The organism is Caballeronia sp. AZ7_KS35 (assembly GCF_023631045.1).
GTDB lineage: Bacteria > Pseudomonadota > Gammaproteobacteria > Burkholderiales > Burkholderiaceae > Caballeronia > Caballeronia zhejiangensis.
The window spans coordinates 114,704-172,374 of the sequence record NZ_JALQDV010000047.1 but is presented as its reverse complement, the minus strand read 5'-3'; the positions used below and the strand labels follow the sequence as shown (position 1 = coordinate 172,374).

The 57,671-nt window shown below is 62.3% G+C and carries 47 protein-coding genes and 1 pseudogene (1 of these 48 cut by a window edge); 24 read left to right on the top strand and 24 right to left on the bottom strand.

Annotation, left to right across the window (positions count from 1 at the left end):
• Positions 1–474 carry the start of a hypothetical protein gene (locus NCT05_RS29585; protein ID WP_250503827.1) on the bottom strand. The gene continues 519 nt to the left of window position 1, outside the view, so only the first 474 of its 993 coding nucleotides appear in the window; the start codon lies at positions 472–474; its stop codon lies off the left edge, out of view.
• Positions 475–541: 67 nt separating this feature from the next.
• Positions 542–2,313, bottom strand: a pseudogene (locus NCT05_RS29580) (ShlB/FhaC/HecB family hemolysin secretion/activation protein).
• 1,041 nt (positions 2,314–3,354) lie between these two features.
• Here NCT05_RS29580 and NCT05_RS29575 point away from each other — a divergent pair.
• Entirely contained in the window at positions 3,355–4,056 is a 702-nt protein-coding gene (locus tag NCT05_RS29575; RefSeq protein ID WP_250503826.1) for an SDR family NAD(P)-dependent oxidoreductase, read from the top strand.
• Positions 4,057–4,060: 4 nt separating this feature from the next.
• Here the strand turns inward: NCT05_RS29575 and NCT05_RS29570 are convergent, their stop codons facing one another.
• Positions 4,061–4,882, bottom strand: coding sequence for a helix-turn-helix transcriptional regulator (locus NCT05_RS29570; RefSeq protein ID WP_008346252.1), 822 nt, complete (start codon positions 4,880–4,882; stop codon positions 4,061–4,063).
• A 102-nt stretch (positions 4,883–4,984) separates the two neighbouring features.
• Here NCT05_RS29570 and NCT05_RS29565 point away from each other — a divergent pair, with 102 nt between their 5' ends.
• From NCT05_RS29565 to NCT05_RS29530, 8 genes are all read left to right on the top strand, one after another.
• Complete coding sequence (locus tag NCT05_RS29565) at positions 4,985–5,872, top strand: SDR family oxidoreductase (protein WP_250503825.1); 888 nt, start codon at positions 4,985–4,987, stop codon at positions 5,870–5,872.
• Positions 5,873–5,985: 113 nt separating this feature from the next.
• On the top strand, positions 5,986–6,684 hold the full coding sequence (locus tag NCT05_RS29560; protein ID WP_250503824.1) for a GNAT family N-acetyltransferase: 699 nt from the start codon (positions 5,986–5,988) through the stop codon (positions 6,682–6,684).
• Positions 6,685–6,827: 143 nt separating this feature from the next.
• Positions 6,828–8,075, top strand: coding sequence for a serine hydroxymethyltransferase (gene glyA, locus NCT05_RS29555; RefSeq protein ID WP_008346246.1), 1,248 nt, complete (start codon positions 6,828–6,830; stop codon positions 8,073–8,075).
• A 104-nt stretch (positions 8,076–8,179) separates the two neighbouring features.
• Positions 8,180–8,782, top strand: a complete 603-nt coding sequence (locus NCT05_RS29550) for a helix-turn-helix domain-containing protein (protein ID WP_250503823.1) — start codon at positions 8,180–8,182, stop codon at positions 8,780–8,782.
• 27 nt (positions 8,783–8,809) lie between these two features.
• The gene (locus tag NCT05_RS29545; RefSeq protein ID WP_250503822.1) at positions 8,810–9,358 is read left to right on the top strand and encodes a GNAT family N-acetyltransferase; all 549 of its coding nucleotides are present in this window, start codon (positions 8,810–8,812) and stop codon (positions 9,356–9,358) included.
• A 101-nt stretch (positions 9,359–9,459) separates the two neighbouring features.
• Entirely contained in the window at positions 9,460–10,590 is a 1,131-nt protein-coding gene (locus NCT05_RS29540; protein WP_250503821.1) for an FAD-binding oxidoreductase, read from the top strand.
• 12 nt (positions 10,591–10,602) lie between these two features.
• Positions 10,603–11,796 (top strand): M24 family metallopeptidase, encoded by a 1,194-nt coding sequence (locus tag NCT05_RS29535; RefSeq protein WP_250437557.1) that lies wholly within the window; start codon positions 10,603–10,605, stop codon positions 11,794–11,796.
• Positions 11,797–11,809: 13 nt separating this feature from the next.
• The gene (locus tag NCT05_RS29530) at positions 11,810–12,412 is read left to right on the top strand and encodes a dimethylsulfoniopropionate lyase (RefSeq protein ID WP_008346237.1); all 603 of its coding nucleotides are present in this window, start codon (positions 11,810–11,812) and stop codon (positions 12,410–12,412) included.
• Positions 12,413–12,451: 39 nt separating this feature from the next.
• On the opposite strand, the gene NCT05_RS29525 is transcribed toward NCT05_RS29530, so the two are convergent.
• The 7 genes from NCT05_RS29525 to NCT05_RS29495 form a co-directional block, all read right to left on the bottom strand.
• On the bottom strand, positions 12,452–13,471 hold the full coding sequence (locus tag NCT05_RS29525) for an alcohol dehydrogenase (protein ID WP_008346234.1): 1,020 nt from the start codon (positions 13,469–13,471) through the stop codon (positions 12,452–12,454).
• 185 nt (positions 13,472–13,656) lie between these two features.
• Complete coding sequence (locus NCT05_RS29520; protein WP_250503820.1) at positions 13,657–14,988, bottom strand: epoxide hydrolase family protein; 1,332 nt, start codon at positions 14,986–14,988, stop codon at positions 13,657–13,659.
• A gap of 242 nt (positions 14,989–15,230) precedes the next feature.
• Complete coding sequence (locus NCT05_RS29515; protein WP_250503819.1) at positions 15,231–16,652, bottom strand: purine-cytosine permease family protein; 1,422 nt, start codon at positions 16,650–16,652, stop codon at positions 15,231–15,233.
• A gap of 77 nt (positions 16,653–16,729) precedes the next feature.
• The gene (gene argE, locus NCT05_RS29510; protein ID WP_250503818.1) at positions 16,730–17,893 is read right to left on the bottom strand and encodes an acetylornithine deacetylase; all 1,164 of its coding nucleotides are present in this window, start codon (positions 17,891–17,893) and stop codon (positions 16,730–16,732) included.
• On the bottom strand, positions 17,886–18,563 hold the full coding sequence (locus NCT05_RS29505; protein ID WP_008346226.1) for a DUF1028 domain-containing protein: 678 nt from the start codon (positions 18,561–18,563) through the stop codon (positions 17,886–17,888). The genes argE and NCT05_RS29505 overlap by 8 nt, the downstream gene beginning before the upstream one ends.
• Positions 18,560–19,003: a RidA family protein gene (locus NCT05_RS29500; protein ID WP_008346225.1), complete on the bottom strand. Its 444-nt coding sequence runs from the start codon at positions 19,001–19,003 to the stop codon at positions 18,560–18,562. Before NCT05_RS29500 ends, NCT05_RS29505 begins: the two co-directional genes overlap by 4 nt.
• Positions 19,004–19,034: 31 nt before the next feature.
• The gene (locus tag NCT05_RS29495) at positions 19,035–20,375 is read right to left on the bottom strand and encodes a flavin-containing monooxygenase (protein WP_008346223.1); all 1,341 of its coding nucleotides are present in this window, start codon (positions 20,373–20,375) and stop codon (positions 19,035–19,037) included.
• Between the two features lie 175 nt (positions 20,376–20,550).
• On the opposite strand from NCT05_RS29495, the gene NCT05_RS29490 reads away from it, so the two are divergent.
• From NCT05_RS29490 to NCT05_RS29465, 6 genes are all read left to right on the top strand, one after another.
• Complete coding sequence (locus tag NCT05_RS29490; protein WP_008346221.1) at positions 20,551–21,477, top strand: LysR family transcriptional regulator; 927 nt, start codon at positions 20,551–20,553, stop codon at positions 21,475–21,477.
• A 154-nt stretch (positions 21,478–21,631) separates the two neighbouring features.
• Positions 21,632–22,762, top strand: coding sequence for an aromatic ring-hydroxylating oxygenase subunit alpha (locus tag NCT05_RS29485; protein WP_008346220.1), 1,131 nt, complete (start codon positions 21,632–21,634; stop codon positions 22,760–22,762).
• A gap of 19 nt (positions 22,763–22,781) precedes the next feature.
• Positions 22,782–23,963 (top strand): ABC transporter ATP-binding protein, encoded by a 1,182-nt coding sequence (locus tag NCT05_RS29480; RefSeq protein WP_250479372.1) that lies wholly within the window; start codon positions 22,782–22,784, stop codon positions 23,961–23,963.
• A gap of 1 nt (position 23,964) precedes the next feature.
• Positions 23,965–25,011, top strand: a complete 1,047-nt coding sequence (locus NCT05_RS29475) for an ABC transporter substrate-binding protein (protein ID WP_250441637.1) — start codon at positions 23,965–23,967, stop codon at positions 25,009–25,011.
• Between the two features lie 26 nt (positions 25,012–25,037).
• Positions 25,038–26,291: an ABC transporter permease gene (locus NCT05_RS29470; RefSeq protein WP_008346215.1), complete on the top strand. Its 1,254-nt coding sequence runs from the start codon at positions 25,038–25,040 to the stop codon at positions 26,289–26,291.
• A gap of 13 nt (positions 26,292–26,304) precedes the next feature.
• The gene (locus NCT05_RS29465) at positions 26,305–27,123 is read left to right on the top strand and encodes an ABC transporter permease (RefSeq protein WP_008346213.1); all 819 of its coding nucleotides are present in this window, start codon (positions 26,305–26,307) and stop codon (positions 27,121–27,123) included.
• A gap of 725 nt (positions 27,124–27,848) precedes the next feature.
• On the opposite strand, the gene NCT05_RS29460 is transcribed toward NCT05_RS29465, so the two are convergent.
• Positions 27,849–28,580 carry a Crp/Fnr family transcriptional regulator gene (locus NCT05_RS29460; RefSeq protein WP_008346211.1) on the bottom strand — a complete coding sequence of 244 codons (732 nt, stop codon included), beginning with the start codon at positions 28,578–28,580 and terminating at the stop codon, positions 27,849–27,851.
• 774 nt (positions 28,581–29,354) lie between these two features.
• Here NCT05_RS29460 and NCT05_RS29455 point away from each other — a divergent pair.
• Positions 29,355–30,209, top strand: coding sequence for a class II aldolase/adducin family protein (locus NCT05_RS29455; RefSeq protein ID WP_008346210.1), 855 nt, complete (start codon positions 29,355–29,357; stop codon positions 30,207–30,209).
• 127 nt (positions 30,210–30,336) lie between these two features.
• On the opposite strand, the gene NCT05_RS29450 is transcribed toward NCT05_RS29455, so the two are convergent.
• Positions 30,337–30,774 carry a YqaA family protein gene (locus NCT05_RS29450; RefSeq protein WP_008346207.1) on the bottom strand — a complete coding sequence of 146 codons (438 nt, stop codon included), beginning with the start codon at positions 30,772–30,774 and terminating at the stop codon, positions 30,337–30,339.
• Between the two features lie 356 nt (positions 30,775–31,130).
• Between NCT05_RS29450 and ppnP the strand changes: the two genes are divergently transcribed.
• From ppnP to NCT05_RS29435, 3 genes are all read left to right on the top strand, one after another.
• Positions 31,131–31,451: a pyrimidine/purine nucleoside phosphorylase gene (gene ppnP, locus NCT05_RS29445; protein ID WP_008346204.1), complete on the top strand. Its 321-nt coding sequence runs from the start codon at positions 31,131–31,133 to the stop codon at positions 31,449–31,451.
• A 145-nt stretch (positions 31,452–31,596) separates the two neighbouring features.
• Complete coding sequence (locus NCT05_RS29440) at positions 31,597–32,613, top strand: type IV toxin-antitoxin system AbiEi family antitoxin (protein WP_250503817.1); 1,017 nt, start codon at positions 31,597–31,599, stop codon at positions 32,611–32,613.
• Positions 32,591–33,460, top strand: a complete 870-nt coding sequence (locus NCT05_RS29435) for a nucleotidyl transferase AbiEii/AbiGii toxin family protein (RefSeq protein ID WP_250503816.1) — start codon at positions 32,591–32,593, stop codon at positions 33,458–33,460. The genes NCT05_RS29440 and NCT05_RS29435 overlap by 23 nt, the downstream gene beginning before the upstream one ends.
• Here the strand turns inward: NCT05_RS29435 and NCT05_RS29430 are convergent.
• Complete coding sequence (locus tag NCT05_RS29430; RefSeq protein WP_008346198.1) at positions 33,457–34,473, bottom strand: 1-aminocyclopropane-1-carboxylate deaminase; 1,017 nt, start codon at positions 34,471–34,473, stop codon at positions 33,457–33,459. The two genes, NCT05_RS29435 and NCT05_RS29430, sit on opposite strands and share 4 nt — an antisense overlap.
• A gap of 152 nt (positions 34,474–34,625) precedes the next feature.
• Between NCT05_RS29430 and NCT05_RS29425 the strand changes: the two genes are divergently transcribed.
• The 3 genes from NCT05_RS29425 to NCT05_RS29415 all read left to right on the top strand — a co-directional run bounded on the left by NCT05_RS29425 (position 34,626) and on the right by NCT05_RS29415 (position 39,059).
• Positions 34,626–35,153 carry an Lrp/AsnC family transcriptional regulator gene (locus NCT05_RS29425; protein WP_008346196.1) on the top strand — a complete coding sequence of 176 codons (528 nt, stop codon included), beginning with the start codon at positions 34,626–34,628 and terminating at the stop codon, positions 35,151–35,153.
• Positions 35,154–35,236: 83 nt separating this feature from the next.
• Entirely contained in the window at positions 35,237–37,585 is a 2,349-nt protein-coding gene (locus NCT05_RS29420) for a transglycosylase domain-containing protein (RefSeq protein ID WP_502801804.1), read from the top strand.
• Between the two features lie 298 nt (positions 37,586–37,883).
• On the top strand, positions 37,884–39,059 hold the full coding sequence (locus NCT05_RS29415) for a GDSL-type esterase/lipase family protein (protein WP_250437547.1): 1,176 nt from the start codon (positions 37,884–37,886) through the stop codon (positions 39,057–39,059).
• A gap of 69 nt (positions 39,060–39,128) precedes the next feature.
• On the opposite strand, the gene NCT05_RS29410 is transcribed toward NCT05_RS29415, so the two are convergent.
• The gene (locus NCT05_RS29410) at positions 39,129–40,340 is read right to left on the bottom strand and encodes a glycoside hydrolase family protein (RefSeq protein WP_008346191.1); all 1,212 of its coding nucleotides are present in this window, start codon (positions 40,338–40,340) and stop codon (positions 39,129–39,131) included.
• A 1,141-nt stretch (positions 40,341–41,481) separates the two neighbouring features.
• Here NCT05_RS29410 and NCT05_RS29405 point away from each other — a divergent pair.
• Positions 41,482–42,045, top strand: a complete 564-nt coding sequence (locus NCT05_RS29405) for a serine O-acetyltransferase (RefSeq protein WP_008346189.1) — start codon at positions 41,482–41,484, stop codon at positions 42,043–42,045.
• Positions 42,046–42,216: 171 nt separating this feature from the next.
• Positions 42,217–43,602, top strand: coding sequence for a murein biosynthesis integral membrane protein MurJ (gene murJ / locus NCT05_RS29400; protein WP_175980288.1), 1,386 nt, complete (start codon positions 42,217–42,219; stop codon positions 43,600–43,602).
• 10 nt (positions 43,603–43,612) lie between these two features.
• Here the strand turns inward: murJ and NCT05_RS29395 are convergent, their stop codons facing one another.
• From NCT05_RS29395 to NCT05_RS29350, 10 genes are all read right to left on the bottom strand, one after another.
• Positions 43,613–45,550, bottom strand: coding sequence for an acyltransferase family protein (locus NCT05_RS29395; RefSeq protein WP_250441634.1), 1,938 nt, complete (start codon positions 45,548–45,550; stop codon positions 43,613–43,615).
• Positions 45,551–45,674: 124 nt separating this feature from the next.
• Positions 45,675–46,685 (bottom strand): polysaccharide deacetylase family protein, encoded by a 1,011-nt coding sequence (locus NCT05_RS29390; protein WP_008346183.1) that lies wholly within the window; start codon positions 46,683–46,685, stop codon positions 45,675–45,677.
• Positions 46,686–46,690: 5 nt separating this feature from the next.
• Positions 46,691–47,797: an EpsG family protein gene (locus tag NCT05_RS29385; RefSeq protein ID WP_235366307.1), complete on the bottom strand. Its 1,107-nt coding sequence runs from the start codon at positions 47,795–47,797 to the stop codon at positions 46,691–46,693.
• Between the two features lie 47 nt (positions 47,798–47,844).
• Positions 47,845–48,864 carry a glycoside hydrolase family 55 protein gene (locus tag NCT05_RS29380; RefSeq protein WP_250503815.1) on the bottom strand — a complete coding sequence of 340 codons (1,020 nt, stop codon included), beginning with the start codon at positions 48,862–48,864 and terminating at the stop codon, positions 47,845–47,847.
• Complete coding sequence (locus tag NCT05_RS29375) at positions 48,864–50,027, bottom strand: glycosyltransferase family 4 protein (protein WP_250437544.1); 1,164 nt, start codon at positions 50,025–50,027, stop codon at positions 48,864–48,866. The genes NCT05_RS29380 and NCT05_RS29375 overlap by 1 nt, the downstream gene beginning before the upstream one ends.
• A 13-nt stretch (positions 50,028–50,040) precedes the next feature.
• Entirely contained in the window at positions 50,041–51,207 is a 1,167-nt protein-coding gene (locus tag NCT05_RS29370; RefSeq protein WP_008346175.1) for a glycosyltransferase family 4 protein, read from the bottom strand.
• On the bottom strand, positions 51,204–52,274 hold the full coding sequence (locus NCT05_RS29365) for an SDR family oxidoreductase (RefSeq protein WP_250441632.1): 1,071 nt from the start codon (positions 52,272–52,274) through the stop codon (positions 51,204–51,206). Before NCT05_RS29365 ends, NCT05_RS29370 begins: the two co-directional genes overlap by 4 nt.
• Positions 52,267–53,478: a glycosyltransferase family 4 protein gene (locus tag NCT05_RS29360; protein ID WP_008346171.1), complete on the bottom strand. Its 1,212-nt coding sequence runs from the start codon at positions 53,476–53,478 to the stop codon at positions 52,267–52,269. The genes NCT05_RS29365 and NCT05_RS29360 overlap by 8 nt, the downstream gene beginning before the upstream one ends.
• Positions 53,479–53,594: 116 nt before the next feature.
• Positions 53,595–54,872 (bottom strand): Vi polysaccharide biosynthesis UDP-N-acetylglucosamine C-6 dehydrogenase TviB, encoded by a 1,278-nt coding sequence (tviB, locus tag NCT05_RS29355; RefSeq protein ID WP_008346170.1) that lies wholly within the window; start codon positions 54,870–54,872, stop codon positions 53,595–53,597.
• 94 nt (positions 54,873–54,966) lie between these two features.
• A complete protein-coding gene (locus NCT05_RS29350) occupies positions 54,967–57,207 on the bottom strand; it encodes a polysaccharide biosynthesis tyrosine autokinase (protein WP_033536895.1) in 2,241 nt (746 codons plus the stop codon).
• Between the last annotated feature and the right edge of the window lie 464 nt (positions 57,208–57,671).

Sequence of the window (57,671 nt, the reverse complement as noted above, 5' to 3'; positions counted from 1 at the left end):
ATGGATGTAGGGGCTCGATCGCGACGTGAACGCACCTTCCGCCGTGATATACAGCTGCGTCTCATAGTCTTGCGTATATGCGCCCGCTATCGTTGTGGTCTCTGCGATGAAGTTGTCGTCGCTATCACTGTCGACGTAGAACCGGGTTCTGCCCGAAGCGACGGGCGTGTAGCCTCCGCTGCCGGGATAGTTCGCATCGAACTGATAGAAGCCGCTGCCGCTGTCCTTCAAGAAGATGCTGTTAAAGAAGCTCGCGGCCGTACTGGATGATGTGGGCGCGTCCGATGAAGTCGATGCCGTATCCGCCGAATTCGACGATGTCCCTCCCGTCGCCCCGTTGCCGTTGTTCTCGACAGCCGAGAGTCCGCTGCCGCTTCCGCCTCCACATGCGGCGAGCGCGAGCAGCAGTCCGGCAGTGAGCGCCTTCGCTGTCGAATGAATCGACGCGAGCGTCAGACTCTTCTCGTTGGCCATGTTTTCTCCTTTGTTATTTGGGCCGCAGTGTCTTGACCATGCAATGCAGCCCGAGGTCGATCGCGCGTCAGAATTGCGCGGTCATCTGAAACCCGACCGTCACGCGCGATGTCTCGAGTGAAGACGGCTTGTAAATCGGCGTGCCCGCGAAGAAGTCATAGCTGAACCCAGCGTACTTCGACGGAATGCCGCCGCGAACGCCGATCACCGCGCCGACGAGCTGCGTGCCCGCGAGAAACTCGGTATTCGGGCCGAACACGCGACCGTAATCCACGCCGACGTAGAGCGACTGGCGCGTCTGTCCGATCGGCATCTGCAATTCGTTGCGCCAGTAGAAGCCTTTTTCTGCGGCCAACATTTGTTCGCCGTCGAAGCCGCGCACGGTGTAGCGGCTGCCGATCGTCAGGTCGTCGAATAGTAAAGCTGATCGTTGGTGTATTGCCCGTGTACGGTCGTCACGTAGCGGAAGCTTTGCTTCGCAATGGCAAACGGCATCGACAGGTTCATATCCAGCACGGCCATCTTGAAGCGGTAGGTCGGTGCCCGCGTGGATATGGAGTAAGGATCCGGTTCCGGATCGGGTCTCGCGCCCAGACCACCGATGCCTTGGCGATATGCCAATGTCGCGTCGAACTGTGCACCGCCGAAGTAATGTCGATCGGTCAGTCCCAGTTCGAGGAAAGTATTGTTGCGTCGCTGTAGCTCGATCTCCGTGTCTTCGATGAAGCTCGCACCGAAGCGCTTCGAGAGTTGCATATAGCTGCTGAGCACGTCGCTCTGGCTGCGGCGCAGCACGCGCTGCAGTTTGAGCCCCGCGCTCTGCGAATTGCCGCTCGACACGAACGATTGGTTCACACCGGCGATCTGCTGATAGTAAGTGTTCGTGTTGCCATACAGCGTCGCGGTCCAATAGCCCCATGGGATCGAGTAGGAACCGTTGAAGCCGTGCGAGCCCAAAGTCTTGTCGTCGAAGTACAGGTCCTGATTCGCGCCTACGCTCAGGATGTCGTTCAGTCCAAGAAGATTGTCGATGCCCAGGCTGACGTTGCCTTGCCACTTGCCGGTTGCACGGCTGCCGGAGTTGTCGACAGAGGCGACGAACGTCCAAGGCTTGGCGCGCTTGACGGTGATGACGACATCGCTCTCACCGGGCGAGCTGGTCGGATCGACCTTCATGTCGACGTCCTGGCTCGCGACGCGCTTCATCTGCTCGAGGCCTTGCTCGAGATCGCGCAGGTTCAGCACGTCGCCGGGACGCGCCGGAAAAGCGGTCTTCCATGTGCCCGACGTGTTGGGATCGGCAAAGCGCAATTCGCGGATCACGCCGGAGATCAGAGCGAACTTGAGCGTGCCGGTCGACAGGTCCTGTTCGGGCAGCAGCACACGCGTCGTGATCAGTCCGCGGCTCAGGATTGCCTGCTGAAGCGCCTTGGTCAGTACGTTCACGCCGTCCTTGCCGATGCATTGACCTTTGTAGTGGTCGAGCCACTCGCGGGCGAACGCGAACGGATCGAGCGGCAGCGATGATGCGCCCTGCTTCCGAATCGGCTCGGGCAGCGTTTGCGGCACATCGAGCTCGAAGGCGTCGATGCGAAAGCACGGCGTCTCTGAAGGAAGCAACGGATATCGCTTTTCGTCAGGGATTTCCGAGCGCACGGCCGGCGCTCGAATCGCCGATTCGCGTTGCTGTGCCTCGCGTTGTTGCTGGATTTGCTGATCCTGTATCGCATTCGCGCGCGCGGCGGCGGCTTCGTCTGTGAATGGAATTTGCTGCGCATTTGCTGCGAGCGACATCAGGGCTGTGAACGGCAGAGCCGCAAGCCTTTTTCGGTAAATCATCAACTAACTTCTAGGTCTGAATGGAACAAAAAAACCGTCGCGGGCGGCGACAACATCCATACGCCAAACCCGAGCGACTTACCCGACCAAGGCCGAGCAGAACGCCGCTGCTGATGCGTGTGTCGGACGTGGAGAGAGCGTCGTCATCACCATGAACGACGCTCATGAGCGCCTGAACCCGGCCCGGTGAATGAGCCGTGCTCTGATTAACTACGATCCGTCCTTTTACTTTTTCTTCGCCTTCTTGGACGACCGACGGAAACTTCTTACTATCGCCGTCTCCGTCGTGGCCGTAAATAATCCTTTCCTGATCTTTCCATTCAATCAGAAAAAGATTGTGACTATCGTTGGACCATTTCAATACGGGTCAGACGTTGAGGGTCATTCCGTCGTGCTGTCGGCTGCGGTGCGGCCTCGCGCGTCACGCCGACGGCGACTATCCGTAGGTCAATCAGCAGGCGGAGATTCTGGCCGGCGAAGGCGGCTTTAACGTCAATGTGAAGGGCAACATCGATCTGAAAGGCGCGGTGATTGCAAGTGCCGCGGACGCATCGCAGAACAGCTTGAGTACACTGGCACGCCGACGTACAGCGACATCGAGGGCCGTGATCACGGATCTACGTGATCACGATCAAGCGCATACAACGCGCGTTCTGCGCGCCGAAGCTCGCGCTGCCTCCGCTTGACGAATCGTGAACCCGCCGCCCGCGCTGCTCCGATGCGCGCTGCTCGTGGTCACATCCTGCACGCTGACGATGTTCAGATCACCAACGTCCGACACGCGCCGCGTTGCCGAGTCAGAATCCTTTTTTTGCTGATGCGCCAATGACCTGCATCGGTCTTGCGCTGCCCGCATTGACGCTCGTATCCCGCTGCGCCGCGAGCGTGCCACCGTTCGTCAGCGCGCCGGATGTAGCGACGATCACGTCGCGCTGAGAAACCCATCGACTTTCATCAAAAACAGCCCCGCAGCAGCCGGTCCGCGCGCCGATTTCCCACCCCAGTTATCATCGGTTCCACCTTTCGTCCGAGCGTGAAACCATGAGCACACTTCCCTACCGTAGCGCCCTCATCGTCGGTGCCGGGCCTGGCATCAGCGGCTCTCTTACGCGGCGTCTGCGCGCCGAAAACATTCTGGTTGTCATCGCGGCGCGCAATGTCGAAAAGCTCGCGGCGCTCGTCGATGAAACCGGCGCCATCGCGCTACCCGTCGATGCATCCGATGCCGGTCAGATGGAAACGCTCTTCGCCCAGACCGAAGCCCGCATCGGCGCGCCGGAAATCGTCATCTACAACGCGAGCGGGCGCGTGCGCGGACCCATCGCGGAACTCGATGCCGAAGAAGTCGCGCAGGCTGTCGCCGTCTCGGCGCTCGGCGCGTTTCACGCCGTCCAGCAGGCCGCGCGCCGCATGATTCCCGCCGGCAAAGGCGCGATCCTGCTGACGGGAGCGACGGCGGGCGTCAAGGGTTTCGCGCTGTCCGCGCCCTTCGCGATGGGCAAGTTCGCGTTGCGCGGCCTCGCACAAAGCGCCGCGCGCGAACTGGCGCCGAAGGGCATTCACGTCGCGCATTTCGTGATCGACGGCGGCGTGCGCGCCGAACATCGCGCCGATCCGCCCGACGCGCCGGACAGCACGCTCGATCCCGACGCCATCGCGCAAACCTATCTCGATGTGCTGCGCCAGCATCGCAGCGCGTGGACGTGGGAAATCGAGCTGCGGCCGTGGGTGGAGAAGTTCTGAAGCGTCACGCGCTCGCGGCGAGCTGGCCGATCCGCTCGGCCATCGCGCGGTCGACGGGCGTGTAGACGATCATGCCGAGATCCGGCCGGCCATCGACGGAAAACGCCGAATATTCCAGCTCGACCGATCCGAGCGCCGGATGCATCAGACGCTTGATGCCGCCGCCTTCTTCGTGGCTGTGGACGTCGTTGTCGCGCCAGAGCGCGTCGAATTCGGGACTCGCGTGCCGAAGCTCTTCGACGAGCTCGCCGACTTCCGACACCAGCCCCGCGCGCGCCACATCCGCCCGGAACGCGCCGACGACGAAGCGCGCGACGCTGTCCCAGTCGTGCTGCCGCGCGCGGACATCGGGATTGCGGAACAGGAATCGCAGGATATTGCGCCCGCCGGGCGGCAGCGTGCCGTAATCGGTCAGCACGACGGCCGCGGCGCGATTCCACGCGACGACATCCCACGTCGGCGTCTTGACGATGGCCGGGCTGGTCTGCAGCGAATCGAGCAGACGCTGAAGCCGCGGACTGACGCCATCGGCGGACCGGTAACGGACTTCCGGCGGCCGTCCCAGCCCGAGCATGAAGAGATGCTCGCGCTCGGCATCGGTGAGCAACAGCGCGCCGCAGATGCGCTCCAGCACATCGGCCGACGGCGCGCCGCCGCGTCCCTGCTCCAGCCACGTGTACCAGGTCGGACTGATGTTCGCGCGCTGGGCGACCTCTTCGCGGCGCAGGCCGGGCGTGCGGCGGCGTCCGGCGAAACCGAAGCTCGCCGGATCGAGACGCGTGCGCCGGCTGCGCAGAAAATCGCCGAGCGATCTGGCCGTATCCACGGATATGAAACCCTGTTAGTCGTTTTAATAGGATGACGTCACTACTTTAACGGGATAAAAAAACGTCGGATAGTGAGCGCCATTCGACCAGGGAGCTTCACCATGCGAATTTTTCTGACGGGCGCGACCGGCTTCATCGGCTCGGCCTTGGTGCACGAATTGATCAACGCGGGTCATCGGGTGATCGGCATGACGCGCTCGGATGCGGGCGCGCGGGCGCTCGAAGATGCCGGCGCCGAAGTGCATCGCGGCACGCTGGAAGATCCGGAAAGCCTCGCGCGCGGCGCAGCGCTGGCGGATGCGGTCATCCACACGGCCTTCGATCACGACTTCTCGCGCTTCGTCGAGAACTGCGAAAAGGACAAGCGCGCGATCGCCGCGCTCGGATCGGCGCTCGCGGGCACGAATCGTCCGCTCGTCATCACGTCGGGCACCGGCATGGGCAGCGGCGAGCACGGCGAACCGGCGCGCGAGGACGTCTTCAACACGCGCCATCCGAATCCGCGCATCGCGTCCGAGCTGGCGGGGAACGCGCTGCTCGATTCCGGCATCAACGTGTCGGTGGTGAGACTGCCGCAGGTTCACGATCCGTTGAAGCAGGGTCTCATCACGCCGCTCATCGGCATTGCGCGCGACAAGGGCGTCGTCGCTTATGTGGGCGATGGCGGCAATCGCTGGCCGGCGGGCCATGTCTCCGATGCCGCGCGGCTCTACCGGCTCGCCGTCGAGAAGGCGGAGAGCGGCGCGCGTTATCACGCGGTCGGCGAGGAAGGCATCGCGAGCCGCGCGATTGCCGAAGCGCTCGGACGCGGGCTGAAGCTGCCGGTCACGTCGATTTCTCCGGACGATGCAGCCGCGCATTTCGGCTGGATGGCGATGTTCGTCGGCCTGGACATGCCCGCGTCGAGCGCGCTGACGCAGGCGCGCCTCGGATGGAAACCGACAGGCCCGACGCTCATCGCCGATTTGGACGAAGCCCGCTACCCCTGACGCGTTTCGTTTGGCGCAAATGCCCCCGAAACTGTCATTTCCGACAATAGCCGGAACGCTCCGACTCGCCTAAAGTGATCGGCATTCGATCACCTTTCGCAACCGGAGCCGATATGATCCGCCCGACCCACGCCGCACTCGACCGCCCGATCTGGACCGCGCTGACCACGAAGCAGGCGCATCTCGGCCTCGGCGACACACTCGCGCGGCGTTTCCATCCGGATGTCACGCCGTTCGGGGCCATCGCCTCCGATACACCCGATGCCTGGCGCGCGCTGCACGCGCTGCTGCAACCCGGCGAACACGTCGCGATGCTCTCGGCGGGTGCGCTCGCGGACATCGGCGCATTGCACGCGGAGCGCGTCGGCACCATCCATCAGATGATCGCGACGTCGCGCTTCACGCAAAGCATCGACGACCGCGACGTGATCGCGCTCGGCGCTGCCGATATCGACGCCATGCTCGCGCTCGTGCAACGCACGAAACCCGGTCCGTTCGGCAGGCGCACGCGCGAAATGGGCCGCTACATCGGGATTCGCGAGCAAGGCGAACTCATCGCGATGGCGGGCGAGCGCATGGCCATCGACGGTCATGTGGAGATCAGCGCGGTGTGCGTCGATGAACGTTGCCGCGGACGCGGCCTGGCCGGACGGCTCATGAACATCCTGCGCAAGGAAATCGGCGAGCGCGGCGACACGCCGTTCCTGCATGTCTTCAGTCACAACGAAAGCGCCATCGCGCTGTATGAACGGCTCGGCTTCGAGCTGCGTCACGCGTTCACGTTGATGCGAATCAGCCGCCCGATGAAATAAGCATTCACTGCGGCGAATGCGCAGGTGCCCGCATTCCAGCGCAATGTCGTAATTCTTCTATCCGCGCGAGCCGGCTTTCGATGGAATACGGGACAGTCACGCGCTCCCACAGCAACCCGCTTCTCTCTTACATGGGTACCATCATGTTCAATCGCGCAGCCAGCACCGTTGAAAACGTCGATCCGGAACTCTGGGCGGCCATCACGAATGAAAACCGACGCCAGGAAGATCACATCGAGCTGATCGCGTCGGAGAACTACACGAGCCCGGCCGTGATGGCAGCGCAAGGCTCGCAGCTCACCAACAAGTACGCGGAAGGCTATCCGGGCAAGCGCTATTACGGCGGTTGCGAATATGTCGACGTGGTGGAGCAGCTCGCGATCGATCGCGTGAAGGAGCTTTTCGGCGCCGAAGCCGCGAACGTGCAGCCGAATTCCGGCTCGCAGGCCAATCAGGGCGTGTTCTTCGCGATGCTCAAGCCCGGCGACACCATCATGGGCCTGAGCCTCGCGCACGGCGGCCACCTTACGCACGGCTCGCCGGTCAACATGTCGGGCAAGTGGTTCAACGTCGTGAGCTACGGTCTCAACGAAGCCGAAGACATCGACTACGAAGCGGCCGAGCAACTCGCGAATGAACACAAGCCGAAGCTGATCGTCGCGGGCGCGTCGGCGTTTGCGCTGAAGATCGATTTCGAGCGTCTTTCGAAGATCGCGAAGAGCGTCGGCGCGTATCTGATGGTCGACATGGCGCACTATGCCGGCCTGATCGCGGCGGGCGTGTATCCCAATCCGGTGCCGCACGCCGATTTCGTCACGACGACCACGCACAAGAGCCTGCGCGGCCCGCGCGGCGGCGTCATTCTGATGAAGGCCGAGTTCGAGAAGCAGATCAACTCGGCCATTTTCCCGGGCATTCAAGGCGGTCCGCTGATGCATGTGATCGCCGCGAAGGCCGTCGCGTTCAAGGAAGCGCTGTCGCCGGAGTTCAAGGAATATCAGCAGCGCGTGGTCGACAACGCGCGCGTGCTGGCCGAAACGCTCGTGAAGCGCGGTCTGCGTATCGTCTCGGGCCGCACGGAAAGCCATGTGATGCTTGTCGATCTGCGCGCAAAGAAGATCACCGGCAAGGCAGCGGAAGCCGCGCTCGGCGCCGCGCACATCACGGTCAACAAGAACGCCATTCCGAACGATCCGGAGAAGCCGTTCGTCACGAGCGGCGTGCGCCTCGGCTCGCCCGCGATGACCACGCGCGGCTTCGGCACGAAGGAAGCGGAGATCGTGGGCAACCTGATCGCCGATGTGCTCGAAAGCCCGGAAGACGCGGGCAACCTCGAACGCGTTCGTCAGCAGGTCGCGGAATTGACCAAGCGCTTCCCCGTGTACGGCTGATCTGAACCGGTTATAGGCGTGATCGGCGGGCTTCGCTGTCTTCGTGCAGCGAAGCCCGCTTTCGCTTGACATCGACGTCTAGTTTATTGGACACTCCGTCCACTATGCTAGATACCGTCAAGCCTTCCGCTGAAGCCGACATCAACCAGCGCATCGCGGATCGCGTCCGCGAGTTGCGTGCCGCGCGCGGCTACACGCTGGACGCGCTCGCGGCGCGCTGCGGCGTGAGCCGCTCGATGATCTCGATGATCGAGCGCGGCGCGGCCAGCCCGACCGCCGTCGTGCTCGACAAGCTCGCGGCGGGCCTGGGCGTATCGCTCGCGAGCCTTTTCGGCGGGGAAGCGGAAGGCGCGCCCGCGCAACCGCTCGCGCGGCGCCGCCAGCAATTGAAATGGCGCGATACCGAATCCGGCTATACGCGCCGCAATCTATCGCCTGCGGGCTGGCCGTCGCCGTTTCAGCTCGTCGAAGTGGACTTTCCGCCGGGCGCGCGCGTCGCGTATGAAACCGGCGGACGCGAATCGAACATGCACCAGCAAGTCTGGGTGATGAGCGGACGCATCGACATCGTGATCGGCGACGAGCTTCACGCGCTTCAGCAAGGCGACTGCCTCGCGATGCGCCTCGACCGCCCGCTCATCTTCAGCAACCCGGCTTCGAAAGCGGCGCGCTACATTCTCGCCATCGGCGACGCGTCCGCGACCTGATTCATCTTCAGCCTGAACGGATATCGAATGAACACCACCGATCCGCACGACGACGTGCGCCTCATCGATTGCAACGAGGCCGAACACGCGCCGGCCATCCTCGACATACTGAACGAAGCCATCGTCAACTCGACCGCGCTGTACGACTACGTGCCGCGCCCAGCCGAAGCCATGTCGATGTGGTTCGCCGCGAAACGCGCGGGCGGCTTTCCCGTTGTCGGCGCCGTCGATGCGTCGGGCAAGCTCATGGGCTTTGCGAGCTGGGGCACGTTCCGCGCGTTTCCCGCCTACAAATACACCGTGGAGCACAGCGTCTATGTGCATCGCGATGGCCGTGGCCTCGGGCTCGGCGAGCGGCTGCTGCGCGAACTGATCCGGCGCGCGCGCGAAGCACAAGTGCATGTGCTCGTCGGCTGCGTCGATGCGACGAATGCGGGCAGCATCCGCCTGCATACGCGGCTCGGCTTCACGCATTCGGGAACGATCACCGAAGCCGGGTTCAAATTCGGCCGCTGGCTGGATGCGGCGTTCTATCAGCTCAAGCTCGAAACGCCCGTCGCGCCGGTCGACGGCTGACGCATAACATCAAGTAATGGAACGCGGAAAATAAAGCGCGTTGACGGTGTTTATGGGCGATCCAATACTTCGCTCATCGCCAACGCACTCTTTTTCGCGCCATGAATTCCGTCGACAGAATTTTTGCTCCCGCGGTCGATCTCGACGATCGCCTCGCCGATGCCGCCACCTGGGAACATGGCGGCAAGCTATGGCCGAGCGGCGAGCAACAGACGCTGACGTGCTGCCGCGTCGTCGACGAAACGCACGATATCAAGAGCTTCGAATTCCGCACCGCCGACGGCCTGCCCGTGCGGTTCGAACCGGGCCAGTTCATGACGGTGTCGGCGAAGGTGCAAGGGCAATCGGTCGAGCGTTGCTACACGATCTCCTCCGCACCGACGCGCCCGTTTTTGCTCTCGATAACGGTGAAGCGCGTGCCGGGCGGAACGATGTCCAACTGGCTGCACGACAACATGAAGCCCGGCAGCGAACTGCGTGCATACGGTCCTTCCGGCGCTTTCACGCCGAGCGTCGCGCCCGCGACGAAATCGCTGTTTCTGTCGGCGGGATCGGGCGTCACGCCGCTCATGTCGATGACGCGCGCGAGCATCGACCTTGGGCTGGATCGCGACATCGTGTTCATCCACAGCGCGCGTACGCCTGCGGATATCGTGTTCCGCGATGAACTCGCGCGATTCGCGAAGCTCTCGCCGGGCCTGCGCGTGTTCTTCGTGTGCGAAGGCATCGGCGACGAGACGCAGTGGCAAGGTCCGATCGGCCGTCTCAGCCTGCAATTGCTGTCGCAATGGGCGCCCGACTATCTGGAGCGCGAGGTCTTCACGTGCGGCCCGGCCGGCTACATGAGCGCGGTGCGGACGTTGCTTCGCGAAGGCGGTCACGATCCGGCGCGCTATCACCAGGAAAGCTTCGATATCGGTGCGGGCGTCGCGCCCGCGCCTTCGCCGAACGAAGCCGGCGTTGCGCAGGAAACCTTCACCGTGAAGCTGTCGCGCTCGTCGAAATCGTTCACGATGAACGCATCGCAAACGGTGCTGTCGGCGGCGAAGAAGGCGGGCGTCGCGGTGGCGTCATCGTGCAGTCAGGGCATGTGCGGGACGTGCAAGACCAAGGTGCTCGAAGGCACCGTCGACATGAATCACAACGGCGGCATTCGCGAAAGGGAAGTCCAGAAGGGATTTCGCCTGTTGTGCTGCAGCCGTCCGACTTCGGACCTCGTACTGGAACTGTGAGGAGACGCGCACATGGCGGTCGAAGACCCGGTGCGGACGATGCGCGATGTCAGAACCTATCGGCTCGCGCGCGTGCTTGCGCAATTGAAGCGACACGAATGTCCCGCGATCCTGCTGTACGACCCCGTCAATATCCGCTATGCGACGGACACGTCCAACATGCAGATATGGACCGCGCGCAATCCGTCGCGCTACATCATGGTGTTCGCGGATGGCCGCATCGTCGCGTGGGAGTTTCATAGCTGCGAGCACGTTTGGGACGGCATCGAGTTGAACGTCGAAATGCGCGGCGCGGTGAGCTGGATTTATTTCAGCGCGGGCCACGAAGCGGAAAGCCGCGCCGAAGTGTGGGCGAACGAAATCGTCGATGTGTTTCGCGCGCACGCGCGCGGCGACAGCCGGCTCGCGGTCGACCGGCTCGATCCGATCGGCTCGGCGCTGCTCGTCAATCGCGGCCTTACCTTGCTCGACGGTCAGGCGATGATGGAAGACGCCCGCGCGATCAAGTCGGCGGGCGAGCTCGTGCTGATCGGCGAATCGCTGCGCGCGTGCGAGGCCGGTATCGAACGGATGCGTCGCGAGCTTCGGCCCGGCATGACCGAGCAGGAGCTATGGGCGCATCTTCACTTCGAGAACATCCGTCACGGCGGCGAATGGATCGAGACGCGGCTGCTCGCGTCCGGCGAGCGCACCAATCCGTGGATGCGCGAATGTTCGTCGCGCGTGCTGCAAAACGGCGAACTGCTTGCCTTCGATACCGACATGGTCGGCCCGCACGGCTACTGCTCCGACATTTCGCGCACCTGGACGGTGGGCGACACGCGTCCATCCGACGAGCAACGCAAGCTGTACGAACTGGCTTATTCTCAGGTGCATTTCAACATGGACCTGCTGCGTCCGGGCATGACCTATCGCGAGTTCTCCGAGAAGGCGTGGAAGATTCCCGCGCCGTACGTGAAGAACCGGTATAGCTGCATCGCGCATGGCATCGGCATGGTCGATGAAGCGCCGGCCATCGCGCATCAGGTCGATTGGGACAGCGCGGGCTATGACGGCGTCTTCGAAACGGGGATGACGCTGTGCATCGAAAGCTATATCGGCGCGGAAGGCGGATGTCAGGGCGTGAAACTGGAGGAACAAGTGGTGCTTACGGAGCACGGCTGCGTGCCGCTCACGGCATGCAGCTTCGAGACCGACTGGTTGTGACGGAGAGCGCTTCATGAATCGTCGTGCGCAGAACGTGGCGGCTTACATCGCCATCGCGGAGAAGCTGTTTCAATCGGAGAAGCTGCCGGAAGCGGGACGTCGCGTCGCGGCGCGCGTGTTCGAGCGATTGCGGACGCCATCCGACGATGGCGCGCGGCATCGCACGCGCTATCCCGCATGCGAATGGCTCGACGCGACGCTCGCGCCTTTCATCGACGATGACACCGGCTTCGGCACCGCCGCGCGCGCGATCAAGGCGCTCGAACCCGATCTCGGCTGGTCGCGCCGATCATCGGGCCTGAACGGTAGCGACGGCTATATCGATGCACACGTGCACGGCATGATCTGCGGTCCCGGCGGCGCGGAGAGCCGTTATGACGTGCAACTGGGCTTTTCGCTGATGCTGCCGCATACGCGTTATCCGGATCACAGTCATCCGCCCGAGGAAGCTTATGTGCTGTTCACGCCGGGCGAGTTTCGGCAGAACGGCGGAGAATGGCGCGATCCGGGCATCGGCGGCGGGATTCATAACGTGCGGAATAATCCGCACGCGATGCGGTCGGGTGATGTGCCGTTTTTCGCGATCTGGTGTCTGTTGACGAGGGAGGGGGATTAGGCGGCTTTCGAAGCCCCGCCCAGCGGGGCTTCGCTCACCTCACTTCCCCGGCGTCAACACAACCCTGAACCGCGCCTTGCCGCTCATCATCCGTTCATACGCCTCGCCCGCGCGCGACAGCGGATATTCCTCGATCATCGGCTTCACGCCCGACAGCGCGCTGAACGCGAGCGTTTCCTGCGAGTCCGCCGCCGTGCCCGACGGCCAGCCCTGCACCGAGTTGCGCCCCATGATGAACTGCGTGATCGGCACCTCGACCGGCTCTTCCGATATCCCGACCATGATGAGCTTGCCGTTCAGCCCCAGCCCGCCGATGGTCGCGCTCATCGCCTTGCCGCTCGTCGCCGTCGCGAGTATCACGCGCGCGCCGCCGAGCGCCTTGAGCGCGTCGGCCACGTTCTGCGATTCGCTGTCGATGTAATGATGCGCGCCGAGTTGCTTCGCGAGCGGCGCCTTGTCCTGTCCGCGCGCGATGGCCACCGTCTGGAAGCCCATCTTGCGCGCGAACTGCACGCCCAGATGACCGAGCCCGCCGATGCCGAGCACCGCGACCACATCGCCCGCTCGCGCGCCGCTGTTGCGCAGCGCATTGAACGTGGTGATGCCCGCGCAAAGAAGCGGCGCGGCATCGACGTCGGAGAGATCGTCGGGCATACGCGCGAGCGCTTCCTGCGGCGCCACCATGTATTCCGCGTAGCCGCCGTCATAGCTGATGCCCGGCACCAGCGCGCGCTGGCAAAGCACGAAGTCGCCGTGCCGGCAATGCTCGCAATGGCCGCAATGCCCGCCGTGCCAGCCCACGCCGACGCGCTGACCCTTTTCCCATCCTTCGACGTCCGCGCCGAGCTTCTCGATCACGCCTGCGATCTCGTGTCCCGGCACACGCGGAAATTGCAGACCCGGCCAGAGTCCTTCGACGGTCAGCGAATCGCTGTGGCAGATCCCGCACGCCTGCACCTTGATGAGCACGTGTCCGGCGGGCGGTTCCGGCACATCGCGCTCGACGACTTCCAGCGGACCATTCGCTTTCGTTACCTGCACTGCCTGCATCGTTGGCATCGCTTGCTCCTTGTCATGGAGAAACACGCGCGGCGCACCTCGCGCGCCGCAATCGGATGAGACGGCCCGGTCAATCGCACTCCCGAGCGCATCGTCGAGAAACGTCGGAGATTGCGATTGTGACAGGGTTCCGCCCGATGCATCGGCCGCGCGTCCATGCGCGCGCTGAACGTGATGCGCCGCCTTTACGCCGAACGCAGCGGACGGAAGCCCGCGCGAACTTCATCCGTGAAGGCTTGCGGCTGCTCCCATGCCGCGAAATGCCCGCCTTTCGCCAGACGGTTGTAGTGAATCAGCTTCGGATACGCCTTCTCCGTCCAGCTTTGCGGCGCGGCATAGATCTCGTCCGGAAACACGCTCACCGCCACCGGAATCGCAACATGCTTCGGCGCGAAGAAGTTGAGCTTGTTTTCCCAGTACAGCCGCGCCGATGAAACGCCCGTGTTCGTCAGCCAATAAAGCGTGATGTTGTCGAGGATGTCGTCGCGCGTGAGACCCTCCGCCTGTCCGTCGAACACACGCGCGATAAGCGCCTGGCTCGCCGTGTCGTGATCGATCATCCATGCCGCGAGACCGATCGGCGAATCCTCGATGCCATACAGCGTCTGCGGCCGATTCGCCATTTCCTGCGCGTAGCCGAGGCCGTGTTTGTAGAAGTAATCGAGTTGATCGAACGCGTGCTTTTCATCGCCGGCCAAACCCGCGGGCGCGGGATTGCCGTACTTCAGCGCGTTGGCGATATCGTCCGGCACCGTCGCCGGCATGTTCGTGTGCATGCCGATCAGTTCCGGCGGCGCGATAAGCGCCATCTGCTCGGTCACCGCGTTGCCCCAGTCGCCGCCCTGCGCGACATAGCGCGTGTAGCCGAGCCGCTGCATCAGCGCGATCCATGCGCGCGCGATGCGCTGCGGGTCCCAGCCGGTCGTCGCCGGCTTGCCGGAAAATCCGTAGCCGGGCAGCGACGGAATCACGACATCGAACGCATCCGATGCATTGCCGCCATGCGCGGTCGGATTCGTCAGCGGATCGATGATCTTCAGTTGCTCGATGATCGAGCCGGGCCAGCCGTGCGTGACGATCATCGGCAACGCGTTCGCATGTTTCGAGCGAACGTTGATGAAGTGGATGTCGAGTCCGTCGATCTCGGTGACGAAGTTCGGCACCGCGTTGATCCGCGCTTCGACCTTGCGCCAGTCGTAAGCGGTCGACCAATGGCGCGCGAGTTGCTGCATCGTCGCGAGTTGCACGCCTTGTGAGGCATCGGCGACGGTTTCGCGTTCGGTCCAGCGCGTCGACTGCACGCGCCGCTTCAGATCGGCGAGTTGCGCATCCGTTGCGTGGACGCGAAGCGGGCGAATCGCGGTCTTGTCGCCGCTCTTCACTTGCATGATGTCCGCCGTGCTCTGGATCGAATCGGCGAATGCGACGCGGCTCAATGCGCTCGCCGCGATGCTCGCCGCCGCGACGCCGATGAAATGACGGCGCGAAGCCGTCCGGAGAGGAAGATCGTTCGACATGACAAGCTCCTGAATGCGTGTGCGAGGAGGAGCGATGTGTGCCGCAACGAATCAGAATCACTGAACCGCACTTGCAGGCCGCCGTTCGGCAAGCCTGGGATCGTCACCGCCTCGATGCGCCGCGAAGGGGTTTTCGCAGCAGGTGACGCGATTATGTGCATGTGCACACTCGACGTAAATGCAGCCGGGGTTACAACAGAATTGTCGGGCGGGTAAGAGTCCCGCCCGACATCGCTTATGAATCACCGCGCCACATTCGACGCCACACGCGCACCGTTCTGTCTGCGCCGATAACTCGTATCGCGCGATGTAAGCCAGTAATAAACCGGCGACGTCAGCAGCAATCCGACGATCCACGACAGATCCGCGCCGTCGAGATACTTGGGCACCGCGCCCGCATACATCGGCGTGTTCATGAACGGAATCTGCACGACGATACCGATCGCATAAGCGATCAACGCCTGCGGATTGAATCGTCCATAGATGCCGCCGTCTACCTGAAAGATCGACTGGATGTCGTACTTGCCTTTGTGGATCACATAGAAGTCGATGAGATTGATCGCGGTCCACGGCACCAGTACGACGAGCAGCGCAAGCACGAGATCGACGAGATTCGCGACGAAGTTCGTCGATGCGCCGATCGCGCCATAGCAGCACGCGACGAGAATCACGACCGACAACACGGCGCGCGCTTTCGCCGTCGGAATCCAGCGATACGCGAACGTCTGCAATGACGTGATCACCGCGAGCACCGCGCCATACAGGTTCAACGCGTTGTGGCTGATGACGCTCAACAGGAACAACACGAGCATCGGCAGGCCGAGCGGTCCGGTGGCGAGCTTCACGGCATCCATCGCGTCGGCGCCGGGCGGCACCGCGAGCACCGCGACCGCGCCGAACACGAAGGCGAGCGTCGAGCCGATCGTGCAGCCGAGATACGTCGCCCAGAACGTCGACGAGACGCGCACGGTCGCCGGCAAATAGCGCGAATAGTCGGACACGTAAGGCGCGAACGCGATCTGCCACAGCGCGGAAAGCGATACGGTCGCGAGCCAGCCGGCGAAGTTGAAGCCGCCGCGCGTGAGGAAATCGTCCGTCGAGACATGCGTGAGGATGTAGCCGAAGCCCACGCAAATGCCGATGCCGAGGACCCACGTCCCGATGCGGTTCAGGATATGAATGAACTTGTATCCGATGATGCCGATCAGTCCCGATCCCAGCGCGCCGATCACGATGCCCACGGGCACCGACACCGACGTCTCGATGCCATGCAGCGACTTCCCCGCGAGCACGATGTTCGACGCGAAGAAGCCCACGTACATCACGCCCGCGATGACGGTCACGAGCAACGCGCCCCACGATCCGAACTGCGCGCGGCTCTGGATCATCTGCGGAATGCCCATTTGCGGCCCTTGCGCGGAATGCAACGCCATCAGCACGCCGCCGACCGCCTGTCCGACGACGATCGCAACGATGCCCCACAGCAGGTTCAGATGAAAGATCTGCACGCCGAGCGCGCCCGTCACGATCGGCAAGGGCGCGATATTGCCGCCGAACCATAGCGTGAACAGGTCGCGCACTTTGCCGTGACGATCCTCGGGCGGCACATAGCCGATGGTGTGCTTCTCGATCAACGGAGAAGCGTTGCGTGGTGCACTAGTCAAAGTCGTCTCCAGTTTGTGCGCGGCAAAGCGATGCCCTGACGCGCATCGCGCCCGTATCGCCTGCGGCGTGTGAGAAATCAGGCTGTGGTCGAAAGATGATCGGCGAGGCGTATCAGCATCGCGTCGCAATCGTGGAGTTGTTCGAGGGTTACGTACTCATCGGGCTTGTGTCCCTGATCCATGCTGCCGGGACCGCATACGACAGTCGGAATGCCTGCCTGATCGAAGAGTCCGCCTTCCGTGCCGAACGCCACCGTGCCGAATTCCGACGATCCGCTCAAGAGCGCGACGAGACGCGCCGCTTCGCTTTCGGGCGATGTCGCGAGTCCGGGATACGCGGATAGCGCTTCGAGGCGAACGTCCGTCTCGGGTTCAATGGCGCGCATCTTCGGCAGCAGTTCGGCTTGTGCGTACGCCTGCAAATCCTTGGCGACCGTGCTCGCTTCGAAGCCGGGAAGCGCGCGCACTTCGAAGTCGAATTCGCATTCGGCCGGCACGATGTTGAGCGCACGACCGCCCTTGATGACGCCCGTCTGCACGGTCGAATACGGCGGATCGAAGCGCTCGTCGTGATGCTCGGGCTGCGCCAGCCGTTCGCCGATTTCTTCAAGCCGATTGATGAGGCGCGCTGCATATTGAATCGCGTTCACGCCATACGGCGCATAGGCGGAATGACAAGGCGCGCCTTTCACCTGACAACGCATCGCGAGCTTGCCCTTGTGACCGAGCACCGGCTTCAACGATGTCGGCTCGCCGATCAGACACAGAACGGGCTTGTGCGCGCGCTTCTCCAGTTGCGCGAGCATCGGCCGCACGCCGAGGCATCCGACTTCCTCGTCGTATGAAAACGCCAGATGCACGGGCAATCTCAGTTCGCGCTCGATCAACATCGGCACGGCGGCCAGCACCGACGCGAGAAAGCCCTTCATGTCGGCTGTGCCGCGGCCATAGAGCCGTCCATCTTTTTCCGTGAGACGGAATGGATCGACGGTCCACGGCTGGCCATCGACCGGCACGACATCCGTATGCCCCGAGAGCACGATGCCGCCGCGATCGCGCGGTCCGATCGTCGCGAACAGATTCGCCTTCGTGCGCTCCGCGTTGTCGAACAGCTCGCTTTCGATGTCGAACTGCGCGAGGTAATCGCGAACGAACTCGATCAGCGCGAGATTCGAATCGCGGCTGACGGTCGCGAAACTAATCAGCTTGTCGAGCAGATCGCGGCTCGTCGTGTCACTCATCGCCCGGCACTCCGTAGCTCGGCGCAGCGGTCGGGTTCAATGCGCGCGTCACGTAGTCCTGCATCTGCGGCTCGTACGCATGCCACAGGTCATCGAGCTTGCCGATGGGATCGTCATCGGCCCAGTCGACGCGCAGATCGACGAGCGGCCAGCTTTGCTCGCCCGCGATCTTCAGCGCAGCCGAATGCACCGGCCCCGCTTCGCCGCCCGCCGCGATCGCCGCATGCATCGCGGCAAGCAGACGATCCGCAAGCTGGCCCGATGCGTTCTCGAATGCGGGAATCATCGCTTCGATGACATGCACGCCCGCGAGCATGTTGCCCGCCGCGACGCATTGCCTGCCCGCGACCGCGTGATACGTGCCGAGCGCTTGCTTGCCGCTGAAGAACGCGGTGTGGCCTTGCGCATCGACGACCGTCACCTGCCGATACTCGCTCCATTCGTTCGCGCTCAACGCGCGTTCGAGTGCGGCGTTCGCATCGAGCTTGGCGCTTTCGATGTAATCGAGAATTTGCGGACCGAGCGCGGGCAGCGTGACGTTCTGCGTCGCGACGACGCCCACGCCCGCGCGCACCCACGGACAGCGCGCGCCCACCGCGATGCTCGACGAACTGATCGCGATGCCGAGCTGCCCGGTCTCTTCACATCGTCCGACGATCGAGAATGTCATGCGCGCTCCTGAGGCGGCGTCCATCCATCGGGGATGACGGCGATCACGTCGATCTCCATCAGCCATTCGGGTTGTCCGAGCGCGACGACGGTAAGGCCCGTCGAAATCGGAAACACGCCCTTCAGCCATTTGCCGACTTCGCGATACACCGGCTCGCGAAAGCGCACATCGGTGAGATAAGTCGTCGTCTTGACGATATGCGAGAGATCGCTGCCCGCTTCTTCGAGCAACTGCTTCACGTTCTTCATCGCCTGCTCGGCCTGCGCGCGCGGATCGCCGAGACCGACGAGATTGCCGTCGAAGTCCGTGCCGATCTGACCGCGCACATAAACGGTATTGCCCGCGCGAACGGCCTGGCAGAGGTCGTTATCGAGGGTCTGATTCGGGTACGTATCCTTCGTGTTGAACATGCGGATACGGGTATGCGTAGGTTGGCTCATCGAATGCACCTTGATTCCGGATAGTTTCTGATCAGTTGACGCCCATCTCGCTGACCTTGTGGACGCGCGATGCATCGGTCACGCCTTCTTCGCGCTTCGTCTCGACAGCACGTTGCGGCGCGTCGTAATATGCGAGGTATTTGCGCTGCGTGACGATGTGATCGGCGATATGTTTCGCGTCGTGCCACACGCCCCAGATGAACGCGGAGCCGCGCCGCGAAAGCCACGGCAAGCCGAGAAAATAGATGCCCGGTTCTTTGGCGACGCCACGTTGATGTTTCGGCTTGCCTTTGTCATCGAATGCATCGACTTGCAGCCAGTTGAAATCGACGGCATAACCGGTCGCCCAGATGATCGACGTAACACCCGCTTGCGCGAGATCGAGTTCGAGAAGCGGATGCGTCATGCATTCCGGGTCGGCGGGAATATGGCGCGCTTCGGGCTCCTCGGGCAGATCGAGGCCGTTGCGTTGCGCATAGGCATCGGCGGCATCGAGCAATGACAAATAGTTCTCGTCGCCGCGACGGATGTTATCCGCGAGATCGGCTTCGAAGCTCACGCGCGTATCGTCGAACGATTTCGTCAGACCGACGAGCGTGATGCCCTGATGCGCGAGGCGCCTGAAGTCCACCGTATGGCCGCCGCGCGCGCCGCTCACGGCAATGGTCACATGCTCGCGGCCCGGCTTCATCACTTCCGCGTCCCATTCGCCGAGCACGCCGAGCCACCAGCAGAAATCGCGTCCGCGATATCCGCGCGGCGGACGATCGTGCGCGCCGACCGACAGATACACGCGCCGGCCCGCGCGCTGCAATTCATCGGCGATCTGCACGCCCGACGATCCCGCGCCCACGACGAGCACGCCGCCTTCGGGCAGTTGCTGCGGATTGCGATAGTCGGCGGAATGGATCTGCGTGAGCTTTGCGGACGACGGCGCGATCGGCGGAATCACGGGGCGCTGAAACGGACCCGTCGCGACGACCACGCGATTCGCTTCGATGGTTCCGTCGGATGTATCGACGGTAAAGCCCGGCCGCCCCGCATTGCGCACGACCTTCTTCACTTCGACGCCGGTGCGAATGGGCGCATCGAATTTCTTCGCGTACTCGACGAAGTATTCCGCGACCTGATCTTTCGATGCGAAACCATTGGGGTCGAAATCCGCGAACTCGAGATTAGGGAAACGATCGTGCCATGCGGGACCATTGGCGACGAGCGAATCCCACCTGCCCGTGCGCCAGCGTTCGGCGATGCGATCGCGTTCGAGCACGAGATGCGGCACGCCGAGCTTGCTCAGGTGTTCGCTCATCGCGACGCCAGCCTGGCCCGCGCCGACCACGAGCGTGTCGATAGACGTTGTTTCCACTGTCATGACTATGTCCTTCTGAAAGGCCGTTGTATCCGTGATGTCTTCGTGAAAATCTACGCGTCCCGACCGAATCCGAAAAATATATTTAAAAAATGCACGGCATCGGATTTGGCTATGCAATGAATTTTGAGCACTTCACAATGCGGCTCATCGAAGCTCCATTTCCGGAATGTCATCGATGGAAAGCCATCCCTTGCGCTATTCGCTGCGGCAATTGCGCTACTTCGTGGTCGCTGCCGAAGCCTTGTCCTTCACCGCCGCCGCGAAAAAACTGCATATTTCGCAGCCGTCGATATCGACCGCCCTCGCCGATCTCGAAGCATCGTTCGGCGTGCAGCTATTCATTCGCCATCATGCGAGCGGTCTGTCGCTCACGCAGGCCGGCCGCGATCTGCTCGGGCAAGCGCGCAATCTGCTGAAGATCGCGGAAGAACTGCAAATGGCCGCGAAAGAAATGGATGGCGGCATGACCGGCTCCATCGCGCTCGGCTGTCTCGTGTCGCTCGCACCGCCTTTGATGCCGGGACTCATCAGCCGCTTCACGGCGGGGCACGCGGGCATTTCGTTTCGCACGGTCGAAGCGCATCAGGACGGCTTGTTGCGCGGCCTGCATGACGGTTCGCTCGATATCGCCCTCACCTATAGTCTGGACTTGACCGAAGACATCGCGTTCACGCCGCTGCTTTCGTTGCCGCCTTATGCGATCTTGCCGAAGACGCATCGGCTTGCGCGAGCGCGCAAGGTATCGCTCGCCGATTTGCAATCGGAGCCTTACGTGATGCTCGATCTGCCGCATAGCCGCGAGTATTTCGCCGCGCTCTTCGATGCGGTCGGCAGCCGTCCCGTGCCCGCGTTCCGGTCATCGCAACCGGAAGTCGTGCGCGGCATGGTGGCGAACGGCCTCGGCTATAGCATCCTCAACTTTCCGCTGAAGTCGAATCGCACGGTGGATGGCGAGGACTTCGTGATTAAGCGCTTCAAGGACAACGTCAACGCGACTACGTTAGGCATCGCGCAATCGCGCACAATGCGTCCGCGGCAAGTGGTGCATCGCTTCTCGTCGTTCTGCGAGAACTATATTAGGCGACTGCATATCGATACGTGAAGTTATCGGCGCTGCATAGATAAAAGCTTTGCTTTGTATCCGAAAACAATATTTTGGCTGGCAATTTGGCTTGATAGATTGATGTCCATGTCGAGCGCAATGCGGTCAAAGCCCGCGCCAGCGCGCTCTCACGAGTTGAGACAAGGAGGGCTTCATGATCGCAGTGGACACGCTCATCGACCAGTTACGGTCGAACTGCGAACGACCATTCAGCGATGCGCACGCCATGCCGCCTGGCGTCTATACATCGCCCGACTTCCTGTCACTCGAAGAGCGCGAGATCTTCGCGCATGAATGGCAATGCGTCGGCCGCGCGAGCGCGTTGAAGGAACCCGGCGATTACCTGACGGCGCAGATCGGCGCGCAGCCGATCGTCGTATTGCGCGACGAGCAGATGCAGCTCAAGGCGATGTCGAATGTGTGCCTGCATCGCATGTCGGTGCTGCTCGAAGGGCGCGGCAACAAGCGGCGCATCGTGTGCCCGTATCACGCGTGGAGTTATGGACTCGACGGCGAATTGAAGGGCGCGCCGCTCATGGACCGGCAAGAAGGCTTCTGCAAGGAAAGTTATAGGCTGCCCGCCGTGCGCTGCGAGGAATGGCAAGGCTGGATCTATGTGACGCTCGATGAAAGCGCGCCGCCCGTCGCAACGCAGCTAGCCGAACTGAGCGAATTGATCGGCGCGTATGGCATGACGGACTACATCGAAACTTTCTATGAAGAGCATGTGTGGGATACCAACTGGAAGATCCTCGCCGAAAACTTCATGGAAAGTTATCACTTGCCAATGCTGCATCGCGCGACCGTAGGGCCGCATTCGAAGCTCGAAGAGATGGAGTGTCCACCGGGTTATCCCGCGTTCAACTATCACTGGATCACGAAGGAAGCGAGCTTGCCCATTGGCAATGCTCATCCGGATAACCCGCGTTTAACGGGTCATTGGCGCAAGACGACCGCACTGCTCGCGATCTATCCGACGCATCTCGTCACGCTTACGCCCGGCTATTTCTGGTATCTCGTGTTGCAGCCGCGCGGCGTCGGGCAAGTGCATATCCGCTTCGGCGGCGGTCTCGCGCCTGAATTCATCGCCGACGCGGAAGCGAACGCGCATATGTCGACATTGAAGAAGCTGCTCGACGAAGTGAACGCGGAAGACAGGCGCGGCGTGGAAGCGGTGTTTCGCGGCGTGCATGCGCCGCTCGCGAAGCCCGGAAATCTGAGCCACCTTGAACGGCCCAATTTCGACTTTGCGCGCTATATCGCGACGAAGCTCGCACAGCACTGAAAGACAGGACACGAACACGATGTCAGCCCCTTCCTTCATCTCCTTCTCCGGCGTGAGCAAATCGTATGACGGCGCCCATTACGTCGTGGAGGATTTGAACCTCGACGTGCGCAAGGGAGAATTTCTTTCGCTGCTCGGTCCGTCCGGCTCGGGTAAAACGACGACGCTGATGATGCTCGCGGGCTTCGAAACGCCGACGCAAGGCGAGATTCGTCTCGATGGCAGGCGTCTCGACGACAAGCCGCCGCATCAGCGCGACATCGGCATGGTCTTTCAGAACTACGCGCTCTTTCCGCATCTGACGATCGCGGAGAACGTCGCCTTTCCGCTTTCCGTGCGACGCGTGAGCCGCGCCGAGCAGAAGACGCGCGTGAAGCGCGCGCTGGAGATGATCGAGTTGCCCCATCTCGCGAGCCGGCGACCCTCACAGCTTTCCGGCGGGCAGCAGCAGCGCGTCGCGCTCGCACGCGCGCTCGTGTTCGAACCGAGCGTCGTGCTGATGGACGAGCCGCTCGGCGCACTCGACAAGCGCCTGCGCGAAACGATGCAATACGAAATCATGCGGCTGCACCGCGAGCTTTCGCTGACGATCGTCTACGTGACGCACGATCAGGCCGAAGCGCTGACGATGTCGGACCGGGTCGCCGTCTTTTCCGATGGCCGCATCCAGCAGGCCGCGACGCCGAGCGAGCTTTACGAGAACGCGCAGAACGCGTTCGTTGCGAACTTCGTCGGCGAGAACAACGGGCTCACGGGGCGCGTCGCCAGTGCGAACGGCGAATGGGCGACGCTGGCGTTATCGGACGGCAGCGTCATTCGCGGACGTTGCGAGCACGGCCTGCGCGCCGGCGATGAAGCGATGCTCGCGCTGCGCCCCGAACGCGCGCACATTCCCGGCACGGAAGACGCGCACGCGGACGAGCACAGCAACGTCGTGCGCGCACGCGTCGAGGAGCTCGTGTACTGCGGCGATCATCATCGCGTGCATCTGAAGCTCGGCTCGCGCGATTCCATCGTCGTCAAAGTGCCCAATACCCAGCGTCACGCATTGCCCTGCGCAGGCAGCACGATCGATATCGCGTGGCGTCACGACGACTGCAAGATTCTCGCGATGATGGCGCCAAAAAACGCGCCCGCGATTGCCCCGAGCACACCGCCCTCACCTTCTCTCATCCCGACCGCACCCGCAGGAGCCAACTGACATGCGCAATCACATCAAAGCACAATGCGCCGCACTCGCAGTATTTGCATTTGCAACTATCTCGACACAGGCGGCGGAGACACTCTCCGTCGTGACGTTCGGCGGCGCGTTCGAAGCCGCCGCCAAGAAAGCCTGGTTCGAACCGTTCACGCAGGCAACGGGCGTGAACTTCTCGACCGAATCGTATGACGGCGGCCTCGCCAAGCTCTCCGCGATGGAGCAGGCGAAGAACACGACGTGGGATCTCATCGATCTGGAAACCAACGACGCGATCACCGCATGCGATGAAGGCCTGCTGCAGAAGTTCGACAAGAAGATGCTCGGCAAGACGAGCGACTTCATCCCCGGCTCGATCAGCGATTGCGCGGTTGCGAGCATGGTGTGGTCCACGGTCTATGCCTATGACGCTAGCAAGCTGAAGACCGCGCCGACCACTGTCAACGACTTCTTCGATTTGCAGAAATACCCCGGCAAGCGCGGCCTGCGCAAGTCGCCGAAGGTGTCGATGGAATGGGCGCTGATCGCCGATGGCGTCGACCCGAAAGATGTCTACAAGGTGCTCGGCACGCCCGCCGGCGTCGATCGCGCGTTCAAGAAGCTCGACACGATCAAGAAGAACATCGTGTGGTGGGAATCTGGCGCGCAGGCGCCGCAACTGCTCGCCGATGGCGCGGTCGTGATGGTGCAGGCCTACAACGGCCGCATCGACGACGCCGCGAAGAAAGACAACAAGCCGTTCAAGGCCGTGTGGGACGCGCAAGTCTACGACTTCGAGTGGTGGGCTATTCCGACGGGCGCGAAGCACGCCGATACCGCGGCGAAGTTCATCGTGTCGCAAGCGCAGCCGAAGGCATCGGCGGATCTCTCGAAGTACATCGCGTATGCGCCGCCGCGTAAGGATGCGGTCGCGCTCGTCGACAAGCAGCGACTCGCCGACATGCCGACCGCGCCGGATAACTTCAAGCGCGCGGTGCAGATCAACGCGAACTTTTGGGCCGACAACGCAGATCAGATCAACAAGCGCTTCCAGGTCTGGCTCACGCAATAACGCTGTTCATGGATGAGAGTAACGACATGCCTGCATCGATTCACGCGCACGCCGCCGGTTCTCCGACGAGAGCCGATGGCCGCGCCTCGTATCAAAGAGCGCGCCGCCGCGCATCGGTGCAGGCGTTGTTGCTTGCCTTGCCGCTGATCGTGTTTTTGCTGTCGACGTTCATCGCGCCAATCGCGATGCTGCTTGCGCGCAGTGTCGAGAACAAGGAGGTGCCGGACAGCATGCCGGCGCTCACTCGTGCTCTCGATGCCTGGGACGGCCGCGGCGTGCCCGATGAACATCTGTTCGCGCTGCTCGCCTCGGGCCTGAAGGATGCGCAACAGAACGGGCAACTCGGCACCGTCGCGCGCAGGCTCAACTTCGCGCAGCCCGAGTTTCGCAGCTTGCTGATGCGGACCGCGCGCAGCGTGCGCGAGGAGACGCCGCCCGCGTGGAAGCCGGTTTTGATCGACATGGATGAACGTTGGAACTCGCCGGAGATCTGGCGTCTGTTGAAACGCGCGGCCACGTCGCCGACGCCGGACTATCTGCTTGCCGCCGTCGATGCGCAAGTGACGCCGCAAGGCAACGTCGCGTTCGTGGCGGATAACTCGTCGGTGTATCGACAGGCGTTTCTGCGCACGATATCGATCAGCGCGTCCGTCACGCTGCTGTGCCTCGTGCTCGGTTATCCGGTCGCATGGCTGCTCGCGAATCTGCCGACGCAAAGCAGCAACCGCCTAATGCTTTTCGTGATCGTGCCGTTCTGGACGTCGCTGCTCGTACGCACGACTGCGTGGTATGTGTTGCTGCAGCCGGGCGGTGTCATCAATGGCCTCTTGACGGGACTCGGTCTCGCGACGCATCCGCTGCCGCTCATCTTCAATCGCACGGGCGTGTTGATCGGCATGACGCATGTGTTGCTGCCGTACATGATTCTGGCGATCTTCTCGGTGATGAAAGGCGTGTCGCCGGTCTATCTGCGCGCGGCGCAATCGCTCGGCGCGCATCCGTTCACCGCGTTCGTGCGCGTGTACATACCGCAGACGTTGCCGGGTGTCGGCGCGGGATGCTTTCTCGTTTTCGTGCTCGCGCTCGGCTACTACATCACGCCCGCGCTGCTCGGCGGCGCGGGCGATGAAATGATCAGCCAGCTCATCGCGCTGCAGACGAATACGCAGCTCAATTGGGGGCTTGCGGGCGCGCTCTCGGCGTACCTCGTGATCTTCACCGCGATCTTCTATTTCCTGTTCAACCGCATCGTCGGCATCGACCGGTTGCGCTTCGGTTAAGGGCCATTCTTCCATGACGGAATCACGCAACAGGGTGCTGACCGAACGCATCGCTTCCCGATGGGTGCGCGTGCATACCGCGCTCGTGCTGTTCTTTCTCGTCGCGCCGATTCTGGCGATCATCCCTTTGTCGTTCAATTCGGGATCCTACTTTTCTTATCCGTTGCAGGGGTTTTCGTTGCGCTGGTATGAGCAGGCGCTCACGAGTCCCGACTGGCAGCGCTCGCTTTTGAACAGCATCGGCATTGGTGCGGCGTCGACGTTGATCGCGACGTGTCTCGGCACGCTTGCAGCGCTCGGCCTTTCGCGTTCGCAGTTTCCGCTGCGCTCGGTCATCATGCCGATCATCATTTCGCCGATGATCGTGCCGATTGTCGTTGTCGCGGCCGGCTTCTATCTGATCTTTGCGCCGCTCGGGCTCGTCAACTCTTATCCCGGTGTGATCTTCGCGCATGCGGCGCTTGGCACGCCCTTTGTCGTGATTACCGTGACGGCGTCGTTGTTGTCCTTCGATCAAAGTCTCTTGCGTGCTGCGTCGGGGCTCGGGGCGACGCCGTGGATCGCCTTCCGGCGCGTGACCTTGCCGCTCATTACGCCGGCTGTGGCTACCGGCAGCGTGTTCGCGTTTGCTACTTCGTTCGATGAAGTTATCGTCATTCTCTTTATCGGCGGGCCGGATCAGCGAACCGTGCCGCGGCAGATGTGGAGCGGTATTCGCGATTCCATCGATCCTTCCATTCTTGCTGTTGCTACGATGCTGATCGTGTTTGCTGTTCTGCTCTTTGCCAGCATCAATTGGTTGCGGGGGCGGGCTAGTCGGGCTCTTGTTTGAAGTTTGAATCGCCCTCTGTTCGCCGTGCTTTCGCTTTCGCCGGATCCCGCTTTCGCGTCGGTCTATTGGCACTGCCCCTGTGCGGGGCGGCACTCACTTTCTTTGCTGCTGCAAAGAAAGTAAGCAAAGAAAGCAGCTACTGATGCCCGCGGTCACACGCAATTTGGGTAGTTCTCTCGTCCGTCGTGGGCTGCCTAAAGAGTGCCCTCAAACACCTAATCGGGCTCGGCTCGCGCACGGTCTGCCACATCGCACCACATAACAAACGGGTTCAGCACCAAATAGCTCCGGCCCGCTTCGCGGCCGACCGGTCAATCGGGTCCGCGCGTGCTTCTCTACTAACGTCTCCATCTCACTGCAATCGCCGCCCCCTTGGTTTCCCTTGCATAGCCGGCGGCAGCGCGTAGCGCTGTGCCGAAGCTCTTTCGGGCTGAACCAGTGTCCTTGGAAAACTAGCTCGTCAGACCGTGCGCGATCCAAGCCCCGTTATTGTGATGAGGGCACTCTTTAGGCGAGTGCCATCCGCGACGAGAGAATTACCCAACGTGCGTGTGACCGCGGGCCTGAAAAGCTGCTTTCTTTGGTTGCTTTCTTTGCACAGGACCAGAGTAAGCACTAAAGCGCTAACTCTGGTCGACGGCAAAGAAGGTGACTGCCGCCCCGCACAGGGGCAGTGCCAATAGATCACTAAGAAAACGGGATCCAGCGACAGAACCAAAAACAGCTTAAGCCAACGCCTCGGCCGCACGCCGCGGCAACATCCGATCAAACTCGCGCTTAACGATGCCATAGCACTCACAAGCCCGCTCCTCGAGTCCCGCACGATCGAGAATTTTGATACACCCACGGCTGTGATGAATCAGCCCCGCATCGTGCAGCTTGCCAGCCGCCTCCGTCACACCTTCACGGCGCACGCCGAGCATATCGGCGATCATCTGCTGCGTCACACGCAGTTGATCCGACGGCGTGCGATCCGTCTGAATCAGCAACCAACGGCACAGTTGCTTCGACAGCGAGTGATGACGATTACACGCGGCCGTCTGCGCCACTTGCGTCAGCAGGGCTTGCATGTACAGCAACATCACGCGGCGCAGAAAGTCGGAACGGCCGAAGTGCTCACGCAACGCACCCGCGCTCATGCGATACGCAAAGCCCGCACATTGCACCTGCACGCGCGTCGGCATCGTGTCGCCGCCCGTCAGCACCGGAACCCCCGACATTCCCTCACGTCCCACCGCCGCGACTTCAACGGAACCGCCGTCTTCCATCGTATGCAGCAGCGAAATGATCGCCGTGGTCGGGAAATACACGTGATGAATGCGCTGCCCGGAATCGCACAACAACTGCTCCGTGCGCAACTGGACCAGCTCGAGATGCGGTGCGATAGCCTGCCATTCCTGCGCCGGAAGCGCGCCCAACAGATGATTGCCGTGCAGATCGGATTGAAGTGTCAACATTTTTCTTAGTCTCGTGCGTTTGCGCTTCGCGCTTTTGATTTCTTCTGGCTCGCAACAGGATTCGCGCATGCGTCTGATGGCATACATCGAACCTGTTGCGTCCAGCCCCGTAGTACGAACCCGCTGCTTCTGCTTGTTTGATACCGCAGCGATGTTCGTGCGTGGTCATACATTAGCGAGAGGTGTGCCAGCGAACGCCAATCCTTATACCAACAGGACTTTGCGCGATTCCCCACGCAAAGCGCCGAGAACGTGCGCTCAAGTACGAAGAAAATTGATTCACCCGTGAAAAGCGACCTTCAGACGGATCGCGGGCGATGGCAGCAGAACGCCAAACGTTTTCGTCTGGCGAATGTCTTGTCAGAGCAGGCTCCGCCGATGCGCTCATCTAGCGAAACGAAGCCAATCGGAGGCTCGAAAGCCTTGTCGTAGCAGAAACAGCCCGCACGCTAAAAATGTTGCAAAGGTGGTTAACGGCGATGCGCGTCGTTTTTAAAGCCCCGATGCCGAGTCGCGCGAAAGCCTTATGCGACGCGCGTCCGCGGGATTTCCAAAGGCTTGGCACAGGATGCGGACGTGAACCGTCGCGGTTTCGCGGCTCGGCGAAAAATGTTGCATCGTCTAAACCTCGGCGAATTTCGAATTCGGCAGCCGCTTCAAACCTTTGGCGCATGAATGTGACTCATGCCACGTTGAACAACCTTCGTTTGTGCGCAAGCATCGCTACCGGCACCATGCGTGACATACCCACTTCTATCCGCATGGAGCGAAAAGATGAGCGACGTCATGGAGACCCCCGCAAAGACCGCCGATCAGGCCATCGATCTCAAGGGCCGCGTATCGATCTATCAGCCGGAGCAGCAAGGCTTGATCTTCCCCGAGCTGCCCACGTTTGCGAGCCACGCGGAACATCGTCAGTACCTGAAGGAGCGCCTCGTCGCCGCGTGCCGCGCCTTCGCGCTGCAGGGCTTCGATTACGGGTTCGCGGGCCATCTCACCGTGCGCGATCCGGAGCATCCGTCGCTTTACTGGACCAATCCGATGGCCGTCCACTTCGCGCAAGTGAAGGTGTCTAACCTGATCTGCGCGGATCATCAGGGCAACGTGGTCGAAGGCGATTACGCGGTCAATCGCGCGGGCTTCGTGCTGCACGCGGCCGTGCATGAGCAGCATCAGGACATCGTCGCGATGTGCCACGCGCATACCGTCTACGGCACCGCCTTCGCGGCGCTCGGCAAGCCGCTCATTCCGATGTCGCAGGACGCGTGCGCGTTCTTCGAAGACCACGTCGTGATCGGCGATGAAGCCGGCAAGGTCGCCGTCGAAGTGAAGGGCGGCAACAAGGTCGCGAATGCGTTCAAGGGCGTGAAGGCCGCGATCCATCAGAATCATGGCCTACTCACGGCGAGCCGCCACAGCATCGATTCGGCGGCGTTCTGGTTCATCGCGCTCGAGCGTTGCTGCCAGCAACAACTGATGATCGAAGCGACCGGCATCACGCCCAAGCTCGTGCCCGAAGACCGCGCGCGCTATAGCCGGGAGCATGTGGGCAGCGACTACATCGGCTGGCTGCACTTCCAGACGATCTGGAACGATCTCGTCGCCACGCAGCCCGACATGTTCGACTGATTCCATTATGTTGCAGCCCCTCGCCTTCGGAGAAAGGCGAGGCGATTCCCCATGACTACGTCGAGACAAGCGTTCCCGGCGTCGCCTGGGTATCAGCGCGCGGACACATCTGAAGATGCCGACCGATCTAGATCAATCGCATCGTCACAGCCGCCAAGACAAGGTAACGTCCGAGCTTCGCAACCGTGACCAACGCGACGAATGGCAGAAGAGGCTCACGCATCACCCCAGCCAGGAGAGTAAGAGGATCACCAATGACGGGCGCCCAACTAAGCAAGAGCGACCATTTCCCTAAACGTTGATACATGCGCTGCGCGCGGTCCAATTTCTCGTCTGACACTGGAAACCAGCGGCGGCTCTTGAAGCGCTCGATGTATCGCCCCAAAACCCAATTGACCAGTGAACCCAACACGTTGCCGATCGTCGCGACCAGTATCAACGTTGCAGTTGAATAGCTTTTACTCAGCAGCAAGCCCACAAGCACAGCCTCCGATTGAAGAGGCAGAAGGGTGGCTGCGCCGAATGCGGCAAGAAACAATCCTCCGTATGCCGACAGCGTCAGCATGTCTTGAAGGGCATGCCAGCGCCTCGAATCGCTATTGCCATGAGTCTGTCCGAACTAGCTATTGATCGGCGAATAAATAGATGAAGCGAAAGATCGCTAACGTTGCCAACGCGAGCAGAAGTTGGTTCGCGATTCTATCGTATCGGTTTTGGAACTCTGACAATCGCGGTTTATACCTGAAACGCTCTCGCGACTGTCTTGCCTCCACATGCGGTTGCATTCGGTCCTGATGCCGAAACGGCTCGTGAATCGCTGATTGTTCCTGCTGGCTCGAAACAGGCGATGCGATGTGAGTCGCATCGCCTTTTTTGTATGATGGCGGACCATCCCTCGCAACCGTCCAAAGGACCATCATCATGACCGCCGCAACGCAATTCGATCAGGTTTCCGTCATCAAACGCGCCAATGTCTACTTCGACGGCAAGTGCGTGTCGCACACGGTTCTCTTCGCCGATGGCACCAGGAAAACGCTCGGCGTGATCCTGCCGGGCACGCTCAACTTCGGCACCGACGCGCCCGAACTCATGGAGGTGCAGGCAGGCCAGTGCCGTATTCGGCTCGACGGCAGCGATGAGTGGAAGACGTATAAGGCGGGCGAATCGTTCTCGGTGCCGGGCAAAAGCCGATTCGATATCGACGTGACGGAAACGCTGGATTACGTTTGTAGTTATCTTTGATTGGCGTGAAGGGGAAATGCGGTGTCGGGTAGGGATCCGCACCTCATGATTCTTAGAGTGGATTTCGGCAAGACGAACTCCGTCCAACTTTTATCTCTGTCCACGTTTCGTGTACACTGACCAAAATTGGACGCCCAACCCGCCGATGCCACCCACCGACCAACTCGCCGAAGCCGCCGCAGCCGCCTTCACGGAGGCGACCGGCTTCGCCGCACGCAGCGTCAAACCACCCGCGCGCGGCGGCTACGACGCCGCCATCGAATTCCGCGTCGGCGGCGCGCGCTTCAAGCGCCCTGTCATCGTGCGGGAAAACATCGACCGGTTCAGCGCGTTATCCGCGTTCAGCGCCTCGGTCGCGCAGAACGGCGGCGCGAAACCCGCGCTCGTTACCGCGCATCTCTCACCCGACATGATCCGCGCCTGCCGCGATCTGAACGTCGATGCCCTCGATCTCGCCGGCAACGCGAGCGTCATCGAAGGCGATGGCGTCATCGTGATCGTGTCGGGCCGTCCGCGCGTCGCGCACGGCAAGGCGCGCCGCTCGAAAACCTGGACGAAGTCGACGTTGCGCGTCACGGCCGCCCTGCTCATCACGCCCGCGCTGCTGCAACGGGGCTATCGCGATATCGCGCAACACGCGGGCGTGAGCCACGGCACGGTGCAAAACGCGGTGCGGGCGCTCATCGATCATCGCGATGTATTCGAGCGGCCCGACGGCGCCGGCCTGCAAATCGCCGACAAGGAACGGCTCATCGACGAATGGGTGACGCTGTATCCGCGGCAATTGCGCGAATCGCTGCTGATCGGGCGTTATCGCGCGGAGTCGAACGACTGGTGGCGCGACGTGCCCGGCCTGCCGGGTCAATGCCAGTTCGGCGGCGAGCCGGCCGCAGCGATACTCACGGAATACCTGAAGCCCGCGACCGTCACCGCGTATTGCGCCGACGCCGCGCCGCGCGAATGGATCAAGGCGGCGCGGTTGCGGCCCGATCCCGCCGGAAACGTCGAATTCCTGCGCGCGCCCGTGGCGCTCGCGCCCGTCGATGGTCTTCCGCCGAACGTCGTCGCGCCGCTCATCGTCTATGCGGATCTCGTCGCGAGCGGCGACCCGCGCAATCTCGAAACCGCCAGGATGCTGCGTGAACGCTATCTTGCCGCTTGAACTGCTGCCGCATCGCCCGCTCGCCGGCGTCTTTTCCGCGATGCTGCGCGAAGTCGTCGCCGCGTCGCACGCGACGAACATCGCGTGGTTCGTCGGCGGCGCGAGCGCGCGCGACATCCTGCTCACGCACGTCCACGACATCGAGGCGACGCGCGCCACCGCCGACGTCGATATCGGCATCTCGATTCAAAGCTGGACCGACCACGACGCGCTGCGGCAAGCGCTCGTCGCGTCGGGGCATTTCACCGCGCCGAAAGGCTCGGCGCATCGGCTGAATTTCAACGCGCCGCAGACCGGCGAGCGCACGTGGCTCGATATCGTGCCCTTCGGCGGCGTGCAGGACGCGCACGGCGAAATCGCGTGGCCGCCGGATGGTTCGGTGCGGATGAACGTCGCGGGTTTTCGCCAGGCGCTCGATGCGGCGCTCGCCGTGCGCGTCACGCGCGATCTCGTCGTGCCGGTCGCTTCGCTGCCCGCGCAGGCGATGCTGAAGATCATCGCGTGGCAAGACCGGCACGCCGCCGACCGCAAGGACGCGATCGACCTGCTCTTTCTGATGGCGCGTTACGCCCAAGCCGGCAACCTCGATCGTCTTTATGCCGATGCCTTCGATCTCGTCGAGCGCCACGGACACGATCCGGATATCGCGGGCGCGGCGCTTCTCGGCCGCGACACGGCCGCGCTCGTCGATGAAAACCTCCGCGCGCAGATTCTCGCGATCCTGCGCCCCGGCGATCCCGCGCCGCCGATCCTCACGCACTTGCTCGGCTCGCGCATGCCAGTCTTCGAAGCGGATACGTCGGAACGCGTCGCCGCATTGTTCGACGCATTCCGCAGCGCGTTCTAGCCGTTGCGAAACAGATAGCTGTACGCGTTGAGCGCGGGCACCCCGCCGAGATGCGCGTAGAGCACTTTCGAGCCTTCGGGGAATTCGCCGTTGCGCACCATCTGGATCATGCCGTCCATCGATTTGCCTTCGTAGACGGGATCGGTCAGCACGCCTTCGAGCCGCGCGCACAGACGGATCGCCTCGAGCGTGCCTTCGTTCGGCAGGCCGTATTCGGGGCCGCCGAAGCGCGTATCGAGAATCACGTCGTCGCGCGTGATGTCCTGGCCGAGATCGACGAGTTCCGCCGTGTGCTTCGCGATCCGCAGAATCTGTTCGTGCGTCTGCTCCGGTTTCGCCGATGCATCGATGCCGATCACGCGCCGCGCGCGCCCATCCGCCGCGAAGCCGACCACCATGCCCGCCTGCGTGCTGCCCGTCACCGAGCACACGACGATGTAGTCGAACTTGAAGCCCAGCTCCGCTTCCTGCGCGCGCACTTCCTCCGCGAAGCCGACGAAACCGAGGCCGCCCAGCGGATGCTCCGAGCAACCCGCCGGCACCGGAAACGGCTTGCCGCCCGCCGCGCGCACGCTTTCCATCGCGTCCTGCCAGCTTTTGCGGATGCCGATATCGAAGCCATCGGCGACGAGGCGCACGTCCGCGCCCATCATCCGCGACATCTGGATATTGCCGACGCGGTCATAGACGGCATCGGAGTAATTGACCCAGTTTTCCTGCACGAGCACGCACTTCATGCCGAGATGCGCCGCGACCGCCGCGACCTGGCGCGTCTGGTTCGACTGCACGCCGCCGATGGAAACCAGCGTGTCGCAGCCTTCGGCGATCGCCTCGGGAATCAGATATTCGAGCTTGCGCGTCTTGTTGCCGCCAAACGCGAGGCCGCTGTTGCAGTCCTCGCGCTTCGCATACAACTCGACCTTGCCGCCGAGATGCGCGGACAGGCGCTTGAGCGGCTGAATGGGCGTCGGTCCGAACGTGAGCGGATAGCGGGGAAAACGTTGCAGATTCATGTCGGCATCCTCGTGATGGTGGGACTGCATGGACAGAATCGTAGAGATTCTCGTGACGGATCGGGTTGCGAAAAAATGCCGTTCGGCCTAACGTTTTTGGACGCGAGACGCTGTTCGCTAACTTTTATTTCGCACAAGAGCCTGTTGAAGCAATGAAAAAAACCGCATCCGCTCCAAACCCGCATCCGGCAAGCGTCCAGACCGATCGCGTCGATCGCGCGATCCTGCGTCAGTTGCAGCGCGATGCGTCGATCTCGAACGTCGCGCTCGCGGAGAAGGTCAATCTGAGTCCGCCCGCGTGTCTGCGGCGCGTCGAGCGGCTGCGCGAAGCGGGGCTGATCCGCGCGACCGTCGCGCTGCTCGATCCGAAAGCGCTCGATGCCGGCATGCTCGTCTTGATCGGCGTGATCCTCGACCGCTCGACGCCCGATTCCTTCGACGCCTTCGAGAAAGCCGCTCAGAAAGTGCCCGGCTGCATGGAATGCCACGTCGTGACCGGCGAATTCGACTTCTTCATGCTGATCCGCACGCGCGACAGCGAAAGCTTCAACCGGCTCCACGCCGAAAAGCTGCTCTATCTGCCGGGCGTGCGGCAGATCCGCACGTTCGTCGTGTTGCGTGAGGTGCTTTCGACGACGGCGTTTCCAATCGGCGAATCGGCGGGAACGCGGGCGGTGTAGCGTCGGCGACACTTTTGCGAAAGACCTGCTGAAAAATTACGCTACGATTCAGGGTTTTCCATGTCCGGGCATCCCGTTTCGTTGTGACCGCGTCTGATTTCAAAGCCTGGGCCAAGGCGATTCTGGCTCGCCTCGCATCGCGGCTGCGTCCGCATCTGCGTGCGCGTTCGCTGCTCCTTCTGCCGGCGCTCTTTCTTATCTATGTGCTGGTGCTGATTCCGTTCACGCCCGGTATCCGCGATATCCGCCGTGCAAAAGTCGATCAGCCCGCGCAGATCTATTCCGCCGACGGCAAGCTCCTCGCCGAATTCAAGCCGACGCATCGCGAATGGGTGAGTCTCAAGCAGATTTCGCCGCAGGTGATCGACGCGCTCATCTCGACCGAAGACCGGCGGTTCTATCAGCATCACGGCATCGACTTCCGGCGCACGGCGGGCGCGGCGCTGCGCACGTTCTCGGGCGACCGGCAAGGCGGCTCGACGCTCACGCAGCAGCTCGCGCGCAATCTGTATCCCGAGGAAATCGGCCGCTCGCAGACGCTCACGCGCAAGCTGAAGGAAGCGATCACGGCGTTCAAGATCGAAGCGCTCTATTCGAAGGACGAGATTCTCGAAACGTATCTGAACACGGTGCCGTTCCTGTACAACGCGTACGGCATCGAAATGGCCGCGCGCACTTACTTCGACAAATCCGCCGGCCAGCTCGACGTGCTCGAAAGCGCGACGCTCATCGGCATGTTGAAGGGCAACAGTTACTACAACCCGGTGATCAATCCGGAGCGCGCGCTCGACCGGCGCAACATCGTCCTCGGGCAGATGGTCAAGTTCGGCCACTTGCCGGCGACCAAACTCGACGCGCTGAAGAAACGTCCGCTGCGCATCGACTTCGAGCGGCAGACGGAAGAGCCCGGCCGCGCGCCGCACTTCGCGCAGCAGTTGCGCAAATGGCTGATCGGGTGGGCCGACGACAACGACTACAACATCTATTCCGATGGCCTCGTCGTGCGCACGACCATCGATTCGCGTCTGCAGGCGATGGCGGCGAACGCGCTCGCGCTGCAGGGCAACCAGTTGCAATCGATCGCCAACGCGGCGTGGGGCGGCCGCGCCGCTTGCGCGAACGCGAACGCCGATCTCGGGCACGCGTTCATCCGCGAGACGGACGCATACCGCGCGCTGCGCACGGGCGGCGCGAACGACGCCGACGCCATCAAGAAACTCGGCTCGGACCGCGCCTTCATGCAGGCGCTGTGCGAGGACAAGACGCGCGTGCAGGCCGCGTTCGTCGCGCTCGATCCGCGCAACGGGCAGATCAAGGCGTGGGTCGGCAGCCGCGATTTCACGCAGGATCCGTTCGATCACGTCGCGCAGGCGCGCCGCCAGCCCGGCTCGACCTTCAAGCCTTTCGTCTACGGCGCGGCGTTCGAGCGCGGCGCGAAGCCGGCCGATACGATCGTCGATCAGACCGTCGAAATCCCGATTCGCGGCGACGAAATCTGGCGCCCGACCGACGACTCGCCGCCGTCGGGCCGTCCCGTGAGCCTGCGCGACGGCATCGCGTATTCGAAGAACCGCATCACCGCGCAGTTGATGGAACAAGTCGGTCCGGGACGCGTCGCGCGGCTCGCGCGTGACATGGGCGTGCGCGACAGTCATCTCGACGTGGTGCCGTCGCTCGCGCTTGGCACGAGCCCGGTGACGCTGAGGGAAATGGTGTCGGCGTACGGCACGATCGCGAACGACGGCAGTTATATGGAGCCGCTGCTCGTCACGCGCATCGAGAACAAGGACGGCGAAGTCCTCGCGCAGTTCGAGAGCACGCCCGAGCGCGCGCTGTCCGTCGATGCGACGCGCAAGCTCGTCGATGTGATGCGCGACGTCATCAACCGCGGCACCGGCACGACGATCCGCACGCGCTTCGGCATTCGCGCGGATGTCGCGGGCAAGACCGGCACTACGCAGGACAACGCCGACGGCTGGTTCATCCTGATGCATCCGCAACTCGTCGCGGGCGCGTGGGTCGGCTTCAACGACAGCCGCGTCACGCTGCGCAGCGATTACTGGGGCCAAGGCGCGCACAGCGCGTTGCCGATCGTCGGCGACTTCATGCAGCGTTCGCTGCGTTCGCATCTGATCGATGCCCGCGCGCGCTTCGATACGCAGGAAGCGCCGGGCATGTGGCAAACGATGCTCACGAACGCAAAAACCTGGTTTGACGAGACGTTCTCGAAAGCGCCGAAGCCGGGCAAGCCGAAAACCGCGCAGACGGCGGCGCAGCATCCGGTGCGTCCGAAGCGGCCGCCTTCGGAACCCGCCGCCGAAGTGACCGAAGAGCCGCCGCAACCGCCAGTGTTTACGACGATGCCGCCGATCCTGCCCACGCCCGGCGAAACTGCAAGCTCTCCGGCGCCCGCTTCCGACGTGCAACCGTAAACGCTTACGCCGCCCGCGAACAAAGGCGGGGGCTTGCGTAGACAGTTAGTTGCGAGCTAGCGACGAAAGACTTGCCTATCGGCCGAAATGAGCGCGCGCGCACAGAGCACGCGCACAAATGGTGCTCCGATTCACCAAGGCGAAACAAACGCATTCAAAGATTTCGCCGCGCACCCCGGCGCGCTGTGGCCACATGCGCCCGCCAAAAGTCTCGCGCACTGCGAGACGTCTATCTCATTCCAGGCTGGTTTCGGAGAACAAGTTGAACAAGCGATTTCCTCGCCTCAAGCGAGCCCTCGTGGCCACCGCGCTCGCCTTGCCGCTTACGTCGTCGAGTTTTGCGCAGAACATCAGCGCTACCCTGCCGTGGACCGGTACCTGGAGCACCGCGCCGATGATCGTCGGCGGCGGCGGCTTCAATAATCAGACGATCCGGCAGATCGTGCACACGAGCATCGGCGGGACGGCCGCCGGCGTCCAGTTTTCCAATCAGTACGGCAGCGAGCCGCTCGTGATCGGCGACGTGCGCGTCGCGTTGCGCGCCGACGGCAAACGCACCGTGCCGGGCAGCGACCGGGCCGTCACCTTCAACGGTCAGCCCTTCGTGACGATTCCGCCCGGCAAGACGGAGATGAGCGATCCGATCGCGATCGCGGTGCCGGCGATGTCGGACATCGTCGTCAGCGCCTATCTCCCGCAGCAGACGCCATCGGAAACCACCGGTCACGCCGAAGGCCTGCAGGACGTGTACGTCGCGCCCGGCGATGTCAGCGCCGACACCGAATTCGCGGGCGGCGTGGTCAACGCGCTCGGCGCGCAGTCGTATTACTTCCTCACCGACGTCGTCGTGCAGAACGCCAGTGCGACGGGCGCGGTGGTCGCGTTCGGCGCGTCGATCACGGACGGCATCGATTCGCCGCCGAACACGAACGGCCGCTGGCCCAACCTGCTCGCCGCGCGTCTGCAGCAGGCGGGCATGACGGTCGGCGTGCTGAATCAGGGTATCGCCGGCAACGATTTCTTCACGAACGACGCGGGCGATGCCGGCCTCACGCGCTTCCAGCGCGACGTGCTCGACAAGTACAACGTCAAGTGGGTCATCATTTCCGACGATGCCGTCAACAACCTGATCGGCGGATCGCCGCCGACGGCCGCGCGCCTGAACAGCGCGTTCGCGCAACTGACGCAGAGCGCGCACGCGGCGGGCGTCAAGGCGATCTGCTCGACGCTCACGCCGTTCGAGGGCGTGTCGCCGTGGACGGCCGACATCGAAGCGACGCGGCAAGCGGTGAACGCGTTCGTCGCGACGCCCGACAGCGGCTGCGACGCCGTGCTCGATCAGGCCGCCGCGCTCGGCGATCCGGCCAATCCGCCTGTCATGCTCGGTGCGTACGACAGCGGCGACCATCTGCATCCGAATCAGGCGGGGCTGCAGGCGATCGCCAATTCCGTGAATCTCAACTGGCTCAAGTAGGCGGCGCGGAAAAGCAAAAAACGCCATGCGGAAAATTCATCCGCATGGCGTTTTTCATTTCATCGCCGATTACGACTTGACGATCGTCGGGTTCTGCACGTTGATGCGCGGACCCGCGTTGTCCCACTGCTCGACGATCAGCGGGTACTTCCACTTCGGATTCGTGCTGCTGATCTGGCCGTTGACGATGTAGCCGTCGAGCGACAGACCCTGAACCGCGAACGAACCGCCGGGGCTGGTCGTGTCGACGTGGTTGTTGATCGCGATCGTGACCGTCTTGCTGATCGGACCCGGCAGCGAGCCGAACCACACGTTGATGCCGCCGCCCTTGCAGTTCGCCGTCGTCGGGCTGTTGATCGTGATGCTCTTGAACACGGCCGAGTTGTCGTTCGGTTCGAAGTCGAGACCGCAAGCCGGCGCCGTGCCGGTGATGTTCTGCCAAATCGGGCTGTTGAACGTGATCGTGTCGCCCGAGATGATCGACACACCCTGACGGCGGCAGCCGTCGGCCTTGTGGTTGTCGACGACGAGGTTGTACGTCGGCGTGTTCTTCTTGCTCTGGCTATCGTTGATGTAGATGCCGTCGCCCCACGTGTTGATCGTGGTCGGCGCGATCAGGTGCACGTTCTGTGCGCCGATGATCGAGAAGCCCATGCCGTGCTCGCCGCCCGAAGCCGAGTTCAGCTCCTTGCTGCCGTCGAGGTACGCGTTTTCGACGATGACGTTGCTCACGTCTTCGATGAGCATCATCTGGTAGATGTCGGCGTTGTGCGGGAGCAGCTTGATCGAAGCGCCCGACGCAAAGCGGATGTGCGTGTTCGTGCGCAGCTTGAGACCCGTCGTGTCGATGCGGACCTGGCCCGAGATCAGGAGAATCTGACCGACGGAACCGTCGATGGCGGCTTGCAGCGCGGCGCGGTCGTTGGTCGAGCCGTCGGCCTTCACGCCGAACGACGATGCGTTGATGGTGCCTGCGGTGTTCGTGCTGGCGGCGTTCGTCGAGCTTGCCGCGGCCGGCGCGCTGGCGGTCGTCGTGGCGCTTGCCGACGAAGCCGAGCTCGCGGGCGTCGCCGTCGAGGCGCCGCTGCCAGTGTTACGGCGTCTCCAGCGATCGGCGACCGAATCGGGGGCCGCGCTGTCGCTGCCGCCGCCGCATGCGGCGAGCACAAACGCGCCGCTACCCGCGATAAGCGAGGTCAGGAGTTTGCGACGGGTTGCGATACGCGTGTCGACGACGGTGTTGTCTGCTTGGGTGTCTGCCTGAGTGTTGTTCGAAAGCATTGTCTTTCCGAGTTGGTTGTGCGTTGTCGACGGGCGGACCCGTTCATGCGACTACGGCCGCACGCAACGTTTCTTTATGGGCGTGAGATGACCAACGCAAATTCAGCAGGCGCAAACGATTGCGCCGCTCAGCGCTCGACAGCCGCACACGGCGACTCCGAAAGGCATCTCGGCGAAAAACATGACGACTTCGGGATTGGACGAACCAGAGTCGGGAGAGCCAGATAATCCGGAAGTACCCACTCAACCCCGCGCTTGATTGGCCCGCGAACGGGCTGATGAAGCGCTGAAGTCTGACGGCAGTAATTACCGTCTTTTTTAAATCCTACAGATTGTTACGAGGCGTTTCTACCCGGCGCTTGTTACAAAATGTACGCTTGTAACTTATTATTTTGCTTTTTCGCGTCTTTATTGCTGTGCATTTCCGCTTTTAATCGACGGCGAGCAAATTAATCTACGGCTTTTTTAATGTTAATACGGTAGATGAATAACACCACTTCAAACCAGTTGAGGTACGATGACTAATAATCATCTGAAGAATCGTTTATAACGACACGAACGTTCACCCGCCGAGAACGCGACCTATGGCCTCGGAAGGCCCGGTGGGGCTTGCAGAGCGCCTTTCGTATGCCGAAACGAGCAACAATCCGCCGATTATTTCGCCTTATTGACCGGTCAATCCGCCGACGATTATCCAGACGCGCACCAAAATTGCCGCTTCTGCACGGTTGCAGTCCCAACATTACATTCAAGTAAGCACCGTTTTAAACGAATTCATCCGACGAATCGGATTTTGTAAGTGCGGTCCAAAAACTTTTTTCATTCAAAAGACGAAAGACCCTACAGGGCTTACCCTTATCGGGTTTTTACGAATCGGATCATTTTCCGCCGAATCCCGCGCGCAGCCTGGGATTTGAGCGAAACGCTAATGATCTGATTAAAGAAACCGGTTTATTCAACAGACAAAACAGGCGAAAGTTGGAATCGTTTCGATTGCCAGCCGGTCATATGTTCCGTTTCGCACTGACCCGGTTGGACAGAAAGACTAGTCTCGGATTTGGTGCGCTCAGCACAGTTGGGGGAACGGCCGATTCCGGCCGGAGGTATTACAAGAAATCACACGACCAGCGGATACACCGCGATGAAAACCTTTGATCTGATCAAAAGCGATCTCTATCGCTATACGGGCGAGTACAGCGTCATGCTCCTTCTCGAGCAACTGATGCTGAACGAAGGGTTCAACTACATGTTCTGGCTGCGCCTCGCGAGCGCCGCGTCGTCGCGGCCCATGCGCCTCGTGCTCAACCACATCGTGCGTCTGAAGCAGCGCCGCTTCGGGTTCGTCATCAGTCCGCGCACGCGCATCGGGCCGGGCTTCTATATCAGTCATATCGGCACGATCGCGGTAAACCCGACGGCGGTCATCGGCGCGAACTGCAACATCTCGCAGGGCGTGACCATCGGATCGAATCACGGCAAGGCGGCTACCATCGGCAACAACGTGTATATCGGGCCGAACGTCTGCATCATCGAAGACGTGACCATCGGCGACAACGTGACGATCGGCGCGGGCAGCGTCGTGACGAAGGATATTCCGCCGAACGTCACGGTGGCCGGCTGCCCGGCGCGCATTCTGACCGACGACGCCACGCCCGAGCGGGCGGCGCGCTACATCATGCGTCCGTGGCAGACAGGCGCGGTATGAAGGGCCGGCTTCGGCATGGCGAGGTGCCTTAGCGAACAGTCACGCCGCCCGTTTTGGTGCACGCTCTCCTCTTTCACGCGAAAGCCGCGGGCCTTCGCGTGATTTCTGTTGCATGGCGCTTTCGTATCGACGTCAGGCCATGCGGCGAAAGGCTCCCACGCAGGAGGACCCGTGCTGAGCGCAGCAGTGCAATCGGTGAGACGACGTCTCGGCGGCGTGCATCAGGATCACAAGAGAATCGCAAGAAGCGCGGTCGTCCTGCTGATCTTCGTGATCGCCGGGAAGTGCATCGGCGCGTCGAAGGAAATGGCGATCGCGTATCGCTACGGGATCAGCGGCACGGTCGACGCCTATCAGTTCGCGCTCACGCTCGTCACCTGGCTGCCGACGATGCTCACGAACGTGCTCGCCGTGCTGCTCGTTCCCGCGCTCGTCTCGCTTCAGGAAGACAAGTCGCAGCGCAACGGTTTTCTCGGCGAGCTGGAAGGCGTGGGCCTCGTGCTCGGCCTCGGCTCGTCGCTTCTGCTATGGCTTTTCTGGCCTTATCTCGCCGATGTCATCGCGGGCAGTCTCGCCGAATCCACACGCGACATGTGCCGCGCGATGATCATCAGCATGACGCCGGTCGGCGTGCTGACCTTCACGATCTGCATTTCGTCGTCGCGGCTGCAGGCGTCGGGCAAGCACATCAACACCTTGCTCGAATGCGTGCCGGCCATCGGCCTGCTGGTCTTCGTGCTTGCCGCGCGCAACAACGAATCGATTTTTCCGCTCGTCATGGGGACGTCGCTCGGCTTCGTCGTGCAGGCCGCGTGGCTGCGCGTGCTCGCCAGGCGCGCCGACACGATGCCCGCCCGGCCGCGCGTTTCGATGCGCGCGAAGCAGTGGCCATCGACGATCCGCTCGATGGGCATGCTCACGATCGGCGCGGTCGTCGCGAGTCTGTGGCTTCCGATCGATCAGTACTTCATGGCGCAGCAAGGCGACGGCGCCATCGCGACGCTCGGCTACGCGAACCGGCTGCTCTCGCTCGTGCTCAGCATGGGCGCGCTTGCGATCACGCGCGCGACCTTGCCGATTCTCGCGGAGATTCTTCATCGCGGCGATCATGCGCGCGCACGCAGCACCGCGCTGAAGTGGTCCGGCATCATGACCGTACTGGGCCTGACCGGCAGCATCCTCGCGTATGCGCTCGCGCCGTACGTCGTGAAGCTGCTGTTTCAGAAAGGCGCGTTCACGGCCGACGACACCATCGCCGTCACCACGCTCTTTCGCTACGGGCTGCTGCAAGTGCCGTTCTACTTCGGCATGTGCGTGCTCGTGCAGCTGTTCGCGAGCGAGACACGCTATCGCGCGATCTCCGTCATTTCGCTGATCGGCTTCGCGACGAAGATCATCGGCAACGTCATTCTCGTGCGCTACTACGGCGCGCAGGGCGTGCTGCTCGCGACCGGCATCGGCGCGATCGCGGTGCTCGCGAGCTATATCTTCTGGACGCGCTATGCGCCGCCGTTCACCGGCAACGACGCGCAGCACGATACCGGCACGCCGCAATAAGCACCTGCTTTCAACCTTGTTCGAAGACGCGCCGGAACATCGGCACGAGGAAGCGGTTGCCGTATTCGCTCATGTGATGGAAGTCGGAATAAAGCGGCCGGCCATCGTGCGAGCCCATGCACTTGCCGTCCGGGCACAGGAACGGACGCGGGTCGAGCAGATGGATGCCGCATTGATCGTGTGCCTGATGCATCGCCTGCAGCAACGCGCCATTGCGCTGAACGTAATCCGACATGGTGATCGACAGATCGGGCGCCTTCGGATCCCGCATCTTCTCGCGCGCGAGCGTCAGCGGCACGTTGAAGTCGAACTCGGGAATCGGTTCGACGAGATAGACCGGGCGAATCTTCGAGATGCGGCAAACGGTCGATAGCAAGTGCTCGCGATACAACTCCGTCGTGAACGGCGTCGATGTCTGCGCCGGCTGCTCCGGATTGACGAACGCGAAGTCGTCCATCGTCGGACCGGACCAGTACTGCGACCAGTGATTCGCGATGATGACCGGCGTCTTCGCGCTCTGATCGCGGCTCAGGATATCGATGTACTTGCGGTCCTGATCGAAGCAATCGCCATTGCCGCGGCGAATGCCGTAGATCGTCGGGCAACCTTCTATCGTGATGAGCAGCACATCATCGGGCTTGCCGTTCGGCACGGCGTCGACGACCGCTTCGGCGATCGCTTCCGCGTGACTGTCGCCGAGCACCACGACGCGGCTCTCCTTCTGCTTGTTCGCGACATCGCACGGATCGATCATCATGTGACACTTCGTGCGATGCGGATTCGTGTCGTAGGTCTCGCTATCGGCGATGAACACCGAACGGTCGAAGCGATTCGGCACGCCCTGGCTCGCATAGATGCTGCCGCCGCCGATTGCCAGCAGCAGCGTGAACGCGAGAATCGGACGCAGCGTGATGAAGCGCGGAAAGGCGCGCGCCTCGTCTCGCGCCGGCGGCTTCCTGGTCTTCGACTCGACGAGCGCATACGACAGATAGCCCATGACGAAGCCGCCCGCGATCGCGGCCGCGCGCCAGCGCAGCGAACCTTCCCTGTCGAAGTACGTGAGCGCGACGACGAACGGCCAGTGCCAGAGATAGACCGAGTACGAAATCTTGCCGATGAACTGCGCGAGCGGATTGCCCGTGAAGATCGAATGCCTGCGCGCCGCGAGAATCACGAACGCCGTGCCGAGCACCGGCACGAGCGCGAGGTAGCCCGGCCATTCGTTGTTCTCGTTGAACATGACCGCGCCGTACGCGATCATCGCGAGGCCGATGCATTCCAGCGTGCGGCGCACGGGCCTGCCCGCCGTCAACGGGAACAGATAGACGAGCCCGCCCGCGATCATTTCCCATGCGCGCGTCGGCAGCAGGAAGAACGCGGCCGTCGGCCATTTCGTCGGATCGGAGAGATAGACGCACGCCGCGAACGAAACGAGCGCGGCGCCGACGAGCGCGATCTTCGTCCCGCGTCGCCCGAAGAGCTTGCGCACGAGCAGAATGCCGAGCGGATACAGCAGATAGAACTGCCACTCGACGGAAAGCGACCACGTATGCAGCAGCCATTTCAGATGCGAGCGCGTATCGAAGTAACCCGCTTCGCGCCAGTAAACGATGTTCGAAAAGAAGCCGAGGCTCGATCCCGCCGCCTTGCCGAACGCGCGAAACTCGGAAGGCAGGAATATCAGCCAGCCGAACACACCGAGCGCGAAGCAAAGAAACGCGAGCGCCGGAATGATGCGCCGCGCTCGATCGCCATAGAATTCGAGCACCGAGAACCTGTCCTTCGAAAGGCGTCTGAAGATGATGCTCGTCATCAGATAACCGGAGATCACGAAGAACACGTCGACGCCGAGAAAGCCGCCTTTGAAGCCGGGCACATCGAAGTGGAAAAGGACGACCGCGAGAACCGCGAACGCGCGCAGGCCGTTGATGTCGTTACGAAAGTTCATCGCGCTTCCCCCAAGAACTTCTTTTTTGCCGCGCACGCGCCAGCGCGATGCAATGGACATCGCCATTGCATCGCGCCCGCGGTGCGGGTTATTTTCTTGCGTCTTGTCTTTCCTGATTACTTCGTCATACGAACAAACCGAATTCCATCTCCGCAAGCCGGCTTTCTTCCGATTGCGTCGCCCGCGCGACTTCCGCCATGGTCGCGGGCTGCATGCCGTAGGTCTCTCTCAAGTACACGTGATGCTTCAGCACCGCTTCGAGGACGCCGAGGTTCTCGGCCAGATTCGCACCGAAGTTATGCGGATGCCACCACAAGTGGAACGAACGCCCCGTGCGCGCCGCCGACGTCATCGACTGCTTGATCCGATGGATGCGCAGCCATTCGAGCGCGCGCTTGTTGCGCGCATATGGACGCAGGAAGCGGCTCGAACGCACGTCGATGAGTCCGCGAGCCGGGCGCGGATCGAACGCGTGATCGCCTGAGATATTGATGTACGTATCGACGAGACGCGCCGCGCGGCGCATCGCCGCTTCATCGGCGCGCGAGGTTTCGCGATACATCCAGCTGCGCTCCGTGCCGCGATACGCGACGAGCCCTTGCTCCGCGCACACCGACAGATACGCGTTGTTCACCTGATTGCGCGGAAACACGATGCTCGCGGGCGGATCGGCGAGACGCCGGATCGATGCGACCGATGCTTCCATGTCGGCGGCGAACTGCGCCCTGTTCTGCCCTGCTTCGAGTGCGTAGTAATGGCAGAACGTATGGCTCGCGAGCTCGCTGCCTTCAGTATCGACGATCCGACGCGCGAGCGACAGACCATAGTGGTACGGATCGCTCTTTTCGTTATCGCCGATCGAATCGAGATAACCATTGGCGTATGGACTCAGCTTCGTATCGGTATAAGTCGGCCGGACGTCGGGCAGATTCGCGAGCAGGTCCTTCTTGTTATCGAACAGCAGCATGCCGACCGTCGCCCACGTCGCCTTCACGCGATACTTCGTGAACATGTCGAGCATCGCCGGAATCGCCTCGCGCACGCCGAGAATGTTCTTTCCGTATGTGGCGATCGAGCGATGGTCGCGCACGCCCCACATCAGTTCGAAATCGAGCGAAATCAGGAAGTAGGACATCGTCGTCAGGGCATCAGGAAGTAGTGATAGACGCCTTCGAAATAACTCTTCGTGGCGTCGGCTGCGACGGCCACGAACACGCCGAAGGTGATGACCAGAACCATCGCGTTCTTGAACTTGATCTCGGGCGCGAGGAACGGCAGCAGCAGCGGCACGCAATACCAGACGCGGCCCTTCGCGAACGGAAACACGAAGAACGCAACGACGAGATACACGAAGAGTCCGACATGCATGATCGACAGCCGCGTGAATGCGCGCTGACGCTGCGTATCCTGCGCGCGCCACGTCGAGTAGAGCACCATGACCGATGCCATCGTGTAGAACAGCAGCAGCGACAGCAGCTTGATCGTGAAGTTTTCCTGATAGCCCGAGTACTCGTCGATACGACGGCCGCCGTAGGTCGCAAACAGAAACTTCGCCGCCGACGCAAGCACGATCGCCACCACGCTCACCGCGACGAGCGCGCGCGCTTTCCTTTGCTCGCCGATGAAACCGGCGGTCATCAGGAACGCTGTAGGCACCGCGAAGGTCGTGTGCACGAAGCTCGCGAGCCCCATGCCGATGGTCGGCTTATTGAAGCGCAGCGCGAAGAGCATCGCGATGGCCAGACCGAAGCCCTGGCGGATCTGGAACAGACCGACCGTAGCGAGCGCATACGGAATCACGAGCCACAGAACGAGACCGATGAGCGGCCTGCGCGTCTGCAACAGCGAATACATCACGACCAGGTTAAGCAGCACCACCGTAATGCGGATGCCGCCTTCGGGCGACACGCCGAACGCATTGAGGAGGATGACCCACGAGCGCCAGCCCAGCTCTTCCGTGATGAGGCTGATGAGAAAGCCCATATCCGACTCGCGGTTCTGATAGAACTGCACGAGCCAGTGCCAGTCGGTCGAGCGGAAGTACTGGATGTACGCTTCCTGGTCGAAGATCAGGCCGACGCTGCGCTCGCGGAACGCGACGATCGAGAGCGCCGTGGCCGCGAGCACAAGGAACGCCCAGCCGGATGGCGTCATGAAGTACGCGAATCCGGTCATGCGTCGTATCGGTTCGCTCTGCGCGCTCTGTGCGCTTTGCTGCGCCGTATTGTTCATTGTCGTTGCTTGCATCGTATTGGCCTTTTTTCCGCTTTAGTTATTGTGTGTGGGCGCGGCTTTCATGGCACGAGCCTCAGGTTGGTGACGATGATCTTCGGTCCCGCCTTGTCGTAATCGATGCTTTCCACTGTCGACATCTTCGGACTCACCCATGTCGGCGAATGACTCGCGATCTGCCCGGACACCTTGCGCCCATTCAGCTTGAGCGATGACACGGCGAACGCGGCATCGCTCGCGCCTTCGTCGCGATGATTCGTGATGCCGATATCGACATGCTTGGGCATCGGCCCGACGATCTCCTCCAGCCAGACGATGATCCCGTACCGGCAATTGCGCGTCGTCGGATTGACGATGCGAATGTTCTCGAGAATATCGGCGTTGCTGTTCGGCTCCGCGTCGAGCCCCGCTTCGGGCTGCGTGCCGCCGATGTTCTCCCACAGCGGATTCTCGAACACGATGTTGCGTCCGCTGATGATCGACACGCCTTGTCTGCGGCAGCGGTCCGCATGATGATTCACCACGCGAATACCGCTGCTGTACTTAAACGCGACGTTGTAGCTGTTGGCGATATAGATGCCATCGCCCCAGCAGCCGATCGTCTTCGGCGAGATGAGCGTCACCTCCGTGCTTCCCGCAATCGAAAAGCCCATGCCGTGACCGTTTTCACGCAGCGCCGGTTTCGCGGCGTTAAGCTCCTTGCTACCGTCGAGCACCGCGTTCTCGACGAGCACGTTGCTCACGTCCCAGATGCGGAAGATCGAATAGAACGACGTATCGTGCGGCAGCAGCTTGATCGACGCGCCCGGTGCGAAGCGCAGGTGACTATCGCGCCGCAGGTCGAGCCCTTTGTCGTCGATACGGCACTTGCCCGTGATGAGCAAGGTCGAATCGACGGATTGATCGATGGCCCGCTGCAGCGCGATGCGATCGTTCGTCTTGCCGTCGCCCTTCACGCCGAACGACTTGTCGGTGACGACATCGCGTTTCTGCGCCGCGCGCGCGTCGAAGCCGGCGACGCCCGCTCCACCGGCGACGGCGCCCATCAGCAGCGAGCGGATCACTTGTCGCCGGTCGACCATTACGCTTTCTCTCCCGTCACCGCACGCGCATAAGCCGTGCTCTTGCCTTCGCCGCCGCGCGAGCGTGCGCCGAGTTGCGCGAAGATCGCGTCCCACTGACGCAGGATCGCCGGCGACGAATAACGCTGCCGTACCGATGCCGCCGCCTTGCGTCCGAGCTCGGCGCGCAACGCTTCGTCCGACATCACGCGGCGCAGCGCATCGATCAGAGCGGCCTTGTCGCCGGCAGGCACGAGCAGACCGTCCTGGCCGTCGCGCGTGAGTTCGCGCGGGCCGCTCTTGCAGTCGAACGCGACCGTCGCGAGGCCGAGCGCCATGCCTTCGAGCATCGCCATCGGCAGACCTTCGTAGCGCGACGACAGCACGAACGCATCCGAGCGCGCCATCTCTTCCCAAGGCGTCGTCGTCTTGCCGGGCATCAGCACGCGCTCGTTCATCTTCAGTTGCGCGACCTGCGCTTCGAGCACCGCGCGCTCCGGGCCTTCGCCCCAGATCCACAGATCCCAGTCCGGAAACTCGGGCGCGAGCGTCGCGAATACATCGATCAGCAGATCGAACTGTTTTTGCGTGTTGAGACGCCCGACCGCGACGAGCCGCTTGCGCGCGCTCTTCTCGATGGTTTCGGGCTGCAACAGCAACAACTCGTCCGGCAGCGGATTGGGCACCACTTCGATGCGCTTCACGCGCGGCACCATCTTCCTGAACGATGCCTCCATGTTGTCCGTGAGCAGCGTGAGCAGGTCCGCGCCCGGATAAACGAAGCGGCACATCTGGCTCATGAGCTGCGAACGGCCGTCGGCGGACGGATCGATGTGCTCGCTCGCGATCACCGGAATGCCGAGGCCGCGCGTCGCGAGAATCGTCGTGATGTTCACGTTCGAGAGGAACGACACGACCACATCGGGCGCGCTTTCGCGGATCAGCGCACGCAGCGCGCGAAAGCGCGCGGGATATTGCAGCATACGCGCGCCGGCCTTCACGCGATCGGCGAGGAAGACGCAGCGCACGTTCGGCGCGAGCGGATAAAAGCACGCGCCACGGCCGCTATACGTGATGACGAGCGTCACCGTATCGCCGCGTTGCGCCCACGCATTGACGAGCGAGGCCGCGACGCGCTCCGCGCCGCCGCTTCCCATCGAACTGACCACGAGCATGATCTTCATCGGTCGTGGCTCCTCATCGTCCGGCTGCGGGAACGTGGAGTTCCGCGCGACGCGGCACCTTCACGCCCGACTCTTCGAACACTTCCTGCCACAGCGCGATGGTCTTCGACAACGCGAACGTGTCGTTGACCGACGTCGCGCACAGCGCCATGCGATGACGTTCTGCGTCGTCCTTCATCAGCGATTCGAGCGACTTCGCGAGCGCGCTCGCATCGCCGACCGGGTTCACGAGCAGGCCGTTCATGCCGTGCGTGACGATCACGCGCGGACCCGAATCGCAGTCGTAGCTCACGGCCGCGCAGCCGCTCGCCATCGCTTCGACGAGCGTCATCGAGAAGCCCTCGAAGTGCGAACTCAGCACGTAGAGATCGGCGCGCTCGTACCAGTCCGCGACGTTGCCCGCGCGGCCAGGCAGAAACACGCGGCCGCGCAGCTTCGCCTCTTCGACACGGCGTTCGAGACTCGCACGCGCAAGCCCTTCGCCGACGATCACAAGATCCCATTGCGGCAGCGCGCCGGCAATCTTCCTGAACGCATCGATGAGACTGTCGAAACCTTTTTCGGGTGAGAGCCGTCCGACCGCGAGCAACAACTTGCGCCCGTCCTTCACGACGCTTTTCGGCTCGATGATCGGATTCGTTCGCGCGATAGGCAGCGTGAACGGCGGCGGAATCACCTTGACGTCTGTCGCGCGGCAATGCGTTTCGATCCAGTCGCGGGTTTCGTCGGTGAGCGCGACGACCTTGTCCGCGAAGCGATACGTCAAGAGCCGCAGACGCTCCCAGAACGGCGTGAGCGGCGCGCGCGGCGGATGCGTGTGCTCGCTCGCGATGATCTTGTACGGCAGCCCGATGCCCGCAAGCACGGCGAGCACGTTGGCCGTCGCCATGACGCCGAGCGCGACAGTAGGCTTCGTCTCGCGCAACACCTTGCGGAACGCGAGCACGCGCTTCGCGTTCGACATCAGCGTACGCACGAAGCCGCCGCCCTCGACGCCGCCCGCGAGCCCCAGCTCGAGGCGCTTCACGCCCGGATGAAACGGATAGACATCGCCTTCACCGGCTGTCAGCGTGACGACGGTCACTTCCCAGCCGAGCGCCGCCCACTCGTTCGCGAGATTGGCAGTGACGCGTTCAGCGCCGCCGCCGTGCATCGAGTAGATGAAAACGACTATTTTCATGCGGGCCTCGTCGCGAGTTCGGCTTCGACCGGCACGCGGCGCTGCGACAGAAAGCGGATGTACCACGGCATCGCGATCGCGAGTCCGTCGGCGAGCGGAATGGCGCTCGCATAGCCGAGCAGTTGCGCGGCCTTATCGACGTTCGCTTGCGAATGACGCACATCGCCCGCGCGGAACGGCGCATACACCGGGCTGCCTTCGTTGATGACGCCGTTATCCGCGAGCACGCGCTTCAAGCCGTCATAGAGCTGATTGAGCGTCGTGCGATCGCCGACCGCGACGTTGTAGACCTGATTGCGCGCTTGCGGCTCGGAGAGCGCAGCGAGGATGTTCATCTGCACCACGTTGTCGATGAAGCAGAAATCGCGGCTCGTTTCGCCGTCACCGTTGATCGTCACCTGTTCGTCGTCGATGAGCGCGGCCGTCCACTTCGGGATCACGGCCGCATACGCGCCGTCCGGATCCTGGCGCTTGCCGAACACGTTGAAGTAACGCAGACCGATGGCGTTCAACCCGTACGTGCGCGCAAAGACCGAAGCGTACAGCTCGTTGGCGTACTTCGTCACCGCATACGGCGAAAGCGGCTGGCCGATGCGATCCTCGACTTTCGGCAGGCCCGGATGGTCGCCATACGTCGAGCTCGACGCGGCGTAAGTGAAGCTCTCGACTTTCGCGTCGCGCGCGGCGACGAGCATGTTCAGAAAGCCGCTGATGTTGACTTCGTGCGTCGTGATCGGATCGTTCACGGAGCGCGGCACCGAGCCGAGCGCCGCTTCGTGCAGAACGTGCGCGACGCCTGTCACCGCGGTGCGGCAATCGTCGAGATTACGGATATCGCCTTCGATGAAGCGAAAGCGCGCCCATTGCGCGGGCGTCACGAGCGAGCGCACTTCATCGAGATTGCGTTGATGCCCGGTCGCGAAGTTGTCGAGCCCGACGACGTCCTGGTCGAGCTTCAGCAGCGCTTCGAGCAGATTCGAGCCGATGAACCCGGCGACGCCGGTAATGAGCCACTTCTGCGGCGTGCGCGTCAGTTGTTGACGGATCGATTCGTAACGATCAGACATGAAAGTCTCCAAATTTGCCGACGGGCGCGGCGTGTTCGCGGCGCTCGTCTTCGATCGCGATCGAGGGAACCAGCTCGCGATACACGGCGAGCGTCTTCTCGATGACGATGCGTTCGTCGAAATTCTTCAGTGCCTTCTCGCGCGCGGCGAGGCCCAGCTTTCTCGCGAGCGCGCGGTCGTCGTCGAGCTGGCGGATCGCATCGGCGAGCGCGCGTGCATCGCGCACCGGCACTTGCAAACCATCCACGCCCGACTCGCTGACCACTTCGCGGCAGCCCGGCGCGTCCGTCGTGATGAGCGGCAGCGCGCAGCCCGCGGCTTCGATCAGCGCTTTCGGCAAGCCTTCGCGATAGCTCGGCAGCACCATCACATCCACTTCCGTGAAGAGCTTCGGCATGTCGCTCACGTGACCGAGCCATTCGACGAGCCCTTCCTTCACCCAGCCCTGCACCATCGCCGTGCTCACCGATGCCGGGTTGCCGTCGTCGGGCGAACCCGCGAGCAGGAAGCGCACGGTGCGATTCTCGCGGCGCAGCATGCGCGCCGCCTCCACATATTCTTCGATGCCCTTGTCCCACACGAGCCGCGCCGCCAGCAGAATGCGCAGCGGCTTGGCCGCATCGTCCGGCGACGCCTCGCGCACCTTGAAGCGCGTCAGATCGACGCCCGATCCCTTGATCAGACGAATCGACTGCTTCTCGACGATGCGCGCGGCTTCGAACAGCTTGATGTCGTCCGGGTTCTGCAGGACGAGAATGCTGTCGCGGCCGTTCAGCGCCGAGCGCATCACCGTGCGCACGACCGGCTTCAAGATACGCGCTTTCAGATCGCGGCTCGTGAAGACGTAGCCCATCCCCGCGACCGCGTTCACGCGCGCCGGCACGCCTGCGAGCTTGCTCGCGAACGAGCCGTACACCGCGCTCTTGATCGTGAAGCCGTGCACCAGTTGCGGCTTTTCGCGCTGGAAGAAGCGCGCGAGCCAGAGCACGAGCGCCAGTTCGCGCAGCGGATTCAGACTGCGCCGGTTCATCGGCACCGCATGCCAGCGAAAACCCTGATCGCGCAGCTTCGGGCCGTATTCGCCGTCGGGTGACAACAGAATGACTTCGAAACCCGCGTCGCGCAGTTTGCGAGCGAACGAAAGCCGGAAATTAAACAGATACCAATCGGTGTTGGCGTACAGAACTACCTTGGGCATCTTCATTGCGAACTCCGAACGTCCGGTTGACATCGCCGCGGGCAACCCCCGAAATTCCGGGAGCCGAACCGCGGCGATGTTGTGCGACGGCCTGCACCGGTCAATGCCGATGCCACCGAACCTCAGAGACGCATGTCGCTCGCCTCGGGCGGCAGAACGTACTTGAGGTCGCACAGCACGTGCTGCGACTTGCCGTAGGCGTGAATGCCTTCCGCGCCTTCATCGGCGAACTGCTTGTGCGCCACCGCGAGCACGACCGCATCGTAGACGCCCTTGGCGGGCTGATCGATCGGATCGATGCCGTACTCGTGATGCGCCTCTTCCTTCGAGACCCACGGGTCGTACACGTCGACCTGGACGCCGTACTCCTTGAGATCGGCGATGATGTCGACCACGCGCGTGTTGCGCAGGTCCGGGCAGTTCTCCTTGAACGTGAGACCCATGATGAGCACGCGCGCGCCCGAAATGGCGATGTCGCGCTTGGTCATCGTCTTCACGAGCTGCGAGACGACATAGTTGCCCATGCTGTCGTTCAGGCGGCGCCCGGCGAGGATGATCTCCGGGTGATAGCCGATCGCCTGCGCCTTGTGCGTCAGGTAATACGGATCCACGCCGATGCAGTGGCCGCCGACGAGGCCCGGGCGGAACGGGATGAAGTTCCATTTCGTGCCGGCCGCGAGCAGCACGGATTCGGTGTCGATGTTCATCTTGTTGAAGATGATCGACAGTTCATTGATCAGCGCAATGTTCACGTCGCGCTGCGTGTTCTCGATCACCTTGGCCGCTTCGGCGACGCGGATGCTGCTCGCCTTGTGCGTGCCGGCCGTGATGATGCCGCGATAGAGCTCGTCGACGAAATCGGCCACTTCGGGCGTCGAGCCGGACGTGACCTTCTTGATGTCCGGCAGGCGGTGCGACTTGTCGCCCGGGTTGATGCGCTCGGGGCTGTAGCCGACGAAGAAGTCTTCGTTGAACTTCAGGCCCGACATCTTTTCGAGCACCGGGACGCACTCTTCTTCGGTCGCGCCGGGATAAACCGTCGATTCATAGATGACGACGTCGCCCTTCTTGAGCACGCTGCCGATGGTCGTCGATGCGCCGATCAGCGGCGACAGGTCCGGACGCTTGTAGTGATCGATCGGTGTCGGCACGGTCGCGATGAACACGGTGCAGCTGCGCAGGTCTTCTACATCGGCGCTGTACTGCATGAAGGTCGCGGAAGCCAGCTCGGCATCGTCGACTTCGAGCGTGACATCGCGCCCTTCGCGCAGCGCGTTGATGCGCGCACGATTGATATCGAAGCCCACGACGGGATGGCGCTTGCCAAATTCGACGGCGAGCGGCAGGCCAACGTAGCCCAATCCGACAATGCCGAGTTTCAACTCTTGCGGCGAGAACATATTCACTTCTCCTCGTTATGCAACTCAGGACGTTTATTTAGTACTGCTGTTCGATTCGGGGTCCAGCTGAAGCAAATGCCGGATGAGTCAGTCTCTAGTCTTCCTTGTCGGCCTTGTAGGCAGCGTAGGCGTAGCCGCCGTACTGGCGCGCCTGGGCATAGTTGCCGTAGTGCACCTTGAAGCCGTTGAGCAACACGCCGGTGACGCTTGCGCCCGATTGTTCGAGCCGCTTCACGGACTCCGAGATTTCCCCGGAACGCGTATCCCCATAACGCGCAACCAGGAAGATCGAGCCCGCGACGGGCGCCATGATCGCCGTGTCGGACACCGCCAGAATGGCCGGTGCGTCGAGCAGCACGATGTCGTATTCCGCCGATGCGCGATTCACCGATTCCGTGAATGCGTCCGACAAAAGCAGCTCGGCCGGGTCCGGCGGATAGAAGCCACACTGGACGAAGTCGAGATTGTTCAGCACCGAGCGATGCACGGTCTCTTCGAGCGTGGCCGAACCGTTCACGACATCCACGAGACCCTTGCCGCGCGGCAGGCCGAAGTACTGGTTCAGGTGGCCACGGCGCAGGTCGCAGTCGACGAGCAGCACGCGCTTGCCGCCGGCGGCGAGCAGCGTCGCCAGGTTCGCGGAGACGAACGACTTGCCGATGCCGGGCAGCGGACCCGCGAGCATCACGACGTTGTTCGGCGCATCCATCAAGGCGTACTGCAGGGACGAGCGCATCATGCGCAGGCCTTCCACAGCCGGATCGGTCGGGTAACGCGAGGCGAGCGCGAGCTGTTCCGGCTTCTTCTCGGCGATGCGCTTCGCGAGTTCCTTCTGACGCTCGCTGTCCGGAATCGTCGCGAATACCGAAAGACCCGTCTTCGATTCCAGTTCCTTCGGATCGAGCACGCCCTTGAACAGGAAGTCGCGAGCGAACGCCATCACGATGCCGAGGAACAGACCGATACCAGCCGCGATCACGAGCACCAGCGCCTTGACCGGCTTGACGGGACGCTCGGGCACTTCGGCGTGGTCGAGCAGCTCCACCGTCGGCGTGCGGCCGGCTTTGATGAGGCGCATCGTTTCAATGTTGTTGCGCAATGCCGAATAGACGTCGGTGCTCATGCGCACGTCGCGTTGCAAACGAAGCGCGCCCTGCTCGGCCTGCGGCATCGCCTTGACGCGCGCTGCCAGGTCGTTGATGTACTTCTCGGTCGCCGCGATCTGCTGGTCGATCACCACCACGCTCGGGTGCGAGGGCGAGAAGTGCACGGCCAGGTCGGCGCGACGGCGCTTCAGGTCGAGCAACTGCGCATCCGCTTGCGAAGCCTGCTGCATCACGATGCGGCCTTCTTCGTCCGGATTGAACAGCGTGCGGCTGTTGCGATACGCGTTGTAGTTGTCTTCGGCCGTTTCCATCTGACGCTTGGCGTCGGGAAGCTGCTGCTCGAGATATTCGAGCGACTTCTCGGCGTTGATCCCGCGACGATCGGCGTTCTGCTTCACGTACATGCGCGACAGTTCGTTGATCGTCGCCGCCACGAGCACCGGGTCCTTGCCTTCCAGTGTCGTGCTGATGACGCCCGACTTGTTGCCCTGCTCGGCGATCGCCAGCGAATTCTGCAGACGATCGATGGCGGACACGCGCGAGTTACGCGTCAGATCGAATTCGACGCCCTTCTCGCCGTGGATGAAGCCCACGAGCAGCGAGATGGGACCGGCGTCGGTGTCGAAACGCTGCACGCTGCCGACCTGGCCGCCGACGCCCGTTTCGACGCCCGGGCCGCGCACCTGATACTGGCCGTTGCCGAGATAGCGCAGCGTGTATTCCTTGCCTTCGTATTTCTTCGGCACGTCGAACGCGGATACGTCGATCGATTCGGCGCCCCATGCGTAACCGCCGCGGCCGAAGAGACCGGGAGTCGACGTTTCATCGTTCATGCGGGCGACCATGCCCCCGATGATCGGGAAGCGATGCGGCGCTGCCTGGATGTACAGCTTGAGCGCATCGACGACGGGACCGAGCACGAACTTCGATCCGATGACCTGGATCTCGCCTTCGGCCGTCGCACGCTGATCGAACAGCGTGGCCGCGGTCCGAACCATGTCGCGTGAGTCGGCCGGCTGTCCATTGCTCGAGTCGTCGACTCTGACGAGCATGCCGGCCTGATAAATCGGGGCCGAGAAATACGCGTACACTACCCCGATGCTGAAGACGACCGCCACGGTCGCCGCGATCATCTTCCAGTGACGGCCCAGCGTTTCGAGAATCGACGTCAGCTCGATCTCTTTCTCGCTCTCGGCCATTACGGCTGACGCCTGATTTTTAACTTTCATAGAACGTCTCGTTACAGGCTCTTATGGGACCGGCGCGGCAAGCGCACCGGATGCGGATCGAAACACCTGCGGCGCACCCCTAAGGGCGCAAACATCATTTCCTTATTCTTGAATTCAGGCCTGCATTCAGGGCCGTTAAAATCCCGCCCCGGCATTGCAGTCGTATTGAAACACACGACCCAAAAAAAGAGAAATTCCCACAGACGATTTTTGTTGTTTATCGAACCTTTCAGAGCGACCGAGTGTTCGCTTTCCCGCTTTTAAGAATTTAACGAGTATGCGGGCCATTTGAGCAAATCGAAAAGTAGCATAGGCCGCCTTGTTGTATGCGCGGCACCGCACATATAATCGCTATTAATCGAACTGCTAATTCTATGAAGAAAACCGGTTTAGCCTGGGTTCGATTTGCGGACATTTTTTCGCCTGCCGGGACGGGCTCGTCGGGCGTGTTGTGCCGGCAGCGC

Bases quoted from the DNA above. Each gene is read 5' to 3' on its own strand.
- NCT05_RS29525 (WP_008346234.1), bottom strand. From the start codon at position 13,471: ATGCCAACGATGCAGGCAGTGCAGGTAACGAAAGCGAATGGTCCGCTG.
- NCT05_RS29565 (WP_250503825.1), top strand. From the start codon at position 4,985: ATGCGAATTTTTCTGACGGGCGCGACCGGCTTCATCGGCTCGGCCTTG.
- NCT05_RS29365 (WP_250441632.1), bottom strand. From the start codon at position 52,274: ATGTCTGATCGTTACGAATCGATCCGTCAACAACTGACGCGCACGCCG.
- NCT05_RS29560 (WP_250503824.1), top strand. From the start codon at position 5,986: ATGATCCGCCCGACCCACGCCGCACTCGACCGCCCGATCTGGACCGCG.
- glyA (WP_008346246.1), top strand. From the start codon at position 6,828: ATGTTCAATCGCGCAGCCAGCACCGTTGAAAACGTCGATCCGGAACTC.
- NCT05_RS29395 (WP_250441634.1), bottom strand. From the start codon at position 45,550: ATGAACTTTCGTAACGACATCAACGGCCTGCGCGCGTTCGCGGTTCTC.
- NCT05_RS29545 (WP_250503822.1), top strand. From the start codon at position 8,810: ATGAACACCACCGATCCGCACGACGACGTGCGCCTCATCGATTGCAAC.
- ppnP (WP_008346204.1), top strand. From the start codon at position 31,131: ATGACCGCCGCAACGCAATTCGATCAGGTTTCCGTCATCAAACGCGCC.
- NCT05_RS29405 (WP_008346189.1), top strand. From the start codon at position 41,482: ATGAAAACCTTTGATCTGATCAAAAGCGATCTCTATCGCTATACGGGC.
- NCT05_RS29425 (WP_008346196.1), top strand. From the start codon at position 34,626: ATGAAAAAAACCGCATCCGCTCCAAACCCGCATCCGGCAAGCGTCCAG.
- NCT05_RS29535 (WP_250437557.1), top strand. From the start codon at position 10,603: ATGGCGGTCGAAGACCCGGTGCGGACGATGCGCGATGTCAGAACCTAT.
- NCT05_RS29380 (WP_250503815.1), bottom strand. From the start codon at position 48,864: ATGGTCGACCGGCGACAAGTGATCCGCTCGCTGCTGATGGGCGCCGTC.
- NCT05_RS29465 (WP_008346213.1), top strand. From the start codon at position 26,305: ATGACGGAATCACGCAACAGGGTGCTGACCGAACGCATCGCTTCCCGA.
- NCT05_RS29430 (WP_008346198.1), bottom strand. From the start codon at position 34,473: ATGAATCTGCAACGTTTTCCCCGCTATCCGCTCACGTTCGGACCGACG.
- NCT05_RS29550 (WP_250503823.1), top strand. From the start codon at position 8,180: ATGCTAGATACCGTCAAGCCTTCCGCTGAAGCCGACATCAACCAGCGC.
- NCT05_RS29410 (WP_008346191.1), bottom strand. From the start codon at position 40,340: ATGCTTTCGAACAACACTCAGGCAGACACCCAAGCAGACAACACCGTC.
- NCT05_RS29490 (WP_008346221.1), top strand. From the start codon at position 20,551: ATGGAAAGCCATCCCTTGCGCTATTCGCTGCGGCAATTGCGCTACTTC.
- NCT05_RS29370 (WP_008346175.1), bottom strand. From the start codon at position 51,207: ATGAAAATAGTCGTTTTCATCTACTCGATGCACGGCGGCGGCGCTGAA.
- NCT05_RS29350 (WP_033536895.1), bottom strand. From the start codon at position 57,207: ATGAAAGTTAAAAATCAGGCGTCAGCCGTAATGGCCGAGAGCGAGAAA.
- tviB (WP_008346170.1), bottom strand. From the start codon at position 54,872: ATGTTCTCGCCGCAAGAGTTGAAACTCGGCATTGTCGGATTGGGCTAC.
- NCT05_RS29485 (WP_008346220.1), top strand. From the start codon at position 21,632: ATGATCGCAGTGGACACGCTCATCGACCAGTTACGGTCGAACTGCGAA.
- NCT05_RS29540 (WP_250503821.1), top strand. From the start codon at position 9,460: ATGAATTCCGTCGACAGAATTTTTGCTCCCGCGGTCGATCTCGACGAT.
- argE (WP_250503818.1), bottom strand. From the start codon at position 17,893: ATGAGTGACACGACGAGCCGCGATCTGCTCGACAAGCTGATTAGTTTC.
- NCT05_RS29470 (WP_008346215.1), top strand. From the start codon at position 25,038: ATGCCTGCATCGATTCACGCGCACGCCGCCGGTTCTCCGACGAGAGCC.
- NCT05_RS29360 (WP_008346171.1), bottom strand. From the start codon at position 53,478: ATGAAGATGCCCAAGGTAGTTCTGTACGCCAACACCGATTGGTATCTG.
- NCT05_RS29460 (WP_008346211.1), bottom strand. From the start codon at position 28,580: ATGTTGACACTTCAATCCGATCTGCACGGCAATCATCTGTTGGGCGCG.
- NCT05_RS29375 (WP_250437544.1), bottom strand. From the start codon at position 50,027: ATGAAGATCATGCTCGTGGTCAGTTCGATGGGAAGCGGCGGCGCGGAG.
- NCT05_RS29530 (WP_008346237.1), top strand. From the start codon at position 11,810: ATGAATCGTCGTGCGCAGAACGTGGCGGCTTACATCGCCATCGCGGAG.
- NCT05_RS29450 (WP_008346207.1), bottom strand. From the start codon at position 30,774: ATGCTGACGCTGTCGGCATACGGAGGATTGTTTCTTGCCGCATTCGGC.
- NCT05_RS29500 (WP_008346225.1), bottom strand. From the start codon at position 19,003: ATGAGCCAACCTACGCATACCCGTATCCGCATGTTCAACACGAAGGAT.
- NCT05_RS29520 (WP_250503820.1), bottom strand. From the start codon at position 14,988: ATGTCGAACGATCTTCCTCTCCGGACGGCTTCGCGCCGTCATTTCATC.
- NCT05_RS29385 (WP_235366307.1), bottom strand. From the start codon at position 47,797: ATGCAAGCAACGACAATGAACAATACGGCGCAGCAAAGCGCACAGAGC.
- NCT05_RS29455 (WP_008346210.1), top strand. From the start codon at position 29,355: ATGAGCGACGTCATGGAGACCCCCGCAAAGACCGCCGATCAGGCCATC.
- NCT05_RS29480 (WP_250479372.1), top strand. From the start codon at position 22,782: ATGTCAGCCCCTTCCTTCATCTCCTTCTCCGGCGTGAGCAAATCGTAT.
- NCT05_RS29575 (WP_250503826.1), top strand. From the start codon at position 3,355: ATGAGCACACTTCCCTACCGTAGCGCCCTCATCGTCGGTGCCGGGCCT.
- NCT05_RS29390 (WP_008346183.1), bottom strand. From the start codon at position 46,685: ATGTCCTACTTCCTGATTTCGCTCGATTTCGAACTGATGTGGGGCGTG.
- NCT05_RS29475 (WP_250441637.1), top strand. From the start codon at position 23,965: ATGCGCAATCACATCAAAGCACAATGCGCCGCACTCGCAGTATTTGCA.
- NCT05_RS29495 (WP_008346223.1), bottom strand. From the start codon at position 20,375: ATGACAGTGGAAACAACGTCTATCGACACGCTCGTGGTCGGCGCGGGC.
- NCT05_RS29440 (WP_250503817.1), top strand. From the start codon at position 31,597: ATGCCACCCACCGACCAACTCGCCGAAGCCGCCGCAGCCGCCTTCACG.
- NCT05_RS29505 (WP_008346226.1), bottom strand. From the start codon at position 18,563: ATGACATTCTCGATCGTCGGACGATGTGAAGAGACCGGGCAGCTCGGC.